Genomic DNA, 46,021 nt, shown 5'->3' with positions numbered 1-46,021 from the left:
GCCGGGGTGGCGGCGGTGATCCAGCCCCAGACGGTCGGTGTGGCTTGGGCGAGGTTGGCGGCCAGGGACAGGGCGATGCCGCCGGTCAGGACGAGGACGGGCCAGGAGACGGGGCCGCGCCGGGTGCGGTGATGCTGCTTGTCGCGTTGGCGTTCGCGGGCGGCCATGACGCAGGTCAGGTCGATGCAGACGGCGACGGCCCAGGACATCCAACCGGTCTGGCCGTGCTGGGTGGCGGTGTCGCGGATGTGAGTGAACGATCCGGCACCCGCGATGGCGGCCAGGACGAGGACCGGGCCGGTGTCGAGCAGTCGGCAGGCGAAGCGTCGCATCGTTCCTCCCTCCCTTGGGTTCAGGCGGTGACGGGCTGAGGTAGGTGGGCGGTGATCTCGTCCCAGGCGGGGGTGAGGTGGGCGTGGGTGCGGGCGGCGTGTTCGGCGGTGGCTTCGGTGACGTAGAAGGAGCGGGCGCGGTACCACTGGCCGTCCTGTCCGGCGACGATCGCGACGCCGGGTGTCTCGGCGGCGATGGCTCGCGCGGAGACCAGGGCGGCCGGGTCGAGGTCGCCGAGCGTCATGGTCGCGGTTTCGGGGTCGTTGACCCGGTGGCAGATCCGGCCAGAGCACTGGGCGCGCAGGGCGGTGACGCCGGGTCCGAGGTCGGAGCCGATCCGCTGGCCGCAGCAGAACAGGTAGATGCCGAATGCCCGCCCGAGCTGGGCGACCCGCAGGAGCGCGGTTGAGGTTTTGGCGATCTCTTCTTTCTCGGACTTGTTGGCCATCAGGTACAGCTCGGCGAGCTCGTCGACGAGGACGACGACGGGGACGGGGCGGATGGCGGGCGGGAGTTGCCAGATGTTGCGGGCGGCGGCCTGGCGGCACAAGCCCATGCGGTCGATCATCAGGCCGACCAGGTCGCATAGCAGGTCGACGGACTCTGCTCGTGAGGTGGCCAGAGCTGACAGCCGGGGCGCGTACGGGGTGAACTCCACGCCGCCTTTGAGGTCGAAGCCGACCAGGGCCACCGGCTGCGGCGCGAGGCCGACGATGAGCGCGTTGGCGAGGTTCGACTTGCCGGACTGTGTTGCCCCGGCGTTGAGCCAGTGTGGGACCGTGCGGAAGTCGATCACCCAGGGTCGGCCGGTTTCCAGCCGTCCCACGGTGACCTTGAGCAGGTCGGACGAGGCCGGGAGGTGGTCGACGGTGACGAGCGGGTCGCGCATGGTGGCCATGAGCACGACGCGGCCGGGCCGGGGTGAGGAGACGCGTACGGCGTGCACGCCCCAGGAGTGGGCCAGGCGTTCGGCGGCGTCGGTGTAGTCGCCGGGCGTTTGCCCTTCCAGGGTGTGCAGGGTGACGCGCCAGCCGTGCCGGGTCGGCAGCGGCAGCCACATGAACGGTTTGGTGTCGACGGCGACCCGTTGGAAGCGGCGGCGGACTTTGACCAGGCCGGTGGAGGCGATCGCTCCGGGGACGGTGGTGAACCACCAGCGCTGCCGCTTCTTGGTCAGCCCGCACCCCAGCGCCACCCGCCGCCACGACGCTCGTACGGACAGGGCGACCAGCGGGAAGCCGACGGCCAGCCAGAACGTGCGGTAGTGGTAGCGGCGCCAGGCCCACAGCCCGGCCGCAACAGCGGCCAGGACTGCGGGGACTGCGAGCACTTCGAGCGCGTCACGCATCGGCGGCCTCCCGCGCGGGGAGCAGGGCGTTGGCGCGGTAGGCGATGCCCCATCGGCCGGCGATCTCCCAGACGTAGCCGAGCAGGCCGACGGCGTTGACCTGGTCGCCGACGGTGATGGGTGGTTCGCCGGTGATGCCGATCTTGACGAGCTCGATGCGGCCGAACTCGTCTTCGACGGAGACGGTGACTTCGTAGACGGTGTTGCCGTTCTTGTCGGTCTTGATCTCGCCGGTGTCGCGGTTGAGTACGCGTGGGCGGGGTGCTTTGACGCAGGTGATGGCGAGTTTGCTGACATCCACGGGGATCGGGACGGAACGCATGGGTGGTGACCTCCTCTTTCATCGTGAGCAACATAGTTAACCTAGTTGGCTCGGTTGTCAATGTTCCCTCGGTTGGCCAGGTCGAACATTCGTGGTGAGATAGAAGGGCGATGGTCAAGAACACCGGACGCCCCGGCTACCTCCAGATCGCCGACGACCTGCGCGCGCAGATCCGCGGCGGGTCTCTGGCGCCCGGCACTCCGCTGCCGTCCACCACTCGGCTCGCCGAGCAGTACGACGCGTCCCTGTCGGTGGTGAAGCTCGCCGTCGGCGTCCTGCGCACCGAGGGCCTGGTGATCGGCCAGCAGGGCAAAGGCGTGTTCGTCCGCGACACCACCGAACAACCCCCGCCGGCCGGCGGCGGCGACACCGCCGGCGAGGTGGCCGAGCTGCGCGCCGCCGTGCAGGACCTGTCGGCCCGGCTGGCCAAGGTGGAGGAGCAGTTGGCTACGTCCACGACACGCCGCCCCGGGCGTAGCAGCCGGTGACCTTGCGGGCCAGCGACGCCGCCGCCCCCTCCGGCGCCTGACGCAGACTGAGCCGCTTGTCCTCCCGGCGGATACCAACCAGCACCGCCACGTACCCTGCGAGCAGCGCGACGCCGAGCACCCCGGCGACGATCAGCGGAATCGCGGTCATGACCAGGTCACCCCCGCCTGCGCCAGCCCACGAGGAGCGCGCGGAGGACGCCGGTCCTCCGAGCGACGCCGGTTACGCCGGTTGCGGGCCCGCTCTTTGCGCGCCCACCGGTTGCGGGCCAGGCACTTGGAGCATCGGACCTGGCCGTGTCCCAGGGCGTTGCCGCACTCGCACGAGGGCGTCTCGCCCGGGATGGTGATCTCGTTGTTCATGGCTGCATCCCCTCCTTCGGTTGGTGCCGTTGTGGCGTTGTGCAACCGAGGATGCGACGCACCGTCAGGACGAGATCACTACACGACGGGACATGTTCAAGACGTCCGGCCTACGATGGCCAGGTCCCCGGACGTCCTTGGGAGCAGGTGGAATGGCGAACGAACGGCTACGCGCGGCCCTGCTGCAAAAGGGCGTGAGCGTCGCGGACCTGGCCGAGGCGATCGAGGTCGACCCCAAGACCGTCGAACGATGGATCACCAAGGGGCGCGAGCCGTACCGAAAACACCGCTTCGCCACCGCTTCCTACCTGGGCGTGGACGAGACCTACCTGTGGCCGCAGGCCCTGTCCCGTGAACAGGTCGTCGCCGCCTCCGAAAGCGAAGTCCTGGCGATCTACCCGCACCGCTGGGCCGTGCCCCGGGACGCGTGGGGACGTCTGTTCACCGCCGCGTCCGAGGACATCGGCGTCCTGGTCTACAGCGGCTTGTTCCTCGCCGACGACGCCGCCATGGTCCGCCTGCTCGGCGACAAAGCGCGAGCGGGCGTGCGGGTGCGGATCCTGCTCGGCGACCCCGACTGCGCCCAGGTCGCCCAGCGCGGAGCCGACGAGGGCGTCGGGGACAGCATGGCCGCGCAGATCCGCAGCGTCCTGGTCTTCTACCGGCCACTGCTCGGCCTGGACAACTTCGAGATCCGGCTGCACCAGACGATCCTGTACAACTCGATCTACCAAGCCGACGACGACTACCTGGTCAACATGCACGTGTACGGCACCCGCGCCGGCAACGCCCCCGTCCTGCACCTGCGCAGAGTGGCCGGTGGGGAGATGGTCACCACCTACGCCGACAGCTTCGAAAAGATCTGGGCCGGAGCCGTCCCCGTGGAGGCGTGACCATGGCCAAGCGCATCGACTTCTACGACGACCCCGACGCACCCGAACCCAACAGCCTGGTCCCGTCCGTCAACGTCATCGTCACCAACCCGGCCGGCGACCTGCTGATGATCCGCCGCAGCGACAACGACAACTGGGCCGTCCCCGGCGGCGCGATCGACCTGGGCGAGTCGATCCCAGAGGCGGCCGTACGGGAGACGTTCGAGGAGACCGGCATCACGTGTGAGATCACCGGCCTGGTCGGCACCTACAGCGACCCCCGCCACGTCATCCTCTACACCAGCAACGGCGAGGCCCGCCAAGAGTTCTCCATCGTCCTGACCGCCCGCGCCACCGGCGGCCAGCCAACCCCAAGCGACGAATCCCGAGAAGTCCGCTGGATGCCCCGCCAGGAGGTCATGTCGCTGCCGATGGACCGGTCGATGCGGATGCGGATCGAGCACTACCTAGCCGGCGTCCTTCTGCCGCACGTCGGATAGCGCGGCCTCCACCGACCGCACCGACGACACGATGCACGGCGTCGCGTCGATGATCGACCGGCTCACCACATGCTCAGGCCCATACCGGGAATGGATCTCGGCCAGCCGGTCCAGCACATCCAGGTGCCGGCCATCCGGGCCGGTGGTCATGTCGCAGTACGTCAGCGCCCGCGCCAGGTCCGGCCGTTCCTGGTCGAACTCCTTAGCCAGCACGTCGAACAGGTCCCGCTGCCGAGCCTCGTTGTCCGCACACGAGTGGTACGCGACCAGGCGGCACAACCGCTCATCCGCCCCGGCCACGTCACGCAGGTAACGGGCGCCGTCGAGCTGATGCATCCCGGTGTCGACCAGGTCCGGCGCGTACCCGATGTCATGCAGCAGACAAGCCGCCAACAACGTGTCAGCGTCCGCACCGAGGATCGGGGCCAGGGATTCGGCCTGCTCGGCAACCCCTTGGGTGTGTGCCCAGCGCCGGGGCAACGGCGTCTCCAGCAGGTCTTTGGCCAGGTCATATGCCCATTCGCTATGTCCCACGGGGCTCACGATAGGCATCAGGGACATAAGCGGAGCAGAGGGCAAGGCTAGACGTCCTGGGACGTCCTTGTTCACCGGCGTTCCCTACCGGACGAAGCGCCCCCTGCCATGCTCCACCACCACCAGCCCTTCGACCTCCAGCACGGCCAGCGCCTGCCGCACGGTGGTCCGCGCCACCCCGAACTGCCGCTGCAACTCCGCCTCACTGGGCAGCGCCGCACCAGGCGCGAAGTCCCCGCGCTCGATCTGCTCACGCAACCGCGCAGCGATCACCTGATACCGGTACGCGGCGGCCGGGCCGTCCCCGACCACCACCCGCCCCTTGGACGGGACCGCGATCAGCAAGCCCTCCTCCTCCAGGAGGGCCAGGCCACGCCGTACCGTGTTCCGCGCCACTCCGAAAACCCGGCACAGCTCCGCCTCCGACGGCAGCACATTACCCGGCGCGAACTCGCCCGCCCGGATCCGCTTTCGCAGCCGATCAGCGATCTGGGTATAGACCCGCCCGCCGGTCAGCCATCGCCCTGTCGCCACCGGCTCAGCTGCGGTAGGCATCAAGCATCTTGTTCAGGTCGACGCTCAGGTCGCCCTGCTCGCCCTCACGCCACCCCTTGTGCGCGGCCTGCTCGATCCGGTCCACCGCAGGGGCCATCTGCAGGAACGAGACCCGTTCGTCGTGCTGATCGCCCCAGTAGAACCAGCAGAACGGCAGGTGCACGAATACCCGCCGCATCCGGCATCGGCTGTCGGTCACGTCCAAGGCCGGCCGCCCATTCTGCGTGATCACCAGCACATGCGTGACACCCCGCACGGCCAGCTGCTCGCCCAGCGCGACCAGCAGCCGCTCCGCGTAGATGCGTTGCTGCTCCTTGATGGACCTGCTCGTTTGCACCCTGTGCCTCCCTGACGTCCTGTGTGGTTCCTCGTGTGCGTCGAGGTTCGCCCCGCAGCCGGGGGCGGGAACACCACAACTTAGGGACGTCTAGGGACGTCTGATGCTAACGTCGCAGAGCAGGGTCGTTCTGCGAGAGGAGCAGACCGGTCATGAACAACAATTTCCGCTACGCACTGGCCGCCGCCCGGCTCAACACCACCGACGTCGCCGCCGCCCTCGCCGTCGACCCCAAAACCGTCAGCCGATGGCTTCAGGGCCGCGTCCCCTATCCACGCCACCGCTGGGCCGTCGCTGACCTCCTCGACGTCGACGAGGCTGACCTCTGGCCCGAAGCCGCACCACGCCACCAAGCACTCGCCGACGGCATCCAAGCGATCTACCCCCACCGCTGGACCGTCCCCCAGACCGTCTGGCGCAACCACTTCGCCAAAGCCCGCGAGGAGATCGACATCCTCGCCTACAGCGCCCTGTTCCTCGCCGAAGACGCGGCCATCCTCAACACCCTCACCCAGCGAGCCGAGGCCGGCGCCAAGGTCCGCATCCTCCTGGGCGACCCTGACGGGCCAGAAGTCGCCGCACGAGGGACCGACGAAGGCATCGGCGCCGAGGTGATGACAGCCCGGATCAAGAACGCCCTGATGCTGTACCGGCCACTCGTGAACGTCGACGGCGTGGAGACCCGGCTACATCGCACGGTCCTGTACAGCTCCATCTACCGGGCCGACGACGAACTGCTCGTCAACGCCCACGCCTACGGCACACCAGCCGCCAACGCCCCCGTCATGCATCTCACCCGCACCGACGGCCAAGGGCCCGCCGCTACCTACATCACCAGCTTCGACCACATCTGGAGCAGAGCCCAGCCTCACGGCAAGTAGCTCACACCTCAGTAGACACAGCTACGGTCCGGCCAAAGAGCAACTTTTCTCCTCGTTATTAAAGCGGCCCGCCTACGGCGGCCCGCAGCGCATGGGCCGCCAGCTGGCCGCGCTGCGGCTCTTCGGCCGGTCGCGGCCAGCGCGCCCCACGCGCACGATTCCCGCGCAGGACCTGGGAACTCCATGACATTGCCGGGTAAGCCCCTCTCGAACTTCGGAGACATGCAAGGGCTGGACAAAAATTTGCGTATGATCTTTCGAGGGGCAAATGCCGGACTTCTCCAGATGAGGGCAACGTGGACCAGCGGCTGTCTGACCTTGCGCGTTCTTCCGCGAACTTCGGGCATCTGTTCAGCCATAGTCCCCTCCTTGCCCTCTACGGTGCCCAAGCCGAAGCCATCGTGTTCACAGACTCGAACGCCGCGCTGGTTCATACGCGCCAGTTCGGCGAGGTACTGGCCGAAGTGCTGCTCACGCGGGCAGGGCTGAGGGTAGCTGGGGATAAGCAAGTCCACCGAGTTCAGGCCCTAGCGAATGCAGGCTTGGTGCCATCGAACATCCGCACGGGGTTTGACACCCTGCGGCAAGTTGGCAACCACGCGACGCACCGCCACATGTTCGACACGACGCGGGCTCTTCAGGGGATCCGAGTCGCCTGGGAACTCGGGATGTGGCTCAACCGGACTCTGACCGGGGACCGCACGGTCACAGCGTTCGTGCCACCAGCGGCACCGGTCGTCGTCGACCCTGCCGAGGTTGCCGCACTACAGGAGGCGCTGGAGGCAGATCGCGCGGCGCTCGCCGAATCGCAGCTACGGCTCAGCGAAATCTCTGATCTGTTCCAGGAGCGCGAGCGCGCACGCGTGATCGCTGACTCCATGGTCAACGAGGCGAATGCCCGCCACGAAGCCCTCCGGGCGGAGAACGAGGCGCTCCTTGCGGAGATGGCCAGGCTCCGAGGGGCCCAGGAAGGATCTTTCAAGGCGCACAAGGCCGCGCCGAAGCGGGTTTCGGCACTCGACCGTGCCACCCTGGTCGACCGCGCGCTACGCCCGGCCCCGCTAAATGAGGCGCAGGCCCGACGTGTTATCGATCAGCAGCTAGCTGAAGCGGGGTGGCTGGTTCAGGATATGAGGGAACTCAACCCGATCGCCGGCCGTGGTGTCGCAGTCCGGGAGTTCCGTCTCGCATCAGGCTCAGCTGACTACGTGCTCTACGTGGACGGAAAGATCGTTGGGGTGATCGAGGCAAAGCGTGAGGGGGAAACCCTCAGCGCTGCACAGGCCCAGAACGCGCGATACGCCGCAGGCACTCTCAAAGAGCACGCTCTCGCGGTATGGCACAAGGATGAGCCTCTCGTCTTCCGCTACGCATCCACCGGCGCGGAGACCGTGTTCCTCAATCGGCTGGACCCAGAGGCCCGCAGCCGAGAGGTCTTTTCCTTCCACCGGCCGGAGACCATCTCAGGATGGATGAGAGAGGCCGACGAGTTCCCGGAGACCCCGACCTATCGCGCCCGGCTCAAGCACCTGCCCGCCCTGGAGACCAGCGGGCTTCGCCCCGCTCAAATCGACGCGGTCACCGGGCTGGAGATGTCCCTCGGGCTCGACATGCCGCGTGCTCTCATCCAGATGGCGACCGGCGCTGGAAAGACGTTCACTGCCGTAACCGAGGCATACAGGCTGCTCAAGCACGGCAAGGCGCGCCGTGTCCTGTTCCTTGTGGACCGGAACAACCTCGGCCGCCAGGCCCTCGCCGAGTTCCGTAATTACGTAACCCCGGACGACGGCCGGAAGTTCAACGAGCTCTACAACGTGGAACGATTGGCTGGGGACTGCATTCAAGATTCCTCAAGCGTACTGATATGCACGATCCAGAAGATGTACGCGCTGCTGCGCGGCGAAGTCGTCGTCAACAACGACGCAGAGGATGACGCAGCCGAAGACAGTGATGCCGATTACGAAACTGACGCCCCGGTAGTCGTCGGATACAACCCGCGCGTGCCACCGGAGTCCTTTGACCTGATCGTAGTGGATGAGTGCCATCGCTCGATCTACGGACTATGGCGCGGCGTGCTCGACTACTTCGACGCCCATATTGTCGGGCTGACCGCGACGCCGACCAAGCAGACCCTGGGGTTCTTCAACCAGAACCTGGTCTCGCAGTACACCTACGAGATGGCTGTAGCCGACGGCGTCAATGTGGACTTCGACGTGGTCCGCCTCTCGACCAAGGTCGGCGAGGAAGGGTCTCTCATTGAGGAGGGCACCACAGTCAGAGTGCGGAACCGCGCGACCCGCGCGCAGCGGCTGGAGCAGCTCGACAGCGATTTCGTCTACGGCAAGCAGCAACTCGGCCGCAACGTCATCGCTGAGGACCACATCCGTACCGTGCTCACCACCTACCGAGACAACTGGCGACGGTGGTTCCCCGACCGTCAAGTGCTGCCCAAGACGCTCGTCTTCGCGGCGACCGACGATCACGCCGAAGACGTGCTGACCATCGCCAAGCAGGTCTTCAGCGTAGGCGATGAGTTCGCCACAAAGATCACGTACAAGGTTCGCAAGGCCGGGAAGAACCCGGACGACCTGATCAACGATCTCCGGCAGGACGCGCGACTCCGTCTTGCGGTGACGGTCGACATGATTGCCACGGGGACGGACGTGCGTGCATTGGAGTGCGTCATCTTCCTGAGGGCCGTCCGTAGCGCGGTCCTGTTCGAGCAGATGAAGGGGCGAGGATCAAGGACGCTCGACTCCGACGAGCTGCGTGAAGTCACCCCCGACGCGCCGGAAGACATCGCCAAGACACGATTCATCCTGCTCGACGCAGCGGGCGTAACCGATTCACCCAAAGTGGATTCCAAGCCACTGATGTCAGCGACCGACAAGCAGATCAGCTTGGAGACACTCCTCAAGAAGTGCGCGACCAGGGCCATCAATCTCACCGAGGCTGCGACACTTGCCGGCCGGCTGGCCCGGCTCAACCAGCAGATCACTCCCGAGGAGCGCGAGGAGCTAGCGACGGTCGGCAACGGGATGACCCTTACGGCGCTCGCCAGCGCGATCGTCAAGGCGATCGACCCCGATGAGCAAGAGACCGCTCGCGACAGCGGTGGAAAGGCGGCTGCACGAAGACTTGTGGAGGATGCGATCGCACCCCTCACCGGGAACCCCGCATATCGGGAACGGATCCTGGAAATCCGCCGCGACCATGACATCACGTATGACGCGACGACCAAGGATGAGGTCCGCACCTTCGTCGAGGTGCCCCGCGAGGAGCGTGCGGGTTCCACGGTCGAGTCGTGGCATGCATACCTGGAGAAGCACCGCGACGAGATCACCGCGATCCAGGTCCTGAGCACGAGCCGCGGTGGCGGACGCGATGCGCTTGCCAAGCTGAAGGCACTCGCCGCCAAGATCAAGCGACCGCCACACGCCTGGACCCCTGGCGTACTGTGGGACGCTTACGAGACTCTCGGTCGGGCGGCAGAGTCGCCTCTAGGCAACGCAGAGGTGCCCGATCTGGTCAGTCTCATCCGGTACGAGCTCGGGCTGGACTCTGACCTCAAGCCCTACCGTAGCGTCGTTGAAGAGCGATTCGCGGCGTGGCTGCTTCGCCAGGAGCAGGCAGGAGCGGCGTATACCCCGGATCAGCGATGGTGGCTGGAGCGGATCAAGGATGAGATCGCTATTGGCGTTGGCATCACAGTCGAGGCCATCAAGGGCGTAACCTTTACACCGCGCGGCGGTCAGGCCGGTCTCGTTCGAGACTTCGGCGGCCGGGACCGTGCCCGTGAACTGATCGACGAGATGGATCGAGAGTTGGCTTGAGCGAGGCACTGCCGGACGGGTGGGTATGGGCGACACTTGAGGATCTCCTTGCAGCAGAGCCGCGAGCGATCACCGACGGCCCGTTCGGCTCAAATCTCAAGTCGTCGCACTACACCGATTCGGGTGCGAGAGTGCTTCGCCTTCAAAATGTGGGCGACGGCGAGTTTCGCGACGAGCGAGCCTATATCAGCCTGGAACATTACGAGAATCTCAAGAATCACAATGTCCAGGCTGGCGATCTCATCTTGGCATCTCTCGGCGAGGAGTTGCCGAGGGTCGCTCTAGTCCCGGACCTCGAAGGCCCGGCCATCGTAAAGGCCGATGTGATCCGCGCCAGGTTGCACCCTGACTTGAATAGCAAGTGGGTGCTCTACGCGTTGCAAGCGCCGGCGACACGAGCCGTTGCTATGAGCAAGATCCGGGGCGTGGGGCGGCCACGCCTTGGTCTAGGTGAAATTCGCAAACTCCCGATCCCCCTTCCACCGTTGGCCGAGCAACTCCGCATCGTCGAGACCCTCGAAGGCCATCTATCCCGACTTGATGCAGCGAATCGTTACATCGCTAGAGTTCGCCAATCTACAACCTCTTTTGATAGCACACGGCGTTGCGAGCTTCTTGACCCTTGGCTCTCATCGACCCGGAAGCTGAAGACGCTTCTTGCCTCGCCTCTTATCAATGGTCGATCGGTGCCCACAGATGATGATGGCTTCCCCGTTCTCCGCCTCACTGCGATCAAGAACAGGGTTCTAGACCTTTCGGCACGGAAGGGTGGGGCGTGGCAGAGGGAAGATGCTACGCCCTTTCTAGTTGAGCGTGGTGACTTCATGGTGAGTAGGGGGAATGGCTCCCTACATCTGGTCGGGCGCGGGGCTCTGGCCGTTGGCGACCCCGACCCGATTGCTTTTCCGGATACGATGATCCGTGTGCGGCCGAATCCGTATGTCGTCGATCCTGAGTTCCTGGCTTTTGTGTGGGACTCGCAAATTGTACGCCGCCAGATCGAGACTGCTGCGCGGACAACCGCAGGAATATACAAGGTCAATCAGAGAATCCTTGAAGCGCTTGACATTCCGATACCTCCACTCGATGTACAGGCACAAATAATTGAAGCCGCCCGGGACCACTTCGCAGTGGTAGAGCGGCTGATGGAGGAAACCGGCATGGCGCAGAAGCGATCCGAGCACCTCAGGCGCTCCCTCCTAGCGGAAGCTTTCACAGGAAGGCTGGTCCGGCAGGAATCGGCCGATGAACCAGCCGTAGAAGTTCTCAAACGGATTGAGGTGGAGCATTACAGTCGGCCGAAGAAACTCCGCCCTCGTAAATCCGGTCCGAACAAGACTACACTTCCACCGCCGAAGATCACAGTTGTGCCAGCTGGCACGCAGGAAGAGCTAGCGCTGTGACCATTGATACGCCTGCCAGCACGATTATCGCAGCCCAGGCTGAGACACACTCTCTCGTCTCTAAGCTATGGAACTACTGCACCGTTCTTCGCGATGACGGACTTTCCACGATCGACTACGTAGAGCAGCTTTCTTACTTGCTATTTTTGAAGATCGCTGACGAGCAATACCAGACCGACCTATCCGAAGAGCCAAAGCGGATCGTTCCAGAGCATTTGGACTGGTCGTCTCTAATCGCAAAGAAGGGAGGAGAGCTAGAAGCCCACTACCGGACCGTCCTCGTAGAGCTGGCAAAAAACCCACACACGAACCTCGGTACGATCTTCGCTAAGGCCCAGAATAAGATTACCGATCCGGCAAAGCTCCAGAAACTCGCCGTCGAGCTGATCGGCAAACAAGAGTGGGCTGCCGCCGGGGTCGACATCAAGGGCGATGCCTACGAAGGTCTGCTCGCCAAGGGCGCTGAGGATGTCAAGACCGGCGCTGGCCAGTACTTCACGCCTCGCCCGTTGATCGACGCGATCATCGACGCGGTACGCCCGACCCCGGATGACACGATCCTGGACCCGGCATGCGGCACCGGCGGGTTCCTCATCGCAGCCCACGCCCACATTGCTCGCGAATACGCTGGACGCATGACGAAGGCCCAACAAGATCACCTTTCGTCAGGCGCCATTCGGGGCGTCGAGCTGGTTCCGGGGACCGCACGCCTCGCCGCCATGAACATGCTTCTTCACGGCATTGGCACGAGCGACGGACCTTCCCTTATCGACGTCCGTGATGCTCTGGCCAAGCAGCCAACCGGCGATGAGCGGGTTTCTCTCGTACTCGCCAACCCTCCGTTCGGCAGGAAGTCCTCAATCACCGTCTACGGCACCGACGGCAAGTTGGACAAAGAGGACATCTCCTACGACCGTACCGACTTCCGCTCTACAACAACGAACAAGCAGCTCAACTTCCTCCAGCACATCATGTCCGCGCTCAAGGTCGATGGCCGCGCTGCAGTCGTCCTGCCGGACAACGTGCTCTTTGAGGGCGGGGCCGGCGAGGCAATCCGGCGGCGACTGCTCCAGGATTTCGACGTCCACACCTTGTTGCGTCTACCCAAGGGCATCTTCTACGCCAGTGGTGTGAAGGCGAACGTCCTGTTCTTCGACAAGAAAGCCCCCCGAGCCGACAAGAAGCCGTGCACCTCCAAGCTGTGGGTTTACGACTTCCGGGTGGGCCAGCACTTCACTCTCAAGACCAGGCAGCTCCGACGCCACCACTTGGACGGCTTCGTTACCGCATACCTGCCGGGGAAGTCACGCAAGGACCGGGTGGCCACCGAGCGTTTTGCTCCATACGACGTTACCGACCTCCTCAAGCGCGACAAGGTGAATCTGGACATCACGTGGCTCAAGGACCCGGCGCTAGAAGACTCGGACAGTCTGCTGCCTCCGGCCGTGATCGCGCGCGAGATCGTCGATGACCTGCAAGCAGCGCTCAACGAGTTCGCCGCGATCGCCGAGGCTCTGGGCGAGCCAGTGGACGACGAGTCGGCGCCTGAGGTCTAAATCGCTGCCGCGCCGCTTCCGGTGCTCGGGCCTAGAGGCCCTGCGCTCCGGGTCGGCTTGCCACCGGATACGCGGGTTGCGGTGGTCTGCTGGACAGCAGGGAAGTACAGCAACGTCGCCTCACGCTGCCTGATCGTCCCGTACGGCGTCACACGGTTGAGCAGCAGCGCCGGGCGCCGACCACGGTTCTCCGCTTGACTCGTAATGAAGTGGTCGGGTTGCGGCCGACGATCGCTGACTTCGGTTCCCACCGACCGGGGTTGGGGCGATCGCCGGCAAGGCCCTCCTATGTCGGGCCTTGCCGCCGGGTGACCATGGCTGAGGTGACAGCAGTACTGACAGCAACGTCCCCACACGCCGACGCATCCGCGCCACCGTCCACACGCGCCTGACCACGGCCTCGATCAGGCGAGCAGAGTGATTGCTCCGCCTGAAAAGCGGACAGTCATATTTCCATATTTTGGTTCGACAGCCAATCGTCTGGAATCCGTGTACTGCTAGCCGACGGAGTATCCGCTGAGGAGATTTGTGCCTCGTGTGCGGTTTTGCCTGTGTAGCCGAGATGGCACTGCGGGAGTCGTTTTCGTATCGATCCCAATAGCGTAAGGCGTTGATCTTCCAAATGACTTAACCTGCCTTGTCCCTACTAGGTGTGCAGGTGGATGCCATGAGCGAGCAGGCCGCACAGGCGATCGTCGGAAACGAGCAGACTGAGGTTTCGAAGGAAGGCGTAAGCTCTCCCACAAGGAAGCCAGCGGGTGCAAGGGCAGTTCCGAAGTGGGAGGCAGATGCACGGGACCGCGTTCGAGCGGCTATACGGCGCTACTCCAAGCCGCTAACTGATCTTATTGCGCGTGATGCTAACGAAGGGGACACGCGCCTGCTCATCACCGACTTCCTGTGTGCAGGACTCGGCTACGACAAATATGACGACCTCACCACGGAATACCAGGTCAAGGGCGAGTTCGCCGACTACGGCATCCGCATCGACAAGCAGCTGATCGCCTTCATCGAGGTGAAGCGTTGCAGTCAGAAGCTCAACGTCAAACACCTGCGGCAGGTGCAGATGTACGCCGTGAACGAGGGCGTCGAGTGGATGATCCTGTCCAACGGACAAGTGTGGCAGGCGTATCACATGACCGCCGGCCTCCCCGTCGTCATCGACCTGGCCCTTGAAGTCGACCTGCTCAGTGAAAGCGGCCTGAGCGCCAAGACTGACGCGCTCTTCTACCTGACCAAGGAGGCGTTCAAACGTCGCCTGATCGATGACCTGTGGAGGGCTCGCGCCGCGACGTCGCCGAAGTCACTCGCCCAGGTACTTCTGTCCGACGTAGTGACCGACGCCGTACGCAAGGAACTGCGACGTCAGACGAACCACAATGCCGATGTCGGCGAGATCCATCGCATCCTGCGCAGCGAGGTACTTCGGCCAGAGACCCTGCTTTGAGGCGTGCTCTCACGGTACAGCGCCGAGGTCAGTGATCTTGCTAACGCGGGTGCTAACAACCGCTCCGGACAACCCTGGATGCTTCTGGAGTGGGAACGCTCCAGAAGTGGCTTCGAGCAGGCGTTCGTGATGGCGGTGGACAGTCTCGAAGTCCCTTGTAAACAGAAGGTCAGAGGTTCGATTCCCCTCGTCGGCTCTGCAACCACAAGGCCCCTGAACAGGCGTTACGCCGTCAGGGGCCTTGTGCTTTGCGAGCTTCAACCGGTGTCTTCGGCGCCTGTGGGAGCCACCTTGGGAGCCACCGGGGTCAGTTTCCCCAGGAGGGCGCTGGAGATGGCTTCGGTCGCGGCACGCCGGTCACCTTCCAGCAGGTGCCCGTAAACGTCCTTGGTGATCGCGATGCTGGCGTGGCCGAAGACCTCGGAGACGACGTGCAACGGAGTCCCCTGGGCGAGCATGAGCGATGTGCCCGAGTGGCGAAGCTCGTGCGGATGCCAGCGCCCGAGGCCCGCCTTCTTGGCCAGCCGGGAGAACAGATGCGAGAAGGTGTCCGGGTGGGACGGGTTGCCGAAAGCGGTGGGAAACATCAGGGTTGCGGGATCGACCGGGACGCCGTCACGCACCCTGCCGTAGGAGGGCAGGGCGAGCGTGACGAACAGGGACGGCCGGTAGGTCTTGCCGTCCGGCGCGTGGAAGGTGCGTCCAAGGGTGGTGTTGGCCATTTTGCGCTGGGAGAGATCGGGCGCGCCCTGCCGCCGCCTGGTCGAACGGGTCCGTTTGGTGGTGGTACGGCCGTTGACGTTGCCCCGCATCCCGGCGGCGTTGATCTCCTCGTCCAGGCCCGAGATGATCGTGTTGAGGCCGGTGGTGTCGTGGCCGGCCTGTTCGGCGGCATCTCGCTGGGCCTGCATGTCGGCGCGGAACTCGACGAGCCAGCGATGTTCCTTGTTCGGTTCGTCGGGCGTGATGGTGGTTCGGTGTCGAGGTGCCAGCCTTCGCGGCATTGGGCCATGCGGAGCTGCCGGTTGCGCCGCTGGGAAGCAGGCGAGGTCACCTGGCCCCGCGAGCCCTACCGGCTGGCACTGACCGAGGCCACCCACCTCGACCCGGAAGACTTCGGCTCCACCCCCACCAAACGCGCACGTACGCTCACAAAGACCTGCACAACGGTCGAGAGCATCATTCGTCGGCCTGACCGGAGCAGCACTCTTCAGCGCCGTACTCGCCCCACAGGGAACCACCCGAACCGCGGACCTCGATATCGAGAAGATCGCCGCCACACTCGTCGACTACTCCACCCCGCCGGACGGCCCCATCAACCTCGCATCCCTTGCCGACGCGGTCTCGGCCGCCAAACGCAACTACCAGGCCTGCCGGTACGCCCAGGTGACCGCCAAACTGCCCGCCCTCCTGCGCAAACTCCGCGCAGCCTGCACCTCCCTGCACGGCGACGACCGGCTACGAGCCCACGCCCTGGCCGCCGAGGCCTACCACGTCACCGCCTCCATCCTGCTCAAACAGGAAGACAAGGGCCTCGCCTGGCTCGCCGCAGACCGCAGCGTCCAAGCCGCACACGCCAGCCAGAGCCCGCTCATGATCGGATCCAGCTCCCGCATCATCACCCACGCCCTCATGGACGGCGGCCACCACCTCGCCGCCACCGACACCGCACGCGGCGCAGCCCAACGCATGGACGCCGACCTGTCCGCACCCTCCCCGGACGACCTGTCCATCTACGGATCACTACTGCTGCGCGGAGCCATCGCGGCTGCCAGCACCGGCAACCGCCACAACACCGCCGAACTCCTCGACGAAGCCGCCGAAGCAGGAACCAGACTCGGCCACGACGCCAACCACATGTGGACCGCGTTCGGCCCCAACAACGTCCTGTGCCACCGGGTCAACCTCGCCCTGCGCTTCGGCGACGCCGGCACCGCCCTCGACTACGCCCGCCAGGTCGAACTGGACCAGCTCCCGATCAACGAACGCAAGGCCACCCTGCTCCTCGACACCTCCCGCGCCTTCCTCATGCGCAACCAGCACGACCGAGCCCTGCACATCCTGCGCGCCGCAGGCGAGATCGCCCCCGAAGAAGTCACCGGCCGCCCCACAGCCCTCCGGCTCGTACGTGACATCCTGGCAACCGCCCCGATCAGCGTCCGCCGCGAAGCCCGCGACTACGCGGCAACCCTGGGAGTCACCGCGTGACCCAACCCGGCAAGGTCCTCTACATCATCGTCTGCGCCGCAGGACCAGCCCCCGACGTCGGCCGCCTCGTCACCCTCGCCCAAGACGCCGGCTGGACCGTCCAGATCATCGCCACCCCGCCCGCACTCGACTTCATCGACGTCGCCGAACTGGAGAAGCAGACCGGCCGCCCCGTCCGCAGCCAGTACCGCAAACCCCACGAACCCAAATCCCCCCGAGCTGACGCCATCATCGTCGCCCCCGCCACCTACAACACCATCAACAAGTTCGCCCAAGGCACCGCCGACACCTACGCACTCGGCCTCCTGTCCGAAGCCCCAGGACTCGGCATCCCCGTCGTCATCCTGCCCTTCGTCAACACCGCCCTGGCCTCACGCACCCCGTTCCAACGCAGCGTCGACCAACTCCGCGCCGAAGGCGTACACGTACTGATCGGCCCCGGCCAATTCGAACCACACCCACCCAGCGCCGGCGCCGAACGCATCGACACCTACCCCTGGACACTGACACTCGAGAACTTGCCGAATTGATCTCTTACGTATCAAGCGGCGGCGCGGCGCGCCGCCGTACCCCCGGCCCTCCGCCCGCCCGCCGTCCGGGCGTGCGGCCTGGGGGCCGGTCCCGGACGACGGCGGGACACCGGGCCGGCCACCGCACGCCGGCCCCGCCGTACCAATCGAACGCACCGGCCGGGGTTGCCACGCCGCCGCACAGACACAGCCCTACGATCACCACTACATGGCTGGGCGCCGTACAGGGATGGGGGCGATCGACGGTCCAGGGCTTCGTTCCTCAGCCCTGGCCCACGGCATTACAGCGAGCTGCCCTTGACGGGCTGATGTAACCGAGTGCTCAGGTGAGCCGTGCTCGCTGCACGTCGAGCCTTGGCGTAGACCACGGCTATCCAGTTGGATCAGCGGGCGGTAGGTGCCACGGCAAAGCGACCTGCTGGGTGGGAAAATCCCCTGCCAGCAGGCGTTGCATCAGCATGGCCAGGCCAACCGGCACGACCATTTCCTCCGCCGACTCAAGCTGCGACACCGTCCACCATGCGAAATGGTCCGTTACTCTGCGTTCCTCATCGTCCATGCCCGAGGTATCCACCTGCAGCCTGCTGACACGCAGCAAGAAATAGGAATCCACGGACCTGAATGTCTGCCCGCGAAGCGACCATGTTCCCGAACTGGTCGCTACGACTGGGCCTAAAGCTTCAGGGGCGACGGCATACCCCAACTCCTCGCGAAGCTCTCGCGCAGCGGCCTGCTGCAAACTTTCCCCGGGATCAACGCCGCCGCCAGGCGTGAACCATGCATAAAATGGATCTCCCACCTGAAGCAGCAGCCCGCGATAGACCAAGAGCCGATCGCAATCATTAACCAGCAGGACACGAGCGGTCGAATGGGAGATGATCTCGCTCATGAGCGAGATCATAGGCCGCTCCGCAGCGACAGGCGATCTCCGTACCCGCGTATGTCCGCCCTGAGGCAGCGGGAGCCACCTTGGGAGCCACCGGGGTGAACGATCTCGAATCGAGGCGAACGCATGCGGACGCCGAGAACGCCGCCGAGCTGCACGGTGAACGAGTCCGAACGCCAGTGATGATCGTTTGGGGACCTTGTAAACAGAAGGTCAGGGGTTCGATTTTCCTCGTCGGCTCTTCATTGTGAAGCCCCTGAACTGGTGTTTCCGGTTCAGGGGCTTAGCGTTTGTCGGGACATATCGTGATCTTGCTAACAGGAGACCACCTCCTGGGCGAAGATGTCGGCGGCTGTGGCGGCCTGCTCGACCGGTGAGACCTGCTCAGGTCGAAGTACGGGGGCGTCGTCCGGCGGTAATGTTCGCCGCAATGAGCAGCCCGGCAGGGACGGCTGTGAGAAGGAAACCGCTTGGTCCGATCAGGCTGACGGCCAGCGCTCCCCAGGCGAGGATTACCCAGCCGACATACGCGGGGACGTGATGTCCCTGCCGCCCCACCCGCGCCACCAGTAGCCCTAGCAGCACCAGCACTACGACGAATCCACCGGGCAGGGCCCAGAACGTTGCCACCGAGTCGCTGTCCGCGGCACGGTTGCGGAGGTCCCCGGCGAGCCAGCCGGACCAGGGAGCGAGGCGGGCGAACACGGCGGTGTGCGCCACAGCGATCAAAATCATGGTTCGGCCGGCCCAGATGGTGAGCCGACTCGGGGGCGCGGACAATGCAGGTGTCTGTACAGCAACGTCGTCTTACCCGGCCGGATGTCGGTTGTTCACGACCACCGCTTGAGCAGAACGGCCGCGCGTTGACGGGACATCTGCCCGGAGTCGCTCACGGAACGACCGTAGGCTTCCGCACGACACCGCCGCCGGGCGCACCGTTCGCCGGCTCCTCGGCTGTGCCCACGGCAGGTGGGTCAGCGCTTGCGGATGATCGTGACGCCGTCGCGGAGCGGCAGCATCACGGCGTCGCCCCGGTCGTCACCGGCCACCAGGTCGTTGAGCCCGCGCATGGTCACGTGGCGCGGCTCCTGGTGGACCGGGTCCAGGACACGGCTGCCCTGCGGGACGTTGTCGAGCACGATGACGCCGCCGGGGCGCAGTCGGAGGAGGATCTCCTCGTAGTACGCGGCATAGTTCTCCTTGTCGGCGTCGATGAAGGCGAAGTCGTAGTCGGCTGTGGCGGGGAGGGCGCGGAGGCTGTCCAGGGCGGGGCCGAGCCGCAACTCGATGCGATCGGACACCCCGGCTTTCTCCCAGTGGCGGTCCGCGATGGCGGTCCATTTGTCGCTGACGTCCAGGGCCAGGAGGTGTCCGTCGGTGGGGAGCCCACGGGCGATGCAGATCGAAGAGTACCCGGTGAAGACGCCGACCTCGATAGCCCGCCGGGCGCCGGTGAGCTGGGTCAGCATGGTCAGCAGCGCATCCTCGTCGTGGGTGATCTGCATGAGGGCCACGCCGCCGGTGGCCTCGTTGGTCTCGGCGGCGAGTTCGCGGAGTACGGCATCAGCCGGCGTGGTGTGGGCGAGCGTGTAGCCGGCGACGGCCGGGTGCACGAGGTCCCCCAGATGCTCAGCCTGCAGGCCCTCCCCGCGGAATGATCGGACGGTGAGGTCGGGTGGCTGGCGGCCCATCGCCCGCCCGCGGGGTGCGCATCTCGGCACGCGGAACGGCTCGAACTGGACCTTTGTTGGCATATTGGTGATCCGCCCGACTTCCAAGACACCATCGCCGCGCCAGTGCCCTGACGCGTTGCCGTACGGCTCACCAAGCAGGTACGCGGCGGGCTCGCCGACGGATCACCACGACGAGTATCGGCAACTCACGGGCGCACTGGCAAGCGCATTGCTGGGATCCACCTTGAAGGCCACCCGAACAGGTTCGAACGGTCGAACGAATGACGGCCAGCGGGCAGTGGTGGCTGAATACTTGCTGCGTGGGCTGGTACGGATCGACGGTCGAGGGCCATATGTGCCTATTCAGGCGCCTGCCCATGCCTTGCCTCCGGCTGGAGGGCGTCGTCTGCGGCAGGGGAGACGTACCCGGTGAAGTGGCGCAGTTCTCTGCTGAGCGCGGCTGCGGCGGCGGTCAGGCCGAGTAGCCCACCCAGGATGACGAGCGCCGCGGCGCCGCCCAGTGCCGCAGCCAGTGTTCCGCCCAGAACCGGGCCGAAGGGTTTGAGCGCCATGCCGCCCATGCTGAGGACCGCGCCCATCCGGCCGAGCATCGCTTCGGGCACCATTCGTGCGATCACCACGTTCAGCACGACGTTCAGCGAGGGTGTCGACAGGGTGATGAAGATCAAGGGCACCATGGGCCACCACGCTCCCCACGGCAGCGCCGTGGCGGCCAGAGCGGCGCCGAAGATCGTCAAGACGGCCGGCAACAGTCTGCCGGGCGGCAGGAGTTTGCTGATGCGGCCTGACAGCAGTGCCCCGGCCAGTCCGCCGATGCCGAGGCCGGCCAGGACCGTGCCGGTGGTGAGGGCACTGCCGCCGCGTTCGCCGACCAGCACGATGAGAGGTATCAGGAATGCCCCGCCCAGCAGGTTGAGGACCATCACCGCCGCGGTGACCTCCCGCAGGCCCCGCCGGTGCCACAGCCACATGAGGGCCTCGGTTGCTTCGCGGCGCATGCCACGCCGCGTCAGGTGGGGTTCCTCGCTGTCCTCTCGTGTGGAGGTTTGTGACGGGTCCGACGGGCGGCGTGGGACCTTCGCGAGGATGTAGAAGAGCGCGGCGGCAAGGAAGGTGAGGGCCTCGACGACGAAGGGCACTGCCCGTCCCAGGCCGTACAGCAGGCCGCCGAGCGGAGGGCCGATCAGCCCGGCGGCATGTGTGCGGGACTCCTCCTGGGCGTAGGCGCCGTGCAGCTGGCTTGTGGGAACGATGCCGCGAATGGCGGTGTCCCGGACAGGCTCGATGAACGCGGCGCAGAGCGTGTCGAGCACCGCCAGCGTGACGAAGTGCCAGATCTGTACCTGGTCGGTGAGGATCAGTGCGGCCAGCAGCGCTGAGACGACCGCCTGGAGGCTCTGGGCGGTCAACAGCGTACGGCGGCGGTCCCACCGATCCACCCAGACGCCTGCCGGTATCTGGATCAGCAGAAACGCGACGGTGCGGGCCCCGGCGACGATGCCCGCCAGCCCGGGTGAGCCGGTGAGCGCGAGCACCAGCAGCGGCATGGCCAGCCTGGTGAACTCTGACCCCAGCCGAGACACCGCGCTGCCGAGCCACAACCACTGGAAGCGCGCGTTCCTGCGCAGGGGGACGACCTCTGTCACGGACCATCTTCCTTGGTGTGGCGGTGGAGGCTCTGGAAAGTGGAAGTGCCGGTCATCCGCAGCGTTCAACTGCTCTCAATGCGTCGCCGTACGTGGTGGGCGGGTGAGGTGCCGCGGGCCGTTGTGGTGGAGTGGCGGTAGCGGCCCGGCGAGAGGCCGTACTCGCGGCGGAACGCGCCCGCGAACGCGAACTCGGTCGCGTACCCGATCTGGCGGGCGATGGTCGCCAGCGGGGCATCCGTCTCCCGCAGGAGGCGGGCGGCGTAGTCGAGGCGCCAGCCGGTCACGTATTTCATGGGCGGCCTGCCCATCTGTGCGGTGAATCGGCGGGTGAACACCGTACGGGACATGCCCGCGACCTCGCTGAGCCGGGCCACCGTCCACGGCCTCGCCGGATCGCGGTGGATCTCCTGGATCGCGGTGGCGATCGCCGGATCGCCGATCATCGGCGTCCCGGCCGCGCCCTGGACCTCGTGCCACTGGCGTAGCGCGTGGACGAGGGTGAGGTCCACCAGCGCGGAGCGGGTCGCGCCGGTGCCCAGCCGCGTATGGGAGAGGTCCGCGCCGAACAGTTCGGTCAGCGAGCGCAGTTCGGGGCGGAGGCCATAGTCCGGCGTGACCGTGATCACGTCGGGGAGCGCCTGAAGGTACTGCGGAGCCCGGCCGTGGTCGAGCAGGTAGGCGCCGCACAGGAAGTCGAAGTCGAGGGGGCCGGGACCCGGCGGCTGGGAGCCGGGCTCCGCCACCGGAAGATCCTCCAGCGCACACGGAGCATGGCTGAATCCGTGCTCGGCCCCGGACGGGACGAGCACGATGTCGCCCGTTTCCACCCTCACCGGTTCCCCGGTGGACCTGATCAGCCAGCAGGAGCCGCGCAACGCGATGTGGAATCCACTGCCGGAGAAGGCGGGGAAACGCATGCCCCGGGAACCGGACTGCTTGATCAGGCGGGCGTTGGCGCTTCCGGCGCGGATGGTACGGATCACCTCGCTGATCACATCCATGCGGCAGATGCTAGCCAACGTCGCCGGTCAGCCCTGGCGGCACATAGGCGTATGAAGCTGGGCCGTTCGCGTATGGCCTGGCCACGTGGCCGGTGGTTGAGTGTGCGTACATGACCGACCATTCGACGAGCGACGAAGAGACGTGCCGGGTGCTGCGCGCACACGCTGAGAAGGCGGACCTGAACGGTCGCGTGGCGCCCGAGAGCCTGCACGCGGTCGGCGCGAGCGGGGGCTTCGCGCTGCGCACACCGCGGGCGTACGGGGGCGCCGGGGCCGGGGCGGAAACGATGGCCCGGCGCCTGGCCTCGCTGGGGCGGGCCTGTCCGTCCACGGCCTGGATCGCCGGAACGTGCGCGACGAGCAAGGATCTCGTGGCCGCGTACCTCCCCTGGTCGGTCCAGCAGGAGTACTTCGCCGACCCCGACGCCCTGACCTGCGGGTCCGGTCTTCCCCTCGGCCGGGGTGAACCCGTCGCCGGAGGGATCCGGGTGACGGGAAGCTGGCCGAACGTCTCCGGGTGCGAGGACGCGACCTGGGCGGGGCTGGCCCTGATGGTCGACGGCCGGCTCTGCCTGGCCGTCATCCCGTTGGCCGACCTGACCGTCGAGCGGACCTGGCACATGGCCGGCATGCGCGGGACCGGCAGCCACAGCCTCACCGCCGACGGCGCGCTGGTGCCGGCCGAGCGGGTGGCGGAGATGTCCATGCCGGCGATCGGCAAACGGCTGATGTACGGCCTCACGGTGCTCGGTCCGGTGGTGGGAGCGTCCCGCGGCGCGCTCGATGTGACCGACGAACTGTTCGCTTCCGACCGGAAGCCGTACATGACCGCCTACTCGCGCATGGGGGAGTCACCGGGGGCCAGGCACTGGCTGGCGGAGGCGACCCACCTGGTCAACCGGGCCGAACGTACGATGCTCGCGATCGCCCGGGCGCTGGACGCGGCCGACCTGTCCGACGCCGGCCACACCGGCCTGGACATGGATCTGGCGGGGGCGGGTGGAGACTGCAGGGCGGCCGTCGAGCTCATGCTCGACCTGTACGGCGCGAGCGGGTTCGACACCGCGAACCCGCTGCAGCGGTACTGGCGCGACGTCGCGGTCGGCAGCCGCCATCCGCATGTGCGTACCTATCTGGCGGTGGAGAGGTTCGGCTCGGCCCTGGCCGAGCGGCACGTCGGACAGGGGTGAGGGGTACGCGGGGCCGCCACAGAATCGGGTCGTCGCATCGACGCGGGCCTGGCGTCGGAGGTCTTGTTCCGTCATGCCGGAGACGTCGGTCAGGGTCGCGCCCCGCAGGTCGGCGTTGGTCGGGTTCGCGCCGGCCAGATCCGCGCTGCTCAGGTCCGCGCCCTTCAGAAACGCCAGGGGCAGCTTCGCGTTGGTCAGGATCGCCCTGCTCATGTCAGCCTGGGCCAGGCGCGCGCCGGTCAGCCTGGCACCGGGTGCGCGGATCTCCATCAGGTCGATGGTGCGGGCGTCCAGGTCGGCCTTCCGGTGGCCGACGTGGTCAGTGCGGCCTGGATGTCGGTGGCCGGTCTCGCGGGAGGCTTCGCCGTGGGTGCGGGGTCGTGTTCGCGGATGAACGCCGCCAGTACGTCGTAGACGTTCTGATGGTTGCGGGCCGAATCTCTGGCGACCCGTTCGAGGGCGTAGATGCCGCCGAGCCGGGCATCGAGTTTGCCGGCGCCCAGTTGGTCGACGGCCTTCGTGTACCGGTCGGTGAACTGCCCCTGGCGTGTGGTGTCGAGGGTCTGCGCGGTTTACTACAGGCCCTGTGCGGTGAACAAGCCGGGGAAGGGCAGTAGCACGGTCCCTCCGGCGGTGGCCGCGATCAGAGCCAGGACCGGGGAGAGCCAGAGCAGCCGGCGCCCCGATGGAGGGCTTGTGGCGCCTCGGTCTCGGCCGGTGGTGGGGCCTGCTCAGATTCGGCGGCACGTGCCGCGGCGCGCGTTTCGCGGCGGGCTCTGGCGGCTACGGCCGCGGCGATGATCTCACGGGCCGGCACCTGGGGGCGGCTGCGCTTCATGCCTCTTCGAAGGGCCGGAAAGGCGGGCGGGTCGTCAGGCGTTGGATCATCATGGTGAGGGAGGAGACCCCGTGCGAATGATGATCGTGTGTCTGTCCCTGGCGCTGCTGCCGGCCTCCTGCGGCTGGGCACAACGGGCCTCGCCCGGTGCATCCCCCGGCGGGTTCGAGGCGCGTGCGCGTCACGTGGCGGAACGCTGGCAGGGTTCGGCCGACGACAGGGCCTGGCGCCAGGGGTTCGTCGCGCTGGAAGTGCTCAACCCGCGAGGGTGGAACCACGTGGGCCGCGTCCCGGCCTGGGTGAACAGGAGCTCGCACAACGGCGCCTGGCGGCTGGCCGCCGAACTGCCCACCGATCCTCCGGCCGACGCCGAGGTGCGGTGGCCGGACGGCGCGGTCTCGCAGGTGCCGCTCATCGCGGCGGCGAGCGCGTACGAGGAGTTCAGCGAACCGGCCGGCCTCGTCGAGGAGCAGTGCCCGGCCAAGGGATGCCGTTCGCTCCGGGTGACCGGTGTGAAGCTGGGCAGGGTGCCGCTGGAGACCAGTCGCGGTACGGTCCGCATGCCTGCCTGGGTGTTCACCGTCGAGGGGGTCGAGCAGAAGAAGGTCCATGTGGCGGTCGATCCCTCGGCCGTCTCCGCCCGTCCCGAGCGGGTGGAGGGAAGCACCGAGGAGGTGATGGCGTACGACCGCGTCGCGGACAGGCCGCACGAACTGCGGCTGCGCTATGGGTACGGTGCCTGCGACAACGTTCACGGGGTGCGCGTTCACGAAACGGACCAGGTGGTGGTGGTCGGCGTGGACAAGGAGAACACCGACCCCGGCAGGCCTTGCCCGACGATACTCGAGTCGGCCGTGACCACGGTCACGCTGGCCCGGCCGCTGGGTGAGCGTCTCGTGCTCGACTCCGGTACGGGGGTGCCGGTGCCGCGGGGACTGGACGGGCGCTGAACCAATGGGTTCGCTCTGCCCTTTTCGGTTTGCGAATGCGCAGGCCCCTGATCGGCTGTGTCGCCGTCAGGGGCCTGCTGTTCTCCGGTTCCCCAACCGTGTCGCGCGAAGAATGCTCATTCAGGCGGACAGGGACGCCGCCGGTTGTCTCAGAGGATCGTGATGGTGTCGACGTGCGGCGGCCTGTTCGGGAAATTCATGATGGTCCAGCGCTTGATGCGGACCTTGGCGCCGTTGTAATCGAGGTATTCGATGTCGTTGTTTCCGGTGGAGATCTGGTCGGCCCACAGGCGGACGGACAGCGTCCCCTTGTTCGCGTAGCAGCGCACGCGGGTGGCCGGCCAGGCTCCGTCATGCCCCGTGAATTTCAGCAGGTCCGTACGGTTGCCGCAGTCCACGATGTTGATGGCGTGTGCGGCGCCGACCGGCAGGCTCGCTGCGAAGACGGCGGCCAACGCGGCCACCGTGAGCGAGTTGCGCAGTCTTTTGGTTCCAGGCATCCCTATGTCTCCTGGGGTTGTGGATTATGCCCCCGACGTTGCGGGTTCTTTCCGGGACAGCCGATTGTTTATTCATGCCTTGCCGATTGTCAATAAAGCTGTTGATTCGGTCTTTCGGGACCGTGTGTACAAGATGTCTTTCCCGATGCGCGGTTCCGGCTGTTTTCCGGTGTGCTCGAGCGGCGCGCAAGGCCTGTCAAAGGGCGAAGGCTCGCTCGACGGTGCCCGAGTCCAGGTCGACGAGGTGCGCGTCGGGAAAACGGAGGTTCGTCCAGAAGCCGCCGGGGTCCTTCAGGCCCAGCCGCGCCTTCACCCATACGGTCATCGCCATGCCGTGGGTCGCCACCGCGAGCGGGCGGCCGCCGGCGCGTACGAGCTGCTCGTTGATCCCCGCGTCGAAGCGCTCGGCGACGTCGGCTCGCGGCGCCACTCCGTGCTGCGCGAGCCTCTCGACGTGCGGGACTTCGTCATCAAGTAGGCGACCGCGGTCAGTCCGTCCGAGGCCACAGGTCGTACGGGTTGCGCCCCGGGCGGAACCCGTTGGCCTGTGCCAGGTCCGCTGCGTCCCTGAATCCGCGGGCGACGGCCGCGGGTTCGTGGGCGTCGCTGCCGAACGTGACGGCCTCCCCGCCTTCCTCGTGCCACCACCTGACGATGGCCGCGTGCAGTGGTATGCGCGTGTTGATCTCCAGAGCCCTGCCGGAACGGGCGGTCGTCCGCAGCGCGTGCCGGAAGTCCTCCTCGAACGCGGTCGGGTCGAACGGGCCCGCCTCCCGCTCCGGCCAGTAACGGATCGGATAGTCGATGTGGGCCAGCACGGAGAACGCCTCGCTTCCGGCGGCGAGCCTGGCGACCTCGGCCAGGTAGTCGCGTACGACGTCGGCCGCGGGCCGGTGCCCGTACAGGCCGGGGGGTTCGGCGAAACCGTCACGGTGCGGGAGGCAGTGCAGGGACCCGAGCACCCGATCGAAGCGCCCGGGGGCGAGAACCTCGGCGACGGCAGCGGCGTGCCAGTGAGGTTCGCCCAGCTCCAGGCCGCTCAGGATGCGAAGGGCCGGGAAACGTTCGCGGCAGCGCTCGATCTCCTCCAGGTAGGAAGCCGGGTCGAACGCCGGCGGGGTGAGCAGCCCGTCCGGCGCGGCCAGGGTCGCGAGGTGGTCTCCGGGGGCGAGGGCGTCGAGGGCCACCGTCCAGACCGTGTGGTCGACGTGCTCGGTGAAGGCGATCGCCGTCAGCCCCAGCTCGACCGCCCGCGCGCACGAGCGCTCCATCGACCCCTGGGGGGCGTCCCAGGACCATTCGCTGTGCACGTGGCTGTCCGCCGGCACCGTCATGCGTCACCGTCCCGCAGGTGGTGCTCGGCGGTGATCGCCTTCAGGGCCTGCCGCAGGTGCGCGTAGGCGGGCTCGCCGATGGTCGCGGCGTGCCTGCGCTCGATGGCGGCGATGATGTCGTCCGCCTGGCGCTGCTGGTCGAGGCCGCGTTCGGTCGGCACCACGAGTTTGGCGCGGCGGTCGGCCGGATCCGGCCGGCGCTCCACGTAGCCGAGCGTTTCGAGCTCGTCGACCAGCCGGCCGACGATCTGCTTGTGCCGGCCCGAGAGCCGTGCGAGCTCGGTCGCGCGGACGCCGCCCGCGTCGAGGTAGGCCAGGATCGCGCCGTGGCGCGGGCGCACGTCGCCGTGCCCTCTCTCCGCGAGCCGGGCGAAGACCTCCCGCTGCAACGAGAACAACAACCGTGCGGCGAGGATGCCCAGGTCGGGATCCCGCGTGATCACCCGGATGCGGTCGCCGGCTGGAGGCTGCGTCACCCCAGCATGGTAACCCTTCATAAGTCACACATTGTGATAGTCACGAAATGTGAATTACTCTTAGAGCGCTTGTCCGCGACCGAAGCAGGGCCGGCGCGCTGGAACGTCCGCGACCACAGGGCGGCGTTCAGGTGAGCTCCGCCAGGACGGCCGCCACGGCGTCGTACGAGTCGCCGACCGCGCCGCCGAGCCGGTGGCGCTCCAGTCGCACGGCGCCGAGGTGGCGAATCTCATAGATCAGCGACCGCCACACCGCCGCGGGGCTTTCGTCCCGCTCGCCGTACGCCTCCCAGAACGCCACCCGCTCGTCCCGCTTGGACGCGGCCATCCGGATCGGCCAGTCGGCTGCCGGATCGCCCCACAACGTGCGGTCCAGGTCGAACACCCCGGAGATGACGGGCTCGGGGGCGTCCGCGGCGATCATGATGTTGACGGTCCACAGGTCCCCGCTGAGCAGACGGGGCTCGGTGATCCCGTCCAGCACGGCGGCGTGCTCGACGGCCAGCGCCGCGGCCTTACGCAGGTCGGCCGCGTCCAGGCCTAGCCCGTCCAGGTCGGCCGCGATGTCGTGCAACGACGCGGTCACCGCCTGGCTCCACGTGTCGTACGCCGGGCCCGCCACGGGGCCGAACCGGGTGCCTCGTACCGCGTGCACGGTTCTGGCGATCTCTCCGACCTGCCGGAAGAACCCCGTACGTGACCGGCGCGGATACGTCGACAGCCCTTCGGCGGCGGGAACGCCGTCGAGCAGGGTCTGCACCATGTAGTCCCGGTCGACCAGTTCGTGAGACCAGTCGGCCGCGATGACGCGGGGCATCAGCGGGGCGATCTTCGCGAGGTGCGGCAGGGTGGCGTACTCGTTGCGCATGAGCTCACGTTCGGAGACGAACTGGCGGTCGGGGGCGGGAGCGAAGCGCACGATCACGGGACGGGTCACGCCCTCGACGGTGACGCGGTAGGTGGTGTTGTACATCCCCAGGCCCATCTCGACCGCCGACACCACGCGCGTGTCCGGGCCGAGCGCGCGGCGGCAGACCGCCTGGATCCGGTCGGCGCTCACCGGCTGCTGGAACGATCCCGCGGGACGCTCGATCGGCTGGACATCCATCCGTTCATCCTGGTGCACGGGGGGTGGTGGGGAGGTGTGGCGCCTTGTGGTCCGGCGGCTCCGGTGAAAATCAGGTGACATTTGATGGCGATTGTCGGAATGTTGAGCGCGGTCGATGAGTTTTGTCGGTGGCACAGGTCAATCTGTGCATGACAACGACTTCTTGCGAGACCCCCGAGACCCGGGGCCGGGATGCCGGCCGCGACGACGTCTCGTCCCACAACTCTGATCGAGGTGCCGTGCCCAGCCCATCGCTCGACTCGCCTGCCAGACCCGCGACCGCTGTCAAGGGTCGCACCCCGCCCGTGATCCGGTTGCTGGTGCTGGCCACGTTCGTGGTCATCCTCAACGAGACGATCATGATCAACGCGATCCCGCAGTTGATGAGCGCGTTGCACATCACCGAGCAGACCGCGCAGTGGCTCTCGACCGCCTTCATGCTGACCATGGCCGCGGTGATCCCGATCACCGGTTGGTTCCTGCAGCGGGTGTCCACCCGCACCGCCTACACCGTCGCCATGGGGTTGTTCCTGGCCGGCACGGCGCTGGCCGCCGTGGCGCCGTCGTTCACCGTGCTGCTGGCCGCCCGCATCGTCCAGGCGTCGGGGACGGCCGTGATGATGCCGCTGCTGATGACCACGTTGATGCAGGTGGTGCCCGAGGAGGACCGCGGCCGGGTGATGGGCAACGTCAGCCTGGCCATCTCGGTGGCGCCCGCGATGGGCCCGACGGTCTCCGGGGTGATCCTGCAGTTCGGATCGTGGCGGCTGCTGTTCGCCGTGGTGCTGCCCATCGCCGCCGCGGTGACGTGGGGCGGGCTGAGGCAGCTCAAGAACGTCGGGGAGCCCCGCTACAGCACCGTCGACTGGCTGAGCGTGGTGACCGCGGCCGCGGGCTTCGGCGGCCTGGTCTACGGGCTCAGCCGGTTCGAGGGCGGCGACCCCCGCGTCGCGGGCGCCATCGTGGCCGCTGGCGTGGTGTCCATCGCCGTGTTCGTCGTCCGTCAGCTGTCGCTGCAGAAGCGCGGCGTGCCGCTGCTGGACCTGCGCACCCTGCGCCACCGCACCTACACGGCCGCACTGATCATGATGTCGGTGGCGTTCATGGCGATGCTCGGCTCCATGATCCTGCTGCCGCTCTACCTGCAGAACGTCCGCGAGCTCAGCGCCCTGGAGACCGGGCTGCTCGTCATGCCGGGCGGGCTCGCGATGGGGCTGCTCGGCCCGACCGTGGGCCGGCTGTTCGACCGGTTCGGCGGCCGTGTGCTGGTCATCCCCGGCTCCATCGGCATCATGCTCGCGCTCATCGGCTTCACCCAGGTCACGATGACCACGCCGATCTGGCAGCTCCTCGGCATGCACGCGCTGCTGATGGTGAGCCTGGCCGCGACGTTCACCCCGGTGTTCACCCTCGCGCTCGGAGCGGTTCCGTCGTCGCTCTACTCCCACGCCAGCTCGATCCTGAGCACGCTGCAGCAGGTCGCCGCCGCCATGGGCACCGCGCTCGTGATCACCGTGATGAGCGCGCGGGCCGACGCCCTGCGCTCGGAGGGGGTCACGGAGGCGCTCGCCAACCTCGGCGGCATGCAACTGGCCTTCATCATCGGCGCGGTGTTGTCCGTGGTCGTGGTCGGCACCGCCCTCCTCCTGCCGGCCCGGGCGGGCAACAGCGCGACGTCCGACGCGCCGGGCGGGGCGGAGAGCTGAGCCCGGCCGCCGGCCGCAACGTTGCCCGCGACGTCACCCAGGGAATGGCCGAGACATGGAATCGGCTGATGGCGGAAAGCTGCAGGATCTCCTCGACGAACAGTCCGTCTACTACCGGGCGGTCGCCACGGAGTACGAACTCCACGCCCTTCCCTTCCCCGGGGGCTCCGAGCTGTCGGAGGCGCTCGACACGTTCCGGCCGGCCGGCAGCGTGCTCGAACTCGCCTGCGGCCCCGGCATCTGGACCACCCGCCTGCTCCGGCACGCCACCGACGTCACCGCCCTCGACGCCTCCCCGGAGATGCTCGCCCTCGCCAGGCAACGGGTGGGTGAGGACGGGCGGGTGCGGTTCGAGCGGGTCGACCTGTTCCGCTGGCGGCCGGAGCGTCGTTACGACGTCGTCTTCTTCGGGTTCTGGTTGTCGCACGTCCCGCCGGAGCACTTCGTGTCGTTCTGGTCGATGGTGGGCGACTGCCTGAGGCCGGACGGGCGGGTGTTCTTCGTCGACGACTTCTACCGGACCGGCGACGAGCTCATCGAGGGCGAGCAGTCCGTGACCGTGCGACGCCGGCTCATCGACGGCACCGCCTACCGCATCGTCAAGGTCCCGCACCGCCCGGCAGACCTCCAACGACAGCTCGAACGCATCGGATGGCGCATCGCCGTCCACACGACGGCGGGGCCGTTCTACTGGGGAGCGGGGACGCGGGCCTGACGGCGGCTTGGGCCGCGGCGATCACGGCCGGCGCCAGGCGTACCCATCGCAGGACGACATCCGCATGGTCGCAGCGGGACGGCCTACAGTGAGGCCATCACGTCCCCGACCCGGCGGGAGTCCCATGAACGTCCGCGTGTACCGCAACGCCGCCATCCACCCCGGAACGGGCACGACCCCGCCGGCCCAGGCCATGGCCGTCCGAGGCGAGACGCTGCTGGCCGTCGGCAGCGAGGCGGACGTGCGCGAGGCCGCGGGGCCGGGCGCGGAGCTGATCGACCTGGAGGGCGCCGCCGTCCTGCCCGGCCTCTACGACGCCCACATCCACACCGCCCAGTACGCCCAGAGCCTGGACGCGGTCGACCTGCGCGAGGTGCACACCCTCGACGAGGCCCTGACCAGGGTGGCCGCGCACGCAGCCAGGCTGCGACCGGGCACCTGGCTGTTCGGCGGCCGGTGGGACAGCAACACCTGGGACCCGCCCGCCCAGCCGGACAGGTACGCCCTGGACTCGGTCTGCCCCGACTTGCCGGTGGCGCTGCCCAGCGCCGACGGCCACACGGTCTGGGCCAACTCCGCGGCCCTGCGCCTGGTCGGCATCGACGCGGGCACCCCTGACCCGCTGGGCGGCGAGATCGTCAGGGACGCGGACGGGGAGCCCACCGGCATCCTGCGCGAGGCGGCGTCGTACCCGCTGCGCGACCTCATGGTCTCCGCCGACCTGACCGACCTGCTCCGCGCCGCCCAGGAGGACCTGCTCTCGCTCGGCCTGACCAGTGTGCACGACATAGACGGCGAGGACTGCCGGGCCGCCTACCTGGAGCTGCGCGAAAAAGGCGAGCTGAAGCTGCGCGTGCACAAGGCGATCCCGGCGACCCACCTGGAGGCCGCCATCGACGAGGGCCGCCGCACCGGGCAGGGCGACGACTGGTTCCGCACGGGGCCGGTGAAGATCTTCAGTGACGGCGCGCTCGGCTCGCACACCTGCCACATGAGCGAGCCGTTCGCCGGCGACCAGGGCAACGCCGGCATCGCGGTCACGCCGTACGACGAGCTGGTCAAGTTGTTCGGCAGGGCCGCGGGCGCCGGCATCGCGGTGGCCACGCACGCCATCGGCGACCGCGCCAACCGCCTGGTCATCGACGCCTACGAGGCCATCGGCCGCACGCCCGGCCTGCGGCACCGCATCGAGCACGCCCAGCACCTGCGGCCCGGGGACCTGGCGAGGATGGCCGGGCTGGGCGTCGCCGCCTCCATGCAGCCCGTGCACTGCACCAGCGACATCGACCTGGTCGACGCGCTGCTGGCCGGCCACGGAGTGGCGTCCTACGCCTGGCGCGGGATGCTGGACCACGGTGTCGCCCTGGCCTTCGGCTCCGACGCCCCCGTGGAGCACCCCAACCCGTTCGCCGCGCTTCACGCCGCGGTCACGCGTACCCGCCCCGACGGCACGCCCTCCGGCGGCTGGCAGCCCGAGCAGCGGCTGAGCACGGCCGAGGCCATCACCGCGCACACGCTGGGCGCGGCCTACGCGGCGGGCGAGGAGGAGCGCAAGGGCACCCTCGCGCCCGGCAAGCTGGCCGACTTCATCGCGGTGGACACCGACCCCTACCGGGAGTCGCCGGACGCGGTGCTGCGCACCAAGGTCATGACCACCGTCGTCGGCGGCGAGGTCCGCTGGCAGCGAAGCTGAGGCAGGACCGGGGAGCTGATGGCGTTCGGCGAGCCCACCCATCCGTGGGAACGACCCGGCGGAACGGCCGCCTGACCACGGCGTATATCGGGTCCCGTATCGCCGGATGATCGGTATCGCTATTAGACATCGTGTCGCCGCATCTGCTTGGCTCCTTGCTCGCCGACAGCCGACAAGCAGAGGATCCGACATGCGACACGCCCGCGCCCGTACGATCGCGTCCGCCCTGGCGGCCTCCCTCCTGGTCGGGGGGGCCACGACCCCGGCGGCGCAGGCGGCGGTGCCCCACGCCGGCCAGGTCAAGAAGGACCTGCGCGGCCTGGAGGTGTCGTTCAAGGGCAGGATCGGGGCGTACGCGCTGGACACGGCCACCGGTAAGACCGTGACGTACCGGGCGGGCGAGCGCTTCCCGATGTTGTCGACCTTCAAGGCGCCCCTCTGCGCGGCGGTGTTGCGGAAGGCCCGCACCTCCAAGCCGGGCCTGATGAACCGGCTCATCAAGTGGACGGCCGCCGACATGAAGCCCAATTCGCCGGTCACCGAGAAGCACGTCAAGGACGGGCTGACCGTCTCCCAGCTGTGCGAGGCGGCCGTCACCATGAGCGACGGCACGGCGTCCAACCTGCTGCTCAAGCAGGTCGGCGGGCCGAAGGGGTTGACGAGGTACTTCCGTACGCTGAAGGACGCGACGTCCCGGATGGACCGCTGGCACCCCGAGCTGAACGACTGGACGCCCAAGGACAAGCGCGACACCACCACGCCCGCCGCCATCGGCCGGGACCTGCGGGTGCTCACGGTGGGCCGGGCGCTGCACGCCAAGGACCGCAGGCAGTTGCTGGCCTGGCTGCTGGCGAACAAGACGGGCGGTGAGCGCATCCGCGCAGGCCTGCCCAAATCCTGGACGGTGGCCGACAAGACAGGCACCAACTCCGACGGCTTCGGCGGCGGGAACGACATCGCGGTCGTCTGGCCCAAGAGGGGCGCCGCGCCGGTCATCATGTCGATCTACACCAACCGCACCAAGGGCCTGCCCACCGACAACAAGACCATCGCGAAGACCGCCACCATCCTGGCGCGGGCGCTCGGCAAGCTTTAGCGTTCGTCAACGCTCTCCCGGCCGTCCTGCGGGACGGCCATTTTTCTGCATAAAAGGTGTATTGAAATGCTTTTTCGTGCGGGTACGGCCCCCGCATGCACCTTGACAGGGCGAATTGTCCGGAGGTTATCTGGATATATGGGGCATAACGCCGCATGCGGTGTCGTGCCGTGAAAAGAATCCCGATCAGCAACGGGGAAGTCCATGGCAACGTACGCGTACCGCTGTCTGGATTGCGGGCAATTCGAGGTGCGCCTGCCGATAGGGACCGCCGAGGCGGTCCGTGACTGCCCGGTGTGCCGTTCCCCGGCCCGCCGCCTGTTCACCGCGCCCCACCTAGCCCGGCTCGCCCCGGCGGTGTCCGCCGCGCTGACCCGGGAGGAGCAGAGCAGAGAAGCACCCGAGGTGGTCACGCGTACGCCCGCGGGACAGCGGCGGCCGCCGCCGTCGCACCCGGCGTTGTCGCGCCTGCCCCGGCCCTGAAACAGCCAGCGATGTTGCGTTCGCCGGCGTCGTGACGTGCGGCGAGCGCATCGCCCGTACTGACACGAGGAGGTGTCGGTGATGGGAGCCGTCGGACTGCTCTATGTGGGGGCGGTACTGTTCCTTAACGGCCTGATGCTCCTCGGGAAGGTCGAACCGCGAGCGGCCGGCGTGTTCAACCTGTTCGTCGGAGCGCTGCAGGTCATCACGCCCACCGTGCTGATCGTCCTCAACCCCGCCGACGCCGCCGTGGTGCTCGGCGCGTCGGGGATCTACCTGTTCGGCTTCACCTATCTCTACGTGGGCATCAACCTGCTCGGCGGCTTCGACACGACAGGTGTCGGCTATTTCTCGCTCTTCGTGGCGATCATGGCGCTCGGATACTCCTTCGCCAACTTCCGCATTCTCGGTGACCCCGCCTTCGGCGTCATCTGGCTCTACTGGTCGTTCCTGTGGGCGCTGTTCTTCGTGCTGCTCGGCCTGAAACGTACGCGGATCACCAGGTACACCGGCTGGGTCACGGCGATCCAGGGCTGGGTGACGGCGGCGATCCCCGCCTTCCTGACGCTGGCCGGCTACTGGCGCGACACCAGGCTCTACGCGATCGTGCTGGCCGTGTTCGGCGTGGTGGTGTTCGCCGTGTTGTGGCCGCTGACCCGGCACGGGGAGCCGGCCGGCGCGACGTCCGGAGAGGCGGACGACGTCGCGAGGCCCGAGGGGGAGCGCCGGCACCGCCCGCGATGGACCTGACCGAGCCCGCCGAGGCGGAAGAGAGGTGAGGCGCACGCTCAGCCAGGAAGGAGTCATCACGAGAGAAGGGCATGCATCATGCCGAAGGTAGTTTTCTCGATCGACCAGTCGAAGTCGATGCGCGACCAGGACGTCCCGGGCCACAACCGCTGGCACCCGGATGTCCCGGTGGCGGAGATGGTACGGCCCGGCGACGAGTTCCGAATGGAATGCCGGGAATGGACCGACTCTCAGATCGGCAACAACGACTCGGCGAACGACGTACGCGACGTCGACCTGAGCGTGGCCCACGTGCTGAGCGGGCCCATCGGCGTCGAGGGCGCCGAACCAGGGGACCTGCTCGTCGTCGACATCCTCGACCTCGGCCCGGTTCCTCAGCAGGTCGGAGAGGTGCCAGGACAGGGATGGGGCTACACCGGCGTCTTCGCGAAGGCGAACGGCGGCGGATTCCTGACCGACTACTTCCCCGACGCCTACAAGGCGATCTGGGATTTCCACGGCCAGGTCGCGACCTCCCGTCACCTGCCGGGAGTGCGCTTCACCGGCATCACCCACCCGGGGCTCTTCGGCACCGCGCCGTCGGCCGAGCTGCTCAGCAGCTGGAACCGCCGCGAGCAGCACCTCATCGACACCGACCCGCAGCGGGTCCCGCCGCTCGGCCTGCCGCCGCTGACCGACAACGCCATCACCGGCACGGCGACCGGCGAGGTGGCCCAGCGGATCGCCGCCGAAGGAGCGCGTACGGTGCCCGCCAGGGAGAACGGCGGCAACCACGACATCAAGAACTTCACCCGCGGCGCCCGGGTCTTCTACCCGGTTCACGTGCGCGACGCCAAACTGTCCGGAGGTGACCTGCACTTCAGCCAGGGTGACGGAGAGATCACCTTCTGCGGCGCGATCGAGATGGGAGGCTACATCGACTTCCACGTCGACCTCATCAAGGGCGGCATGGAGAAGTACGGTGTCACGACCAACCCGGTCTTCATGCCGGGGAACGTGGAGCCGAGATATTCGGAGTTCCTGTCGTTCATCGGGATCTCGGTGGACCACGACACCGACACCAACTATTACCTCGACGCGACGGTGGCCTACCGCAGGGCCTGCCTGAACGCCGTCGAGTATCTCAAGAGGTGGGGCTACAGCGGCGAACAGGCCTATCTGCTCCTCGGCGCGGCGCCGATCGAGGGACGGGTCAGCGGGATCGTCGACATCCCCAACGCCTGCTGCTCGCTCTACCTGCCCACCGCGATCTTCGACTTCGACGTGCGGCCGGGCGCGGAAGGGCCCGCGAGTCAGGACCGCGGCAGGTGCGCCGTGTCGAGCTGACCGGGGTGGCCCCGCGAGAATGCTCACGGGGCCATTTCCCTAATATTCTGGCAAAGAATGAGCGGCGGCACGCAGGCCCGTTCCCGTCGGGATTTCGCGGGCGCAGGCCACTTTCGCGGCAGTGCGGGAAGGTCAACCCGGTCACTTCACTCGGAAAAGCCCGGTAAAAGCCGCATTATCCTTCGGCGTATCCCCCTGAGTCGTTGTTGAAGGGTTGATCGATGCAAGACGACGCCGTGTGGGTCCGAGGCGTTACCGGAATCCAGTTGCACCACACCACCGATCTTCAGGACGCCACACGATTCCTGAGCAATGCCGCGATGGCGCTGCGGGCCGCGCACGTACGCACCGGGGACGAGCAGTACTCCGCCATCGCCGCCCAGCTCACCACCGTGGTGGAGGAGACGCGGACGCTGGAGGGCCAGGCCCGCGCACGCATGCAGGGGCTGCACACGTCCGACCCCGAGCGGTTCGTACGCTGCCGGGAAGGCCACGAGCCGTGGCCCGACGAGATCCAGGCGGGCTTCGTGCCGCGGCACACCTGCAAGGATCAGTGCCTCTACCACGACCACGACGTTCTGGACGCCATCATGCAGTGCACCTGCGGCAGGCCCGCGTGCCGCGCCTGCGCCATCGGCGGGAGGCCGTAACACCTGGGCGTGGTGCGGGCGAGCGCTAACGTGACGGCGAGGAACGGTTGAGTCGCCTCGCGGTTTGCTGAATATCGCTGCCGCCGGGGGCGGGCGTGCTGGTAGGGGTGGAGACATGATCTCCTTGACCCGGCTGGGCAGAATCGTCGTGCTGACATTGCTGGCCGTCCCGATGACCGCTGTCGTCGCGACCTCGCAGGCAGCCGCGGACACACGCAAACGGTCACAGGCCGAGGCCGGCGCGATGGCCCGTCGCATGCTCGCGCAGTTGAAGGTGTCGAGGCCGTTGTCGATCCGCGGCTACAGCCACCGCCGTTTCCAGCCCCGATGGGCGCCGCACAAGGGTAAGTGCAGCGTTCGCGAGGTGGTGCTGGCGCGTGACGGCCGGCGGGTGCGCAAGAACGCGGCCTGCCATCCGGTCGAGGGCGTCTGGTACAGCCCGTACGACGGCAAGAAGCTCAAGAGCGAGAGGCTGGTCGACGTCGACCATGTCGTACCGCTGGCGTACGCGTGGCGTTCGGGGGCCAGCAGATGGAGCTGGGCGCGCAGACGGGCGTTCGCCAACGACCTGACCCGGCCGGAGCTGATCACGGTGAGTCACTCCACCAACATCGCGAAGGGCGCCAAGGGCCCGCAGAGCTGGCGCCCGCCGCGCCGCGCCCACTGGTGCCGCTATGCCGTCTCCTGGATCACCGTGAAACGCCACTACCGGCTCTTCGTGACGCGGAACGAGAAGATCGCCCTGCTCAACATGCTGCGCAAGTGCTGAGGTGACACGAGAGCGGATTGCGGCGAGGGTGCAATCGCCAACGGGTGTAGGCCGCACACCGGCATCGCCGCAATCCGCGGCTCTCGTTGACCGGGTTACCACCAGTCCCAGTCGTCGCCCCACCAGGAGCCGCCCCAGCCGCCCCACCAGCGCCTGCGACGGCAACGACGGCGACGCCAGCGGCGCCTGCGGCCGCAGCCTCCTCCGTGCTGGAAGTCGAACGTCATTGTTCCTCCCCCCGTTGATCGCATCTTCCAATTCGGACGCTAGCACCCATATCGGCATATTCCGGGACATATCCGGCAATTTCAGGGATGCTTGACGGCGAATTCACCACGCAAAGGCCGCAGTCCCGCCCGTCCTGGAACCGAGACGATCCTCACGGGGCTGCGCGCCGCATGATCTCCTGTTCGGTGAGCGGGTCGGCGGGGTGATGGCTCAGGCACTGCGGAGTGCGGACCAGCGTCTCGGGGATGCCGTCGCTCACCGTGTAGAACTGGCCGACCTCCAGCCGCCCGACCCGGTCCGCCCGTCCGCCCCGGGCCCTGGCCAGGCTCTGGACCACGTCGATCTGCGTGGGGCTGTTCATCCTGCCGATGAACTGGGTCGTGGCGTTGCCGGCGATCTGGTTGTGCAGGCCGCGCGGCGCCTGGGTCGCGAAGACCAGGCCGAGGCCGTACTTACGGGCCTGCGACGCCAGGGTCAGCGTGCTGGCCAGCGCCTCCGTCCTGGGTGTGGCCGGTACGAGCGACTGCGCCTCGTCCATCACGTACAGGCCGTTCAGGGGTCGGCCGCGCGCCGGGTTCCGCTTGATCCAGGAGAACAGGGCCATCTGGAGCTGGCTGACGAAACCGGGCCGCGCGTCCTCGCCGAGCCCGACGAAGCTGATGACCGACACGCGGGCCCGTTTGCCCGCCGACGGGGTCAGCAACTGCTCGGGGTCGGCCGGCTCGCCGTGGCCGGCGAACAGCGGGTCGTTGATCGTCGCGGCGGTCAGGAGCTGACCCAGCTCGGAGGCGATCTGGTCCGCCCGGTCGATCTGGCTCACCCCGAGCGGAAGGTCCGCGAGCATGCCCAGGAACGACGTGAAGTCGCCGCCACCCGCACGTGCGAAGTATTCCAGCGCCTGCCGGAGCACGGCTTTGCCCTTGCGCGCCTTGGCACTGGCGCCGTTGACGTTCGCCCGTGGGGCCAGCGCCGCGACCGCCAGGCCGAGCGCCGAGTCCAGCTCGTCCCGATCGCCCAGTACGGCCGCGAAGTCGGGCAGCGGCTGGAAGGTCAGCGGGCGCCCGCGCGAGCGGCCCGGAGTCCAGACCATCACCTCCGTCTCGGCGAAATAGCGGTCCGCCTTCTCCGCGTCGCCGTCCCCCCATCCCGGGGGCGGGGCGGGCCACGGATCGCCCAGCCGGGCCAGGTCGTTGTTCGAGTCGAGCACGATCGAGGACACGCCGTGCAGCGCGCACTCCTCCACGAGCCGGCGCAGGAACACGGTCTTGCCCGACCCGGACCCCGCGAAGACGGCGGTGTGGCGGGCCAGCGCCTCCACCTTCAGCTCCAGGTCCGCACCGGTGTCGAACCGCCTGCCGACCGGGATGACGGCACCGCCGCCACGACCCGGGAGCGCATCGGCCTGTTCCTGCGTATCGGGGGTGGCCTCCGGCGGGAGCGCGTCCAGGAGGCCGCCGAGGAGTTCGGTGCCGCTCGCCGGGCGCCGGGTCCGCAACCACGTGTCGAACTCCGGATCCTGCTCGGCCGCCATCCGGCGCAGCGCGTCGAACACGCGCAGGTCGTCCGCGCGCAGCGTGAGCGCCCTGCCACCGCAGTCCTTCAGGTGGGTCACCCGGGCCTGCGTCGCCGGACCGTCCGACCACGCCTGGTTGCGCAGGACGACGAAACACCGGTCGGGTTTCTCAGGACCGAGCCCCGACTCCTTGATGCCGTCGTTCAGCCGTTTGAGCGCCGCGATCGGATGCGGTGCCCCGATCATCCGGAACGTCCAGTGCCGCTGCTCTTCCGAGTCGGGGTCGAGTTCCTGGCGCAACCGCGCGTGAAGGCTGGGCCTTCGGCCCGGCGGCGGATCGACGGAGAAGGCGCGGCCGGCGTCGCCCTGCTCGGTGATCCAGGCGCTGAGGCCGGCGGCGAGCAGCGGGGGAGCGAGCTCGTCCTCGTGGGCGGGGTCGAACGCGTCCGACGGATCGGCCTGCGCGCGCAGGCCGGCGAAGCGGGCGTCGAGCCGGGCGAGGTCCGCCTCGGACACGGCGGGGGCGCCGCCGGTGAGCGGCGGGGCCGGAGGGTCCTGATGGAACCTCTCCAGCAGGGTCGCCCTGCCCTCCACGCGGCACGTCTCGACGTGCGCGCTGATGCGCCGCAGGAGGGTCCTCGGCGTGAGACCGGGCGCGGTCGCGAACGCATCCGGCGCGATCGGCCAGAGCGGGCCGGGCGGCGTGCAGCCCGCGTCCTCGAAGGCCACGGCGAAGCGCCGTTCGACCAGGCTGCGGGCGATGTCGGCGCTCGCGAGCGTGGTGAGGATCAGCGACGTCCTGAACCTGTCCTGCACCGTACCGATGGCTCGTTCCTTGATCAGGCTCCAGGACGCGGGCAGGCAGGCGACCAGGCAGAGCGAACGCTGGGTGGCGTGGCGCAGGGCCATGAGGCCGGCCGCGATCTCGTCGATCACGTCCTTACGCGGCTCGTCGCCGGCCTGCGCGCCGGACGCCGTACCGGCTCGGGAGTGCCCGAGTATGGCGTCGATCTGGTCCACCGCGATGACGCTGGGGCCGGTCAGCGCGAGGATCGTCGACAACTCGACCGCGATGTCGTGGTGGTCCTTGACGCCCTTGCCCATGCCCCACGCCTGGCGGTCGCCGTCCTCCGCCTCCTCCGTCGACATCAGGTGGTCATGGGCGACGTCGAGGGCGTGGCCGGAGGCGGTGGCGTACAGAGCCAGCGCCCGGATGGTGTCGCGGCACCGCAGCAGCCGCCGGTCCCTGGCCAGCAGGCCGTCCACCAGCGCGTCGAGATCCTTGCGGGTCAGGCCGGCGCCGCGTTCGGCCGCCGCCTCCATCCGGTCGCCGGTCCCCGCGAGCTCGGCGAGGGAGCGCAGCGCCACCAGCGCCTGGACGGGGGAGCCCGGTCCGCCGGCGGACCGGCCCAGGTCCTCGACCATCGCGCTTGTCGTCCGGCGCCAGAAGTTCTCGCCCGCGCTGAAGTCGACCATGAAGAAGTAGCCGCCGGCCTGGACGATCCGGCCCCGTACCCAGCCGAGAAGATGGGTCTTGCCCGCGCCGCCCTCGCCCTGGATCACGACCCCGAGCGGGCTCGTACGGGAGGCGAGCGACGCCTCCTCGATGCCGTCGAGGATGAGCCGCTCGGCCCGTGGGTGCATGCCGTCGACGTGGAAGGGCGGCGGGTTCCACGCGTGTTCGGAGGTCGTCGCCCAGTCGAGCACCCGGGAGACGGCCCGTAGGGCACGTTCTTCCTGTTCGTTCACCGGGCCTCGATCGCCAGAAGGTGCTTGCTCACTCCGTTCACCAGCACGGCCGCTTTCCTGTCGTCGTCGGTCAGCGTCTTCTGGTCGGCCTGCGGCACCAGATGCACGTCCGGGAGAAGCTCCATCCGCCGCAGCGTCTCGTCGACCTCGTCGGTGGGGGCGTCGCCGAGCAGCGGGCGCAGCCTGGTCAGGAGCACCCAGTCCTGGGGTTCGCGCGCCAGCCGCCAGTACGCCTCCCGGATCGTTCCGGCGAGATCGTCCCCGCCCGTGACGGCGGGCTCGCGGGCCGTGACGACGAAGTCGGCCAGGCTCAGATCCGCCGCGTCGAGATAGCCCTTGATCAGGCCGAGGACCCCGTAGAGGGTGCGGCCGATCGACCCCGAGCGGGCCGGGGCGGTGCCCGTGAGCTCGGCCACGCACCAGGCCCAGCCCTTGTCGGTGAGCGTGTGGTGGTACGCCCTGCCCTGCTTGCCGCTCGTGACGAGGCCGCGCTGGTTCAGCAGCAGCCGGGCCTTCCCGTTGAGCGTCGTGCCGACATGCTCCTTGAGCTCGGGGTTGGACGCCGCCCCGCCGAGCGTCATCAAGCCGAGCAGCGAAGCCCGCTCCGGGGCCCCGAAGGTGGTGTCGTCCATGGTCAGTTCTCCTCGGATGGATGGTCCATGACTGTGCCGAAGGTGGTCGCCGTGAGCTCGCGGCGGCCGGAAACCTCCCGCAGCGTGCCGCGAGCGCGTACGGGAGTCCTGCTCCTGTGCGCCTCGACGGCCACGTCGTAGGCCGCCTCGTCGGGCAGCCGCACCCAGATCGAGCCGCGCGACCCGGTGCCGCCGACCGCCACGTCGCCGCGGACCTGGACGCGGAAGCGGTCCTCGCCGCCGATGTCGACGAGCATGGCGATGAGGCCGGTGACCGAGGCGCTGTCGCTGTGGAGGCGGCGCAGCCGGTGCGCGACGCGGCGTAACAGCCGTCCCGTCTCGGGCTCGAAGACGAGCCGGCGCGCGGGAACGCCCGAGGGCAGCGCCCGCGCCCAGCGGAAGCCGACCTCGAACCGGGCGCCGGGGTCGGAGCCGGCGAAGCGGGCGAGCGCCTGGCAGAGCTCGGCCGACACGCCGTCCCGCACGATGCCGTCGAACGTGCTGATGTCTCCGGTCCTGTGCACCTCGGCGCCGGCTTCGAGCAGCAGCTCCGCGGCGCGCTGGAGCAGGGTCAGGGCGCGGCGGGCCAGCGGTGGATCGCCTGGTGTGGCACGTTCCAGCGGAACGCGGACCGTGAGGAGGTCGCCCGTGGGCACGATCGGCCCGACCCAGACGCGGTCGAGCAGGTCACGCACCTCCTTGGGCGCCACGCCGTCGTACACGGGCCGGGGGCCGGTGAGCACGGCGCGGGCCGCCGCGCCGAGGGCGGCCTGCGCGCTGGTGAGTGCCGTGACCGCGTCGAGGAGTTTGACCTGCCCGTCGACGGGGGCGATGGAGGCTCTGTACCACTGCACGTCGGCCATGGGCGTGCCGATGTCGGAGGCGATGTCCTCCCGGGAGCGGCCCTCCAGCCGCGCCAGCAGGGTGAGGATCTCCCTGATCCGCCGGGGCCCGTCGCCGAGGTCGTCGGTGCCCGGCACCAGGATCTCGTGGTCGCCCTCGTGCACCCACACGGATGCGCCCCGCCACTCGCCGGGCTGGCGGGACCAGCCGGTCATGGCGAGGTAGCTGCTGATGTCGGCGACCGACAGGCGGCTGGTCACGCGGGCGCGCCGACGAGCTCGCGCAGGGCGCGCACGGTGAGGACGTTGCCCAGCGGCACGCGTACGGGCGCGTGGCGCTTGCTGCTCGGGGAGGCGATGGCCTGCTCACCCTCGAAGCCCCGGTAGTAGCAGAGCCGGCTGAGCGTCAGCCCTTCGGTCTCCACCCGCGCGTAATGGTCTCTCTCACGCGGCACCACGACGACGAACAGGTAACGCGGGACGAGGAAAGGGCCCGCGGCGAGCTTGTTGTACTGCACCTCGTTCAGCCCGTGGAAGTACAGGTCGGGCCCTTTGCACGACGGCGCGGACCACGACTTGACCTGCACCTCGATCGCGGGCGACGAGATGTGCCCCGCCCGGCCCGGATAGCGGAAGCCGAGGTCTATCCCGTCGTGGTCGAGGTCGTCCTTGTAGACGAGCAGCCCGGCGGCCGAGGCGAGGGCACGCACATAGTCCTCGGCGAACTTGCCCTGATGATTTCGCTGGTCAAGCATGCAGGCTCCCTCGCCACCGCCCCACCCCAATGCCGCGTGGGTCAAAGAGTATCTACGAAGCCGTGGGGAAGAGCGGGTTTTTCTCTTCAGTGCTGCGCGATAACTCCCCCTTTATGACTGATTTCCGGCCATTACGAAGAATGACGCCCACTGGTGCGGCATAACACTTGTGTTACGTCAGTGGCATTTCTTCGGAAGGTACGGGCCGAAATGGTCGGGCGACGATTTCGGCGACCCCGTCGGCGTCAAGAGAACCGTCGACTTCGAGCACGCGCACGCCGAGCCGGCGTGCGTCGAGGTCGGCCGGGGTGACGGCACACGTCACAGGTCGGCGGCGATGATCCGCTCGATGTTGCGTTCGGCGAGTGCCGTGATGGTGACGAACGGGTTGACCGTCGTGTTGCCCGGGATCAGCGCGCCGTCGATGACGTACAGACCGGGATGCCCGTGCAGGCGGCCGTAGTTGTCCGTGGCCCTGTTCAGCACCGCGCCCCCGAGCGGGTGGTAGGTGAGGTGGTCGCCCCAGATCTTGTAGACGCCGAACAGGTCGGTACGGTAGATCGTCCCCTCCCTGGCGTTGATCGTGTCGAAGATCGTCTTGGCCATGTCGATGGAGGGCTGCTTCCACGCGGTCTGCCAGTCGAGCTCCACCTTGCCCGCCGCCGCGTTCCAGCTGAACCGTGCCCTGTGCGGGTTGTTGGTGATCGACAGGTAGAACGAGGCCCACGTCTCGATGCCGGTGGGCAGCGGCGCGACCTCCGCGAAAGCGCCCCCGGCCGTCCAGTTGTCGATGCCGCAGCAGGGGATGGCCGACTGGAGGCCGCCCGTCGGGTCCCAGAGGTGGTTGGCCCGGCCGCACATGACGTTGCCGTTGTCGCCCCAGCCCTTGCCGATCTCGCCGTTCAGGCCGGGCAGGACGCCGGTGGCCTTCAGGCGTACCAGGAGCTTGCTGGTGCCGACGCTGCCGGCCGCGAAGAACACCTTGCCGGCGGTGACCGTCTTGGTCGCGGTGACGCCGCCTGAGGTGTCGAGCTGCTCGACGACGACGGTGTACGCGCCGCCGGACCCCGGGGCGACCGAGGTGACCCGGTGCAGCGGGGAGATCGACACCCTGCCCGTGGCCCTGGCCTGGGCGAGGTAGGTCCTCTGCAAGGACTTCTTGCCGTGGTTGTTGCCGTAGAGGATCTCGCCGGCCAGCGCCGACTTGGGGACGGTACCGGCCGCCTCCTGCTCCATGTAGTCCCAGTCGTACACGTCGGGCACGAACACGAACGGGAACGACGAGCGCTGGGCGTGCTTGCGGCCCACGCGGGAGTACTGGTAGCAGTCGGCCGACTCGAACCAGCCGGGATCGATGGTGGAGACCCCGAGCCCGGCGTTCGCCCTCGGATAGTAGGTGGCGTACATCTCGTCGGGGTTGACCGAGGGGAGCACGGCGGCGAAGTTGGCACGTTGGGGTACGACGGCCATGCCGCCGTTGACGAGCGAGCCCCCGCCGACGCCGCGGCCCTGATAGACCGTGATGCCGCCGAACTCCTCGGCGTCCAGAATGCCGGTGTAGCGGGGGATGTCCCGATCGAGGGGGAAGCCGAGGAAGTTGCTGAGCGGCGCCTTGGTTCTCGTACGCAGCCAGTACGAGCGGTAGTCGGGCTCCCGCGTGTTGCAGAAGACCTTGCCGTCGGTGCCCGGGGTGTCCCAGGCCATGCCCATCTCGACCATGTGCACGTCCACGCCCGCCTGGGCGAGGCGCAGGGCCGCCACCGACCCGCCGTAGCCGGTGCCGACCACCAGGACGTCGACGTGGGTCCCGTCGGCGATCGGGGCGCTCGCGGCGGCCGGGCGGGCGTGGACGTTCAGGGCGGCCAGCCCCAGTGCCGAGCCGGTCCCGGCGATGAATCCACGGCGGGAGACGCTGGTGCGGGCAGACGGATGGTCGCTCATGTGCCGTTTCCTCGCTGCTGGTGGGGGGTGCGGGCTC

Annotated in this window: 48 protein-coding genes and 1 pseudogene; 23 read left to right on the top strand and 26 right to left on the bottom strand. The window is 68.0% G+C overall.

From position 1 onward, the window contains the following. The 3 genes from E1267_RS15860 to E1267_RS15850 form a co-directional block, all read right to left on the bottom strand. A partial coding sequence (locus E1267_RS15860) for a DUF2637 domain-containing protein (RefSeq protein WP_132333223.1) occupies positions 1-332 on the bottom strand: 332 nt, incomplete at its 3' end. Positions 333-352: 20 nt separating this feature from the next. Beyond that, positions 353-1,681 carry an FtsK/SpoIIIE domain-containing protein gene (locus E1267_RS15855; RefSeq protein WP_132333222.1) on the bottom strand — a complete coding sequence of 443 codons (1,329 nt, stop codon included), beginning with the start codon at positions 1,679-1,681 and terminating at the stop codon, positions 353-355. Then, positions 1,674-2,003, bottom strand: coding sequence for an SCO3933 family regulatory protein (locus E1267_RS15850; RefSeq protein WP_165959635.1), 330 nt, complete (start codon positions 2,001-2,003; stop codon positions 1,674-1,676). Before E1267_RS15850 ends, E1267_RS15855 begins: the two co-directional genes overlap by 8 nt. A 110-nt stretch (positions 2,004-2,113) precedes the next feature. Between E1267_RS15850 and E1267_RS15845 the strand changes: the two genes are divergently transcribed. Further along, entirely contained in the window at positions 2,114-2,491 is a 378-nt protein-coding gene (locus tag E1267_RS15845; protein ID WP_132333221.1) for a GntR family transcriptional regulator, read from the top strand. On the opposite strand, the gene E1267_RS15840 is transcribed toward E1267_RS15845, so the two are convergent. Then, complete coding sequence (locus E1267_RS15840; RefSeq protein WP_132333220.1) at positions 2,451-2,642, bottom strand: hypothetical protein; 192 nt, start codon at positions 2,640-2,642, stop codon at positions 2,451-2,453. The two genes, E1267_RS15845 and E1267_RS15840, sit on opposite strands and share 41 nt — an antisense overlap. Beyond that, entirely contained in the window at positions 2,639-2,854 is a 216-nt protein-coding gene (locus tag E1267_RS15835) for a hypothetical protein (RefSeq protein ID WP_132333219.1), read from the bottom strand. The genes E1267_RS15840 and E1267_RS15835 overlap by 4 nt, the downstream gene beginning before the upstream one ends. A gap of 152 nt (positions 2,855-3,006) precedes the next feature. Here E1267_RS15835 and E1267_RS15830 point away from each other — a divergent pair, with 152 nt between their 5' ends. Both E1267_RS15830 and E1267_RS15825 read left to right on the top strand, forming a co-directional pair. Then, complete coding sequence (locus E1267_RS15830; protein WP_132333218.1) at positions 3,007-3,747, top strand: helix-turn-helix domain-containing protein; 741 nt, start codon at positions 3,007-3,009, stop codon at positions 3,745-3,747. A 2-nt stretch (positions 3,748-3,749) separates the two neighbouring features. Beyond that, positions 3,750-4,226: an NUDIX hydrolase gene (locus E1267_RS15825; protein WP_132333217.1), complete on the top strand. Its 477-nt coding sequence runs from the start codon at positions 3,750-3,752 to the stop codon at positions 4,224-4,226. Here E1267_RS15825 and E1267_RS15820 read toward each other — a convergent pair. The 3 genes from E1267_RS15820 to E1267_RS15810 form a co-directional block, all read right to left on the bottom strand. Continuing rightward, positions 4,194-4,769 carry an HD domain-containing protein gene (locus E1267_RS15820; RefSeq protein WP_425465078.1) on the bottom strand — a complete coding sequence of 192 codons (576 nt, stop codon included), beginning with the start codon at positions 4,767-4,769 and terminating at the stop codon, positions 4,194-4,196. The genes E1267_RS15825 and E1267_RS15820 overlap by 33 nt on opposite strands. Positions 4,770-4,844: 75 nt before the next feature. Further along, on the bottom strand, positions 4,845-5,315 hold the full coding sequence (locus tag E1267_RS15815; RefSeq protein WP_132333216.1) for a GntR family transcriptional regulator: 471 nt from the start codon (positions 5,313-5,315) through the stop codon (positions 4,845-4,847). Then, positions 5,299-5,652 (bottom strand): hypothetical protein, encoded by a 354-nt coding sequence (locus E1267_RS15810; protein WP_132333215.1) that lies wholly within the window; start codon positions 5,650-5,652, stop codon positions 5,299-5,301. Before E1267_RS15810 ends, E1267_RS15815 begins: the two co-directional genes overlap by 17 nt. Positions 5,653-5,804: 152 nt before the next feature. Between E1267_RS15810 and E1267_RS44345 the strand changes: the two genes are divergently transcribed. From E1267_RS44345 to E1267_RS15785, 5 genes are all read left to right on the top strand, one after another. After that, positions 5,805-6,533 (top strand): XRE family transcriptional regulator, encoded by a 729-nt coding sequence (locus tag E1267_RS44345; protein ID WP_165959633.1) that lies wholly within the window; start codon positions 5,805-5,807, stop codon positions 6,531-6,533. 296 nt (positions 6,534-6,829) lie between these two features. After that, positions 6,830-10,366, top strand: coding sequence for a type I restriction endonuclease subunit R (locus E1267_RS15800; protein WP_132333213.1), 3,537 nt, complete (start codon positions 6,830-6,832; stop codon positions 10,364-10,366). Continuing rightward, on the top strand, positions 10,363-11,769 hold the full coding sequence (locus tag E1267_RS15795; RefSeq protein ID WP_132333212.1) for a restriction endonuclease subunit S: 1,407 nt from the start codon (positions 10,363-10,365) through the stop codon (positions 11,767-11,769). Before E1267_RS15800 ends, E1267_RS15795 begins: the two co-directional genes overlap by 4 nt. Continuing rightward, positions 11,766-13,325, top strand: coding sequence for a type I restriction-modification system subunit M (locus E1267_RS15790; RefSeq protein WP_220449506.1), 1,560 nt, complete (start codon positions 11,766-11,768; stop codon positions 13,323-13,325). Before E1267_RS15795 ends, E1267_RS15790 begins: the two co-directional genes overlap by 4 nt. Before the next feature lie 667 nt (positions 13,326-13,992). Further along, entirely contained in the window at positions 13,993-14,772 is a 780-nt protein-coding gene (locus E1267_RS15785) for a type I restriction enzyme HsdR N-terminal domain-containing protein (RefSeq protein WP_132333211.1), read from the top strand. A gap of 257 nt (positions 14,773-15,029) precedes the next feature. On the opposite strand, the gene E1267_RS15780 is transcribed toward E1267_RS15785, so the two are convergent. Continuing rightward, positions 15,030-15,776: a tyrosine-type recombinase/integrase gene (locus E1267_RS15780; RefSeq protein ID WP_132333210.1), complete on the bottom strand. Its 747-nt coding sequence runs from the start codon at positions 15,774-15,776 to the stop codon at positions 15,030-15,032. Between the two features lie 382 nt (positions 15,777-16,158). Here E1267_RS15780 and E1267_RS15775 point away from each other — a divergent pair, with 382 nt between their 5' ends. Both E1267_RS15775 and E1267_RS15770 read left to right on the top strand, forming a co-directional pair. Beyond that, the gene (locus E1267_RS15775; RefSeq protein WP_246063922.1) at positions 16,159-16,980 is read left to right on the top strand and encodes an XRE family transcriptional regulator; all 822 of its coding nucleotides are present in this window, start codon (positions 16,159-16,161) and stop codon (positions 16,978-16,980) included. Continuing rightward, on the top strand, positions 16,977-17,510 hold the full coding sequence (locus E1267_RS15770) for a flavoprotein (protein ID WP_132333208.1): 534 nt from the start codon (positions 16,977-16,979) through the stop codon (positions 17,508-17,510). Before E1267_RS15775 ends, E1267_RS15770 begins: the two co-directional genes overlap by 4 nt. A 370-nt stretch (positions 17,511-17,880) precedes the next feature. Here the strand turns inward: E1267_RS15770 and E1267_RS15765 are convergent, their stop codons facing one another. The 5 genes from E1267_RS15765 to E1267_RS15745 all read right to left on the bottom strand — a co-directional run bounded on the left by E1267_RS15765 (position 17,881) and on the right by E1267_RS15745 (position 22,740). Then, positions 17,881-18,399: an NUDIX hydrolase gene (locus tag E1267_RS15765; protein ID WP_132333207.1), complete on the bottom strand. Its 519-nt coding sequence runs from the start codon at positions 18,397-18,399 to the stop codon at positions 17,881-17,883. Between the two features lie 381 nt (positions 18,400-18,780). Next, positions 18,781-19,176 carry a DUF6463 family protein gene (locus E1267_RS15760; RefSeq protein WP_281283638.1) on the bottom strand — a complete coding sequence of 132 codons (396 nt, stop codon included), beginning with the start codon at positions 19,174-19,176 and terminating at the stop codon, positions 18,781-18,783. A gap of 194 nt (positions 19,177-19,370) precedes the next feature. Continuing rightward, on the bottom strand, positions 19,371-20,150 hold the full coding sequence (locus E1267_RS15755; protein WP_246063919.1) for an O-methyltransferase: 780 nt from the start codon (positions 20,148-20,150) through the stop codon (positions 19,371-19,373). A 278-nt stretch (positions 20,151-20,428) separates the two neighbouring features. Then, positions 20,429-21,736: an MFS transporter gene (locus tag E1267_RS15750; protein WP_132333205.1), complete on the bottom strand. Its 1,308-nt coding sequence runs from the start codon at positions 21,734-21,736 to the stop codon at positions 20,429-20,431. 65 nt (positions 21,737-21,801) lie between these two features. Next, on the bottom strand, positions 21,802-22,740 hold the full coding sequence (locus E1267_RS15745; RefSeq protein ID WP_132333204.1) for an AraC family transcriptional regulator: 939 nt from the start codon (positions 22,738-22,740) through the stop codon (positions 21,802-21,804). 110 nt (positions 22,741-22,850) lie between these two features. Here E1267_RS15745 and E1267_RS15740 point away from each other — a divergent pair, with 110 nt between their 5' ends. Then, positions 22,851-23,930, top strand: a complete 1,080-nt coding sequence (locus E1267_RS15740; RefSeq protein ID WP_132333203.1) for an acyl-CoA dehydrogenase family protein — start codon at positions 22,851-22,853, stop codon at positions 23,928-23,930. A 96-nt stretch (positions 23,931-24,026) separates the two neighbouring features. Here E1267_RS15740 and E1267_RS47890 read toward each other — a convergent pair. Beyond that, a pseudogene (locus E1267_RS47890) lies at positions 24,027-24,200 on the bottom strand (pentapeptide repeat-containing protein); the annotation flags it as partial. 110 nt (positions 24,201-24,310) lie between these two features. Between E1267_RS47890 and E1267_RS15730 the strand changes: the two are divergent. Continuing rightward, positions 24,311-24,547, top strand: a complete 237-nt coding sequence (locus E1267_RS15730) for a hypothetical protein (protein WP_132333202.1) — start codon at positions 24,311-24,313, stop codon at positions 24,545-24,547. A gap of 292 nt (positions 24,548-24,839) precedes the next feature. After that, the gene (locus E1267_RS15725; RefSeq protein ID WP_132333201.1) at positions 24,840-25,718 is read left to right on the top strand and encodes a hypothetical protein; all 879 of its coding nucleotides are present in this window, start codon (positions 24,840-24,842) and stop codon (positions 25,716-25,718) included. Between the two features lie 149 nt (positions 25,719-25,867). Here E1267_RS15725 and E1267_RS15720 read toward each other — a convergent pair whose 3' ends face one another. Together E1267_RS15720 and E1267_RS47230 are read right to left on the bottom strand one after the other, a co-directional pair. After that, positions 25,868-26,218, bottom strand: coding sequence for a beta/gamma crystallin domain-containing protein (locus E1267_RS15720; protein ID WP_132333200.1), 351 nt, complete (start codon positions 26,216-26,218; stop codon positions 25,868-25,870). Positions 26,219-26,414: 196 nt separating this feature from the next. Further along, positions 26,415-26,543 (bottom strand): hypothetical protein, encoded by a 129-nt coding sequence (locus E1267_RS47230; RefSeq protein ID WP_281283636.1) that lies wholly within the window; start codon positions 26,541-26,543, stop codon positions 26,415-26,417. 9 nt (positions 26,544-26,552) lie between these two features. On the opposite strand from E1267_RS47230, the gene E1267_RS44340 reads away from it, so the two are divergent. Next, positions 26,553-26,696, top strand: a complete 144-nt coding sequence (locus E1267_RS44340; protein WP_165959634.1) for a hypothetical protein — start codon at positions 26,553-26,555, stop codon at positions 26,694-26,696. Positions 26,697-26,706: 10 nt separating this feature from the next. On the opposite strand, the gene E1267_RS15715 is transcribed toward E1267_RS44340, so the two are convergent. The 3 genes from E1267_RS15715 to E1267_RS15705 form a co-directional block, all read right to left on the bottom strand. After that, complete coding sequence (locus tag E1267_RS15715) at positions 26,707-27,552, bottom strand: PHP domain-containing protein (RefSeq protein WP_132333199.1); 846 nt, start codon at positions 27,550-27,552, stop codon at positions 26,707-26,709. Next, entirely contained in the window at positions 27,549-28,028 is a 480-nt protein-coding gene (locus tag E1267_RS15710) for a MarR family winged helix-turn-helix transcriptional regulator (RefSeq protein WP_246063918.1), read from the bottom strand. Before E1267_RS15710 ends, E1267_RS15715 begins: the two co-directional genes overlap by 4 nt. A gap of 127 nt (positions 28,029-28,155) precedes the next feature. After that, positions 28,156-29,136, bottom strand: a complete 981-nt coding sequence (locus E1267_RS15705) for a phosphotransferase family protein (RefSeq protein ID WP_132333197.1) — start codon at positions 29,134-29,136, stop codon at positions 28,156-28,158. A gap of 305 nt (positions 29,137-29,441) precedes the next feature. Between E1267_RS15705 and E1267_RS15700 the strand changes: the two genes are divergently transcribed. The 9 genes from E1267_RS15700 to E1267_RS15660 all read left to right on the top strand — a co-directional run bounded on the left by E1267_RS15700 (position 29,442) and on the right by E1267_RS15660 (position 38,324). Beyond that, positions 29,442-30,842 carry an MDR family MFS transporter gene (locus tag E1267_RS15700; RefSeq protein WP_220449505.1) on the top strand — a complete coding sequence of 467 codons (1,401 nt, stop codon included), beginning with the start codon at positions 29,442-29,444 and terminating at the stop codon, positions 30,840-30,842. A 55-nt stretch (positions 30,843-30,897) separates the two neighbouring features. Beyond that, a complete protein-coding gene (locus E1267_RS15695; protein ID WP_132333195.1) occupies positions 30,898-31,557 on the top strand; it encodes a class I SAM-dependent methyltransferase in 660 nt (219 codons plus the stop codon). 124 nt (positions 31,558-31,681) lie between these two features. Next, a complete protein-coding gene (locus E1267_RS15690) occupies positions 31,682-33,250 on the top strand; it encodes an amidohydrolase (protein ID WP_132333194.1) in 1,569 nt (522 codons plus the stop codon). Positions 33,251-33,440: 190 nt separating this feature from the next. Continuing rightward, a complete protein-coding gene (gene bla / locus E1267_RS15685) occupies positions 33,441-34,346 on the top strand; it encodes a class A beta-lactamase (protein ID WP_132333193.1) in 906 nt (301 codons plus the stop codon). A 204-nt stretch (positions 34,347-34,550) separates the two neighbouring features. After that, positions 34,551-34,829, top strand: a complete 279-nt coding sequence (locus E1267_RS15680; RefSeq protein ID WP_132333192.1) for an FmdB family zinc ribbon protein — start codon at positions 34,551-34,553, stop codon at positions 34,827-34,829. An 81-nt stretch (positions 34,830-34,910) separates the two neighbouring features. Then, positions 34,911-35,579, top strand: coding sequence for an AmiS/UreI family transporter (locus E1267_RS15675; protein WP_132333191.1), 669 nt, complete (start codon positions 34,911-34,913; stop codon positions 35,577-35,579). Positions 35,580-35,657: 78 nt separating this feature from the next. Beyond that, positions 35,658-36,905, top strand: a complete 1,248-nt coding sequence (gene fmdA, locus E1267_RS15670; RefSeq protein WP_132333190.1) for a formamidase — start codon at positions 35,658-35,660, stop codon at positions 36,903-36,905. A 221-nt stretch (positions 36,906-37,126) separates the two neighbouring features. After that, the gene (locus E1267_RS15665) at positions 37,127-37,555 is read left to right on the top strand and encodes a hypothetical protein (protein WP_132333189.1); all 429 of its coding nucleotides are present in this window, start codon (positions 37,127-37,129) and stop codon (positions 37,553-37,555) included. 115 nt (positions 37,556-37,670) lie between these two features. Beyond that, positions 37,671-38,324, top strand: a complete 654-nt coding sequence (locus tag E1267_RS15660; protein ID WP_132333188.1) for an HNH endonuclease family protein — start codon at positions 37,671-37,673, stop codon at positions 38,322-38,324. A gap of 95 nt (positions 38,325-38,419) precedes the next feature. Here the strand turns inward: E1267_RS15660 and E1267_RS47225 are convergent, their stop codons facing one another. The 6 genes from E1267_RS47225 to E1267_RS15635 form a co-directional block, all read right to left on the bottom strand. Continuing rightward, positions 38,420-38,551: a hypothetical protein gene (locus tag E1267_RS47225; protein WP_269128862.1), complete on the bottom strand. Its 132-nt coding sequence runs from the start codon at positions 38,549-38,551 to the stop codon at positions 38,420-38,422. A 152-nt stretch (positions 38,552-38,703) separates the two neighbouring features. Continuing rightward, on the bottom strand, positions 38,704-41,814 hold the full coding sequence (locus tag E1267_RS15655) for an ATP-binding protein (protein WP_132333187.1): 3,111 nt from the start codon (positions 41,812-41,814) through the stop codon (positions 38,704-38,706). Then, the gene (locus tag E1267_RS15650) at positions 41,811-42,446 is read right to left on the bottom strand and encodes a hypothetical protein (protein WP_132333186.1); all 636 of its coding nucleotides are present in this window, start codon (positions 42,444-42,446) and stop codon (positions 41,811-41,813) included. The genes E1267_RS15655 and E1267_RS15650 overlap by 4 nt, the downstream gene beginning before the upstream one ends. Positions 42,447-42,448: 2 nt before the next feature. Then, positions 42,449-43,549, bottom strand: a complete 1,101-nt coding sequence (locus E1267_RS15645; RefSeq protein WP_246063915.1) for a hypothetical protein — start codon at positions 43,547-43,549, stop codon at positions 42,449-42,451. Then, positions 43,546-44,043 (bottom strand): DUF4365 domain-containing protein, encoded by a 498-nt coding sequence (locus tag E1267_RS15640; protein WP_132333185.1) that lies wholly within the window; start codon positions 44,041-44,043, stop codon positions 43,546-43,548. Before E1267_RS15640 ends, E1267_RS15645 begins: the two co-directional genes overlap by 4 nt. Before the next feature lie 321 nt (positions 44,044-44,364). Then, positions 44,365-45,984: a GMC oxidoreductase gene (locus tag E1267_RS15635; protein WP_132333184.1), complete on the bottom strand. Its 1,620-nt coding sequence runs from the start codon at positions 45,982-45,984 to the stop codon at positions 44,365-44,367. Positions 45,985-46,021 lie beyond the last annotated feature (37 nt).

Origin of the sequence: Nonomuraea longispora, assembly GCF_004348345.1 — a bacterium.
Lineage (GTDB): Bacteria > Actinomycetota > Actinomycetes > Streptosporangiales > Streptosporangiaceae > Nonomuraea > Nonomuraea longispora.
Note: the sequence above shows the minus strand (reverse complement) of the source record. Positions and strands in the feature narration are given on the sequence as shown.

Bases quoted from the DNA above. Each gene is read 5' to 3' on its own strand.
- E1267_RS15855 (WP_132333222.1), bottom strand. From the start codon at position 1,681: ATGCGTGACGCGCTCGAAGTGCTCGCAGTCCCCGCAGTCCTGGCCGCT.
- E1267_RS15850 (WP_165959635.1), bottom strand. From the start codon at position 2,003: ATGCGTTCCGTCCCGATCCCCGTGGATGTCAGCAAACTCGCCATCACC.
- E1267_RS15845 (WP_132333221.1), top strand. From the start codon at position 2,114: ATGGTCAAGAACACCGGACGCCCCGGCTACCTCCAGATCGCCGACGAC.
- E1267_RS15840 (WP_132333220.1), bottom strand. From the start codon at position 2,642: ATGACCGCGATTCCGCTGATCGTCGCCGGGGTGCTCGGCGTCGCGCTG.
- E1267_RS15835 (WP_132333219.1), bottom strand. From the start codon at position 2,854: ATGAACAACGAGATCACCATCCCGGGCGAGACGCCCTCGTGCGAGTGC.
- E1267_RS15830 (WP_132333218.1), top strand. From the start codon at position 3,007: ATGGCGAACGAACGGCTACGCGCGGCCCTGCTGCAAAAGGGCGTGAGC.
- E1267_RS15825 (WP_132333217.1), top strand. From the start codon at position 3,750: ATGGCCAAGCGCATCGACTTCTACGACGACCCCGACGCACCCGAACCC.
- E1267_RS15815 (WP_132333216.1), bottom strand. From the start codon at position 5,315: ATGCCTACCGCAGCTGAGCCGGTGGCGACAGGGCGATGGCTGACCGGC.
- E1267_RS44345 (WP_165959633.1), top strand. From the start codon at position 5,805: ATGAACAACAATTTCCGCTACGCACTGGCCGCCGCCCGGCTCAACACC.
- E1267_RS15785 (WP_132333211.1), top strand. From the start codon at position 13,993: ATGAGCGAGCAGGCCGCACAGGCGATCGTCGGAAACGAGCAGACTGAG.
- E1267_RS15780 (WP_132333210.1), bottom strand. From the start codon at position 15,776: ATGCCGCGAAGGCTGGCACCTCGACACCGAACCACCATCACGCCCGAC.
- E1267_RS15765 (WP_132333207.1), bottom strand. From the start codon at position 18,399: ATGAGCGAGATCATCTCCCATTCGACCGCTCGTGTCCTGCTGGTTAAT.
- E1267_RS15755 (WP_246063919.1), bottom strand. From the start codon at position 20,150: ATGCCAACAAAGGTCCAGTTCGAGCCGTTCCGCGTGCCGAGATGCGCA.
- E1267_RS15745 (WP_132333204.1), bottom strand. From the start codon at position 22,740: ATGGATGTGATCAGCGAGGTGATCCGTACCATCCGCGCCGGAAGCGCC.
- E1267_RS15740 (WP_132333203.1), top strand. From the start codon at position 22,851: ATGACCGACCATTCGACGAGCGACGAAGAGACGTGCCGGGTGCTGCGC.
- E1267_RS15720 (WP_132333200.1), bottom strand. From the start codon at position 26,218: ATGCCTGGAACCAAAAGACTGCGCAACTCGCTCACGGTGGCCGCGTTG.
- E1267_RS47230 (WP_281283636.1), bottom strand. From the start codon at position 26,543: ATGACCGTATGGGTGAAGGCGCGGCTGGGCCTGAAGGACCCCGGCGGC.
- E1267_RS15715 (WP_132333199.1), bottom strand. From the start codon at position 27,552: ATGACGGTGCCGGCGGACAGCCACGTGCACAGCGAATGGTCCTGGGAC.
- E1267_RS15705 (WP_132333197.1), bottom strand. From the start codon at position 29,136: ATGGATGTCCAGCCGATCGAGCGTCCCGCGGGATCGTTCCAGCAGCCG.
- E1267_RS15695 (WP_132333195.1), top strand. From the start codon at position 30,898: ATGGAATCGGCTGATGGCGGAAAGCTGCAGGATCTCCTCGACGAACAG.
- E1267_RS15690 (WP_132333194.1), top strand. From the start codon at position 31,682: ATGAACGTCCGCGTGTACCGCAACGCCGCCATCCACCCCGGAACGGGC.
- bla (WP_132333193.1), top strand. From the start codon at position 33,441: ATGCGACACGCCCGCGCCCGTACGATCGCGTCCGCCCTGGCGGCCTCC.
- E1267_RS15680 (WP_132333192.1), top strand. From the start codon at position 34,551: ATGGCAACGTACGCGTACCGCTGTCTGGATTGCGGGCAATTCGAGGTG.
- E1267_RS15675 (WP_132333191.1), top strand. From the start codon at position 34,911: ATGGGAGCCGTCGGACTGCTCTATGTGGGGGCGGTACTGTTCCTTAAC.
- fmdA (WP_132333190.1), top strand. From the start codon at position 35,658: ATGCCGAAGGTAGTTTTCTCGATCGACCAGTCGAAGTCGATGCGCGAC.
- E1267_RS15665 (WP_132333189.1), top strand. From the start codon at position 37,127: ATGCAAGACGACGCCGTGTGGGTCCGAGGCGTTACCGGAATCCAGTTG.
- E1267_RS15660 (WP_132333188.1), top strand. From the start codon at position 37,671: ATGATCTCCTTGACCCGGCTGGGCAGAATCGTCGTGCTGACATTGCTG.
- E1267_RS47225 (WP_269128862.1), bottom strand. From the start codon at position 38,551: ATGACGTTCGACTTCCAGCACGGAGGAGGCTGCGGCCGCAGGCGCCGC.
- E1267_RS15650 (WP_132333186.1), bottom strand. From the start codon at position 42,446: ATGGACGACACCACCTTCGGGGCCCCGGAGCGGGCTTCGCTGCTCGGC.
- E1267_RS15640 (WP_132333185.1), bottom strand. From the start codon at position 44,043: ATGCTTGACCAGCGAAATCATCAGGGCAAGTTCGCCGAGGACTATGTG.
- E1267_RS15635 (WP_132333184.1), bottom strand. From the start codon at position 45,984: ATGAGCGACCATCCGTCTGCCCGCACCAGCGTCTCCCGCCGTGGATTC.